Source organism: Flavobacterium sp. P21 (assembly GCF_050632225.1).
GTDB lineage: Bacteria > Bacteroidota > Bacteroidia > Flavobacteriales > Flavobacteriaceae > Flavobacterium.
The window spans coordinates 4,955,963-5,013,633 of sequence record NZ_CP192585.1 but is presented as its reverse complement, the minus strand read 5'-3'; the positions used below and the strand labels follow the sequence as shown (position 1 = coordinate 5,013,633).

The window sequence follows — 57,671 nt, the reverse complement described above, 5'->3', positions numbered from 1 at the left end:
TATATTATAAATGACCTGCACTATGCAGGTCATTTTTTTTGCTTTTTTCAATGTGAAATATTATAATTACCTGTTCTTTAGTGAGTTTGTTCTTTTTGTTTGTTTCTTTTGAAGTTTTTTCTTTTGTAATTTTATTGACTAATAATCATTCATCAAAGAAATAAAAATTTCATTCTACCTTAATTTAATAGTAATAATTTTACTTAAAATAAAGTTTGTGTTTACATTTGCCGAAAATAAAGTAAGAATATATGGACGATAAAAAACAAATATTTCAGACGGTTACTCAAAAACGCTGGAAAACTTTTCAATGGTCAAGCCGACTTATTTTATTTCTTCTGGTTTTAATGGTTCCAATTTTCTTTATTACTTTAAAGAAAGGATTAAAACCGCCGCTTCCCCTTTTAGCTGTTCATAGTCGAACGGGACATAGTTTGGACAATCCTGTTGTTCCCAGTAATTTAAGTGAAAAAGACCTCAAACAATTTAGAGGTTTTGATTATTTTTTAAGAGAAAAAACAAAAATTGATAAACTAAAAAAACAGCCAGCAATACCTAAAACAAACGAAGAAATTCGTGCGGCATTTTACGTTGATTGGGATCCGCAGAGTTTATTTTCACTAGAAAAAAATATCGATAAACTCAATATGGTGGTTCCAGAATGGTTTTTTATTGATCCAAAAACCGATTTGCTGAAAACTGATATTGATACGTTAGCATTAAAAGTGATGAAAAAAGGAAAAGTAAAAATCCTTCCATTAATCAATAATATAAACGAATCTTTAGGCGAAGGCGAATTTGACGGCGATCTTATTCATAGAATTCTTCATGATAAAAACAAAAGACAAAGGCTTATAAATGATATTGCTAAAACAATAAAAAAATATGATTTGCAAGGAATAAATATTGACTTTGAAGAATTTAAAGAAAATAGTGATGAACCTATAATCACATTTCAAAAAGAATTATACGAAAAACTGCATCCGCTGGGATATCTTGTTTCGCAGGATATAATGGCTGGAGACGATGATTTTAATATAAACGAATTGGCAAAATATAATGATTATATGTTTCTTATGGCTTATGATCAGCATTATGCAGGAAGTATTCCCGGAGATATAAGCGACCAGAAATGGATAGAAAGAATTGTAGATAAAACGGCCAAAGAAATTTCGTCTGATAAAATAATTCTTTGTTTTGCAGGTTATGGCTACGATTGGCCGGAAAAACAGGAGGGAGAAACGGTAACTTATGACCACGCAATTGCGATTGCAAAACAATATAATGCCAATATAAAATTTGACAATAACAGCTACAGCAACTCATTTAGTTATAAAGACAGCAATGGCAAAAAACACGTAGTTAATTTTGAAGATGCGACAACTAATTTTAATACCATAAGATTTAGCGATGAATATGGTTTGGCAGGAACGGCTTTGTGGCGTTTGGGCAGTGAAGATCAGCGTTTATGGAGTTTTTACCATCGAAGTTTAACAAACGAAAGTTTATCTAAAAAACCTTTCGATTTTAATGTGATGAAAAGCGTTAATACCCGAATCGAAAGTCCGGCTTATATTGGCGATGGTGAAGTATTGAATGTTATTGCAAGTCCTGCTCCAGGAAAAATCGAACTGGAAATCAACAAAGATGAAACTACGATTACAGAGCAGAAATATGTAGAATTACCAACTAAATATGTAATCAGCAAATTTGGAAACGTAAATAAACAAGTTATTTTGACCTTTGATGACGGGCCAGATCCTGTTTATACGCCTGAAATTTTAGATATTCTGAAAAAAGAAAAAGTTCCGGCCGTGTTTTTTGTTATTGGTATTCAGGCAGAAAACAATATTCCGATATTGCAAAGAATTTATAAAGAAGGTCATGAAATAGGAAATCACACTTTTACACATCCAAACATTGCATTGGTAAGTCCGGATCGTGTCGCAAAAGAAATGGAAACGACACGATTATTAATCGAAGCCGTTACCGGAAAAAGCACTGTCCTTTTTAGAGCGCCTTACAATGCCGATGCTGAACCAACAACAGAAGCCGAACTAAAACCAATTGCATTAAGTAAAGCACAAAATTATTATAGTGTTGGCGAAAGTATTGATCCAAATGATTGGGAAAAGGGCGTAAGTGCCGATTCTGTTTACATTAGAACTGTACAACAATATGAAGCAAATCCTGATAAAGGAATTATTCTACTTCACGATGCCGGAGGAAACAGAAAAGCTACAGTCGAAGCTTTGCCTAGAATAATTAAATATTTTAAAAGTAAAAATGTTGAGTTTACAACTGTTTATCATTTGCTTGGCAAAACCAAAGATGAAATTATGCCAAAAGCAGAAGGGCCTTTTATTACAGTTGATAACGTAATTTTTGATTTCGGATATTGGTTTGGACAATTTATTACCGCGACATTTTGGGTAGCTATTTTTCTTGGGTTTTTCAGAATTGCATTAATGGCGATTATGGCTTTCATAAAAAAATGGAAAGATCATAAATATCCGCCTGTTTATAAGCTTAGTAACGGAATTGTTCCAAAAGTAAGTATTATTGTTCCGGCTTATAATGAAGAAATAAATGCTGTAAAAACAATCGAAAACTTATTGAGTCAGGATTATCCAGATTTTGATATTGTTTTTGTTGATGACGGATCGAAAGACAAAACTTTTGCGATGATTAATGAAGCTTTCGCCAATAATCCAAAGGTAAAAATTCATACCAAGCCAAACGGAGGAAAAGCATCTGCCTTAAATTACGGAATTGCTTTAACCCAAAACGATTACGTTGTTTGTATCGACGCCGATACGCAATTAAAAACCGATGCGATTTCGCAATTGATGAAAGGTTTTAGAATTCAACTAAAAGATAATGCAGAAGTAGGTGCGATCGCCGGAAATGTAAAAGTCGGAAACGAAAATACAATGCTTACTAAATGGCAGAGTATTGAATATACAACAGCACAAAATTTTGATCGAAGAGCTTTTGATTTAATCAACGGAATTACGGTTGTTCCAGGCGCAATTGGCGCATTCAAAAAAGAAGCAATAGAAAAAGTAGGAGGTTTTACAACCGATACACTTGCCGAAGATTGTGATTTAACGATTCGAATTCTCAGAAACGATTATCACATTATAAATTGCATCGAAGCCATTGCAATTACCGAAGCTCCAGAAAGTTTGAAAGAATTTATGAAACAGCGTTTCCGTTGGAGTTACGGTATTATGCAGGCTTTTTGGAAAAACAGAGACGCATGTTTTAATCCGAGATACAAAGGTTTAGGAATGGTCGCTTTGCCAAATATTCTTCTATTTCAGATCGTATTGCCAATTTTCGCTCCTTTGGCTGATTTGGTTCTTATTTTGAGTTTGTTCTGGAACTATAATGATCCAGACAGTCTTCATAAAATAATGATTTATTACATCGCATTTATGTTAGTAGATATGCTAGTGAGTGTTGTTGCTTTTATTTTTGAAAAAGAAAAACTGACGAAATTAATATGGCTGATTCCACAGCGATTTGTGTACAGACAATTAATGTATGTGATTTTGTTTAGAGCATTAAGAAGAGCCATAAAAGGCGAAAGCCAAAGTTGGGGAGTACTCACAAGAACAGGAAATGTCGCGACAGTAAAATGATTTTTTTGCCACAGATTAAAAGGATTAACACTGGTTTTTAAAAACAATCTTTGACAAAGTTTTAAACTTTGTCAAAGATTTTCGTGAAGAAATCTTTTTAAATCCTTTTAATCAGTGGCAAAAAGACAAAAAAAGGCTTCGATTATTCGAAGCCTTTTTTACTGAAATTAGCATTTCAATTATTTTTTTATGCAACAAGATTTCTTGTCTTTTTTATCTGTTGACGTTTTTTTACAGCAAGATTCTTTTTTAGCTTTTTCTTTTGTTGCAGGTTTTGTTTCCTGAGCATTTACACCAATTGTAAATAAAGCAACGGTAACGATTGTAATTACTTTTGTCATTTTGATTTAATTTATTTTTTGTTAGAGAATTGTAATTGATGAATGAAATATAGAAGTATTTCTTAAGGTTGATTCTTACAATTTTGTTAATGTTTTGTCAATAATGATTTAACAAAAAGCAACATTATCTAAAAACCAAAAGCAATTTTTCGCTCTTTATATTTTCCTTTTTCTATAACCCAAACAATTTCATAACCGCCAGCTCCATCGCTATTGCTTGATGTGATATATAAGATATCGTTCTTTTTGTCGTAATTAATTTTAGTGCTATAAAGACTAGGTTCGTATAAATCGTCAAAAGAATTTTTAGGAAGTTCAATAGTCTTGTTGTCAATCACAACGGATATGCTTTTATAAGTCTTTTTGGAATCCCTCCATCGGTTCCCCAAAAATCTTTTCCGTTAATCTTTTTAAGTACAGATTTTTCTTTTTCAAGAAAGGTTAATTTTGCAGAATTTGATTCAAAATTTTTACTTTCAATATTAATATAAAACCCATCTTTCTTAAAAATAACTTGACTTTGAGTTTCTTTGAATAAAGGGATTTTTGTGAATTCAGATAAATATTGAATTCTGTCTTTATATAAATACCCATTTCTATCTTTGTTGTTTTTAGAATAATCAATATTGATCCAATTGTTTTCTGGTTCAAAGCAATACACTACAAAACCATTATTTAGTTGGTCAGAAATATTATTTCCTGTTTTTGCTTCTTTTCTAATATTAACAAAACCATCTCGATCTGAAATTATGGCAAATTGAGCAAATGAAATATTTGAAAAGAAAAAGAGTAGAATTGAAATTAACTTCATTTTTTACTTATTACGATCGTATGATCTCTTTATTAAATATTGAATAAGAATGATAACAAATATAATTATGGCTATCAAGATTTCTAAACCTATTAATCCAACAAAAGGCATTCCGCAGTGAATTTGTCCGTTTGATTCTTCTCGTAATCTGTATGAAAGTACTTTAAATGCAATGATAAAGAATATAAATTGAGCAAGAAAGGTAATTAAACAGACTTTAAAAAAGTTAGTTTTATGCTTTCGGCAATTGCTTTTCTCCCGAATATAATTTGAAAAATGATCGGTAAAGCCAGTAATAAAAGGAAAAGAGTTTGGTTCATAAAGTTAAGAGTATAATATGCTTATTCCAAAAGTAATGCCATTATGCAATCCATGCTTTTTCTATTTTGTCATTTACCCTTTTTAAGATGAACTTAAATCACTTAAATGGTGAAAAAAATAAATCAATAATTCAAATTAACCCCAAATCCAATTCCCATATCGCTGTCATAATGCGTTGTGACTCCGAAGTTTCTGGCGACGATATATTTCAATCCTGCCATATATTCTTTATCGGTATTCCACATTAAATTCATTCGAAGCCTCTGCGAAAGCGGGATATCTTTTCGTTCAAATTGCAAACGAACATTTCCATCGGTGTAAACCTCAACTTGCGCTTTTATGAGCATTGGCAAAGTATATTCGGCTCCTAAACTGAAAACCGAACGATTGTCTTTGGTATTTTTTTGTCCCCAAAGATTTTGTTCCTGTTCGTCCATTCCCATTTTACGGTATCTCCAATCAAAACCAATAAAAGGCATTAACCATTGATTTTTTCCAATGTAGCGACCAATATGAGTTTCAGTTTCATAACCATGTTTGTCGTTATAACCCAATCTCCATTCCGTTCCAATGCTCCAACGTGTGTTGCTGAACATCGCTTCACCGTCATTTCCATTAGTAGCAAAATCATTTTCTGCCATAAAATGAAACATGCGATCATCCATTTTTAGCATTTTAAAAGCCATTTCAGGATGATGAATCAACGGATTTGGAGCGGAATTTTCATAACTAAAAATTCTCCCCATTCCAGCCATCATGTGATATAAAATGTGACAGTGAAAAAACCAATCGCCATCTGCGTTTGCCTGAAACTCGATTGTATCGGTTTCCATTGGCATAATATCAATCACATTTTTTAATGGAGAATAATCGCCGTGTTCGTTTAGAATTCGAAAATCATGTCCATGTAAATGCATCGGGTGACGCATCATCGATCCGTTGTATAAAACAATTCGAACATTTTCTCCTTTTTTAATTAGAATTTTATCGGTTTCAGAAACTACTTTATTATCCAGACTCCATACATAACGATTCATATTTCCAGATAAAGTGAAACGCAATTCTTTAACAGGCGCATCTTTTGGAAGATTGGTTTTAAAAGGAGATTTCAGCATTCCGTAATTTAAAGTTACAATTTCAGAAGTTTCCGTGCTGTCATTTTCCATTTTCATCTCTTCCATATTATGATTGGAATGATCCATCGCAGGTTTTGCATTTTCATCTTCACCTGAAATTTCAGGATACATTACGGCATTCATATCCATTTTATTCAAGGACATATTCATGCCCATATCGTTCATTTCTCCGTTCATTTTCATCATGTCGTTCATCATTTTCATGCCTTCAAAATATTTTAATTTCGAAAGATGATGAACAGGCTGTTTTTCTCCACTTCCTAAAAACAAAGACGCAGATCCTGTTCTGTCTTCGGCTGTAGCCAAAAAAGCAAAAGATTTGTTGTCTTCAGGAATTGTAACCACAACATCATAAGTTTCAGAAACCGCAATAATCAAGTGATCTACTTCTACAGGTTCGACATCATTTCCGTCGCTGGCCACAACTGTGATTTTTCCTCCACCATAAGTCAGCCAGAAATAACTTGAAGCGCCACCATTTGCAATTCTTAACCTAACTTTTGAGCCTGGTTTAAGGTCTGAAAACTGTTGTTCGTTTTTTCCGTTAATTAGAAACTTTTCATAATAAACATCGCTAACGTCCATCGCGTTCATTCGTTTCCACTCGTTGGTCACTTTGGTAGAAAAATGTCCCTGTTTTAAAGCTTCAAAATAACTTTGTGTTGTTCCTTTTTTTATGGCAAACCAATCGTTGGCATTATGAAGCATTCGCTGAATATTCTCCGGTTTCAAATCCGACCATTCGCTCAATATGACTGGAATTGTCGGTAAATCGTCAATTCCTTTTCTGATAGTCGAATCGTCTTTTTTCTTGTTGATGATAAAAAGTCCGTACAAACCAATTTGTTCCTGCAACCCCGAATGACTGTGATACCAATACGTTCCGTTTTGAATAATCGGAAATGAATATTTATGAGTAGTTCCAGGTTCAATTGGCATTTGTGTTAAATACGGAACACCGTCTTCTTTATTAGGAAGAAACAATCCGTGCCAGTGCATCGAAGTGGTTTCTTTTTTAATTCGTTATGAACATAAATTTCTGCAATATCGCCTTCGGTAAAAGTCAGAGTCGGCATCGGAATTTGTCCATTTACTGCAATCGCTCGTTTTTCTTTACCCGAAAAATTGACAATTGTATCACGAACATATAAATCGTAACGTACGACTTTCTGCGCTTTTAGCTGAAAAGCAATTAAGAAAAGTATAAGGATATATTTGATTTTCATGATTATAATTTTAGATTTCTCAATCGCAAAGCATTTACGATTACAGATACAGAACTCAAACTCATTGCTACCGCGACCAACATCGGCGAAAGCAATATTCCTAAAAACGGATATAAAATTCCTGCCGCAATTGGCACTCCCAAAGTATTATAGATAAAAGCAAAAAATAAATTCTGTTTGATATTTGACATTACAGCATGGCTGAGGTTTTTCGCTTTTACAATTCCGTTTAAATCGCCTTTTACCAAAGTAATTTTAGCACTTTCAATAGCAACGTCAGTTCCTGTTCCCATTGCAATTCCGATGTTGGATTGTGCCAAAGCAGGCGCATCGTTGATTCCGTCTCCAGCCATGGCAACAACTTTTCCTTGTGCCTGAAGACGTTCAATTTCTTTTAATTTATCTTCCGGAAGGCAATCTGCCTTGAAAGAACTCAAATGCAAATGTTCTGCAACTGCTTTTGCAGTATTATGATTGTCTCCTGTCATCATGATAACCTCAACGCCCTGAGAAATTAACTCTTTAATAGCTTTTGCGCTATTTTCTTTAATAGCATCGGTGATGGCTACGAAACCTAAAACGCTTTTTTCAATAGCGATGTACGAAATAGTTTTTCCTAAATTCTGCTCAGAAATTACTTTTTGTTCTAAATCAGAAGAAATAGTTGCACCAATTTCATCCATTAATTTTTTGTTTCCTAAAGCAACTTTTATATTTTCTATAGTTCCTAAAACACCTTTTCCTGCAATAGTTTCAAAACCTTGGACTTCTTTTAATGAACTATTTTTTGCTTTCGCGAAATTTACTACGGCTTGTGCCAATGGATGTTCACTATGTTGATTTAAAGATGCAATATTTTGAAGCAGAAAATCTTCGTCATTATTTATGGCATAGATTTTTTCTACAGATGGTTTTCCTTCAGTAATTGTTCCGGTTTTGTCGGTGATCAAAACATCTATTTTATTCATGTTTTCCAATGCTTCAGCATTTTTAATCAGAATTCCGTTTTGAGCGCCTTTTCCAACTCCAACCATTACCGACATCGGAGTTGCCAATCCAAGTGCGCAAGGACAAGCTATAATTAAAACAGCAATAGCATTAATTAATCCGTAAACATAAGCGGGTTCTGGACCAAATTTTGCCCAGACAAAAAAGGTTATAATAGAAATGATAACAACTGTCGGAACAAAATATTTAGAAACGCGATCGGCTAATTTCTGAATTGGAGCGCGAGATCTGTTGGCATCATTGACCATTTGAATAATCTGCGAAAGCATAGTTTCTGATCCGACTTTTTCAGCAATCATTACAAATGATTTTGTACCGTTTATAGTTCCAGAAATCACGGCATCGCCAACTTTTTTATCTACCGGAATAGGTTCTCCCGTAATCATCGATTCATCAATGCTCGCTTTCGCCAGTTGTTATTTTTCCATCAACAGGAATTTTTTCTCCGGGTTTTACACGAAGCAAATCGCCTTTTTTAATGTTGTGAATGGAGATTACTTTATCTACTCCGTTTTCTACCAAGGTGGCTTCTGTTGGCGCTAATTTTAATAATTCTTTTATGGCACCGTTGGTTTGTCCGTGTGCTTTGGCTTCCAATAATTGTCCTAATAAAACTAAAGTTATAATTACTGTCGCGACTTCAAAATACAAATGAATCGTTCCATGATGCGATTTAAATTCGGAAGGGAAAATATCAGGGAAAAACATTCCGACAATACTAAATAGAAAAGCAACGCTGGTTCCGATTCCGATTAATGTAAACATATTTAAATTCCAAGTCACAATTGATTTGTATGCGCGAACGAAAAACATCCATCCTGCATAAAACAAAACGGGAATCGAAAATAAAAGCTGAACCCAATTCCACTTTTCAATAGACATTATATTATAAAGCGGATTATTCGGAATCATTTCTGACATTGAAATAATGAAAATGGGAAGCGTAAACAAAATTGCAATTTTCATCTTTTTCAATAAATCAGAATAGGTTTTGTTTTCTTCACTTTCTGAAGCCTGCATCGGAACCAAATCCATTCCGCAAATCGGGCAATCTCCCGGCTCGTTTGAAACAATTTCTGGATGCATCGGACAAGTAAATTGAGTTGCAGTTAAGACAACTTGTGGCACTAAATCCATTCCGCAGACTGGACAATCTCCGGGTTTGCTGTATGTTTTGTCGCCTTCGCAATGCATTGGACAATAATAAACGCCATTTGCATTGTGTTGGTTTACTTTTTTAGTTTCTGTTTTATGATGATTGTGATCGTGATGTTCTTTTTTGTGACTAGAACAGCAAGATTTAACGGCAGTTTCTCCGTGATTTTTAGGAGAATCCATTTCGATAGTATAATTTCCCACAGCAGATAAAACTTCTTGAAATTTTTCTGTTGAAACGTGCTTATCCATTGTTATGGTTGCTGTTGGCGGATTCAAACTAACTTCTGCATGAACGCCTTCGACTTCATTTAAAGTTTTTTCTACTTTGGTTCGGCATCCGTTGCAAGACATTCCTGAAATTATATATTGATGAGTCATTGTATTGGTTTTTAAGTATTACAATGCAAATTTCAGAAGTAAGTATGAGTTCGGTTTGTAGAATTTTGGGAATGATTTGTAAGATTTACTAAATGCTGTTTTTTAACGCAGAGGACGCAAAGATTTACACAGAGTTCGCTAAGTTTTTATTTAGTTCAGATTTTTAAAAGTTCGCAAAGCTTTGTGTGAATAATTCTGCGAGCTGTATTTAAACATAGCTCAAGGTTTCAACCTTGAGAAACGTGTTGTGATAAATTCAATGTGTGTTAATTATTAGATGCCAATCGTTGCGTTCCAATGGTTCAAACCATTGGTTATGTTTTACTTTTGCAATAAAATTTTCTCGCAGATTCCGCAGATTGAGCAGATATTTTTTTAGATTATTAAATCAAATCTGCTCAATCTGCGGAATCTGCGAGAGAATAATTTTTTGTGTCGAGATTAAATATTCTCAATCTGAATGCGCAATTTATCTTTTGACTGTTTGAAAGAAGTAGGAGTAAAGCCCGTAATTTTCTTGAATTGATTGCTCAAATGCGCTACATTGCTATAGTTTAAAATATCCGCAATTTCGCTTAGCGAAAGTTCGTTGTAAATCAATAATTCTTTTACTTTTTCGATTTTCTGGCTAATGAAATACTTTTCGATTGTAGTGTTTTCGATTTCAGAAAATAAGTTGCTTAACGAATTATAATCTTGATTTAGATTTTTGGCTAAATAATCAGACAAGTTGATTTTGAGATCATTATTTTTATGATGTACCAAATCGACAATCAGGTTTTTAATTCTTTCGACTGTTTTTGTTTTTTTATCATCGATTAAATCAAAACCTAAAGCTTGAAGGTTTTCTAATAGAATTTCTTTTTGCGAATCGCTGATTTCTTCGTTCAGTTCGACTTCTCCCAATTCTACAGCAGTAGGTTGAAGTCCGAGTTTTTCGAACTCAGACTTCACTACCATTTTGCATCGGTCGCACACCATATTTTTGATGTAAAGCTTCATATTTATTTGATCGTTTCTACCACATTTCCGCAAGTCAGCATAGAAGAACCGTAGTAAGGGTTTTTAACTGCTTTTTCTTTGCTTAACCAATCAGCATCTGCCATTGGGCAATATTGTTTGTAAATTGGTTCGGTCGGGCTTGAAACTTTTATTAAATCGTAAGTGCTTTTAGATAAAGATTTAAAAGACTCACGCTGTTTTTTAAGATCTGTTGTTGACGAAATACTTTTGGCATCGGCAGTTAATTTTTTTACCACTTTCATCCAAACTGTATGTTCGTTGCTTTTTAGCTTGTCCATTTTTACTGCCGTAATTGCGGTAAGTAAATCTTTGGCTTTTGCCGAAGTCAATTTGCTGTCACTTTTAATAAGTGCATCTTTTACTGAAAAATAAGCATCGTAAACAGATTGTAATTGAGCATCTGCAATTTCGATTGTTGTTATTTCAGCATTATTGGTTTTTGCCTGAATTGTATTTGCGCTAAATACCACTGTAAGTGCTGTTGCTAAAGCTATAATTGATTTTTTCATTGTATATATTATTTGGTAAAGGAATTTATTTCCTTTAAAATTAATTAAAAAATTTGATTTCAAAAAGACCCAATATGGGCTGTCACAAATGCAATAATTATATTTTCGGCTTCAGCCAGATAGAAGTAAATCCAGAAGAAATACGAGAATTACTGTAAGATGAAATGGTGTTTTTTAAAGAAAAATTAAAAACGTCGTTTTGCAAATCAAAATCATTTGAAGTTAAAAAGATGTTTAATGTTGAGGTATTACAACCTGAATGACTGCACTTTCCATCACAATTGTGTTTTTCTTGTTTTGAAGTTTTCTTTTCGCGACATTTTTTAGAACAACTGTTTTCTTCTTTAGTAGCAATTTCTTTAGACTGTCCAGTATGACATGCGTAAGTATTACTCGAGTTCAAAAAGAAGCTAAGAGTTATAAAAAGCATTATTATGTGGATTTTCTTTTTCAAAGAAATTGTTTTTAGTAGCACAAATTTAGCTAAAAATGTTTGAGGAAATTACTTTTTAAGATTTCGCTAACTAGAGTTTTTTGAAATCTGTCGGTTTCATGTTTTTACGTTTCTTGAAATAATTGGTCAAATGACTTTCATCGGTAAAACCAAATTCGTATGCTATTTGTTTAATCGGCAATTGATTGTTGTGAAATCTCTTTTCGATTAAAGTCAATCTCAAATTATGAATGTATTCACGATAACTAATGCTGAAAGTTCTTTTGAAATAAGCACTAAAATAGGTTTGAGCAATATTAAAATGATCTGCAATCACTTTTACCTGAACCAATTTAGGCTGATAAATATTCTGATGAATATAATTCGCAATTTGCTCATTATCCAAATGCGTCGATTGCATCTGCAGATTCATACATCGGATAGTTTCTTTAATTAAACCAAAAATCGAAAGAATCTGATAAAAAACAATTGGAGAAGAAGTCACATCAATATACTTACCATAAGTTACAATGTTTTCTACTGTGTTTTTGAGAATCGTTTTGCAAGGTTCATCAAACTTTAAAACAGTTTCTTTTAAAATTTTATCGCGCATGAAATTTTCGGGAGTATTTACGAGAAATTCATCGCAGGTCAGATTTTGTTTTGAATTGAAATAATTATCTGTGAATTTAATGAAAATGAACCCCGTACATTTCTTGATGTCAAAATAATGTTCATCGTCTGGCGAAATCACAAATAAATCTCCAGCTTTATAAGGCAAAAGGTTGTTATTTAAATGATGAACACCGGTTCCTTTCTTAATATAAATGATTTCGTAATATGTATGCGTATGTGGAGGAAGATGAAATTTTTCTTCTTCAAATTCGTCAAGAACTAATGTTTTAAACTGATTTAACTTAGGCATAACTTAAATTTACAATTTTATATCGTAAATGTACAACTTTTTTGACGGTTAACGGTGTTAAATTTGCATCGTAGAAATTAATTTCCTTTCTACTAAAATCAAAATGAAAAAAAGTCTTATTGCCTTGTCTTTAGGAGGCTTAACTATAGGAATAACCGAATTTGTAATGATGGGATTGCTTCCTGATATTGCTTCAGATATGAAAGTCTCCATTCCGGTTGCGGGATATTTAATTTCATCATATGCGCTAGGCGTTGTTATTGGTGCACCTTTGTTAGTAATTGCGGGAAGAAATTATCCGCCTAAAAAAATGCTTTTAATATTAGCATTGATGCTGACCGTTTTTAATGCACTTTCGATAATTGCGCCAAATTATAATTTCTTGTTTGCTTCAAGATTTCTTTCTGGATTGCCACATGGAGCCTTTTTTGGAGTAGGAGCGGTAGTGGCAAGCCGTTTGGCCGATAAAGGAAAAGAAGCGCAGGCAATCTCTATAATGTTTGCCGGTTTGACGATTGCGAATTTAATTGGTGTGCCAATTGGTACTTATATAGGACACCATTTTATTTGGCGTTATACCTTTATATTAATTGCAATTGTTGGTTTATTGACATTTGTGTTTATTTCTTTATGGATGCCAAAATTAGAGAAAGCCGGTGATGTAAATATGAAAACGCAATTGCAATTTTTCAAAAAAACTGAAGCTTGGTTAATCATCGGAATTACTGCAATTGGTTTTGGAGGATTGTTTGCTTGGATCAGTTACATTGCGCCACTATTAATTAATATTTCTAAATTTTCGCCAGAAGATGTTTCTTCAATCTTAATCTTGGCAGGATTAGGAATGGTTGTCGGAAATTTTCTCGGAGGCAAATTGGCTGATAAATATTCGCCAGCGCCAACCGTACTTGCATTATTGTTTGTAATGGTGCTTGATTTGTTGATGGTTTATTTTTTCTCTTTTAATCAATACATTTCATTATTTCTAACATTTTTGACAGGAGCAATTTCTTTCTCGGTTATCGCGCCAATTCAAATGCTTATGATTAAAACAGCCAAAGATGCTGAAATGATTGCATCAGCGAGCACTTCAAGGAAGTTTTAATATTGGGAATGCTTTGGGAGCTTTTCTTGGCGGACTTCCGTTGGCGACAGGTTATGACTTTGCTTCTCCAAATCTTATTGGTATTGCGATGGCCATGACAGGAATGATCATTACATTTACTTTAATGCAAAAACACAAAGCAAATTTGCAATTGCGGCGCGCTTAAAAAAGCAGATACATCTTTTGAATGCCCTTAAACTTAATTGTTTAAGGGCATTTTTTTTGAATTTTTTAAAGTCAGGAAATAGCTTTAAAGAATGTTGTAAGAATTAATTGGTTTTTTTAATTGCCGTGAGGTCTTTTGTTTTTAAACTTCTTCAAAAATTGATTGAATAATTTTTTTCATGTAATCGATTGTTTTTTTGATAAAAACGAAAGAAATTAATATTTGGCAATAATATAATTGGCATTTATTCATAATATAAATTGCATATGTGGTATAAAAAAGTGCTTTTATTTTTGATATGTAATTTTTTTTAGCAAATTTTTATGAAAATTAATTTTTTATATAAAAAATATCTATGTTTGTGTAATCGATTACATGATTTGATTTTTGTTGATTCCAACGTATTTTTAAAAAACGAAATCGATTGAAAAACCTTGTCATTATTGAGTTTTTTGAAAATTTAAAATGGCAAAAACATCAAAAATTAGAATTTCAAAACCACATAAATTACCATTAACCAATTAATAACTTAAACAATAAACCATGAACTTTAGAGAATTATTAAACAAAGGAGCAAACTATTGCTCTGTACTTGTTTTCTTATTGTGCTTGCTTATGAGTAGTCAGGTAAATGCACAGACTACAACTATAGAAGGAACAGTTAAGGACGTCGCCGGACTTACTTTGCCGGGAGTAAATGTGCTTGAAAAAGGAACGAAAAACGGGGTTTCTACTGATTTTGACGGACGTTATAAGATCAAATTGACTAATCCTAAAGCTGTTTTGACTTTTTCTTTTATCGGATTTGGAACTAAAGAAGTTTCTGTTGCAGGAAAAACCAAAGCCGATGTAGTTCTAACAGAAGATTCTAATAACTTGAATGAGGTTGTTGTAATTGGATATGGAACTTCAAAGAAATCTGATTTGACTGGAGCAGTTGCGACATTCTCTGGAAATGAGGTGCGCAAAATTCCGGTTCCAAACGTTGCAGAAGCTTTAACTGGACGTATTGCTGGGGTATCGGTAACTTCTTCTGAAGGTTCGCCAGATTCGAATATTCAAGTTAGAATTCGTGGAAACGGGTCTTTAAGCCAAGATGCATCTCCATTATATATTGTTGATGGATTTCCGGTAAACAGCCTTAATGATATTTCTGCTTCTGATATTGAAACTATGACAGTCTTGAAAGACGCATCATCTACAGCAATCTACGGTTCTAGAGGAGCTTATGGAGTTATTATTGTTACTACGAAAAAAGGTAAAGATGGTAAAATTGCAGTAAACTTTAATATGTTCTACGGAATGAAACAGATGACAAATACGATTCCGGTTACATCTCCTGAAGATTATGTAAAATGGCAATACGAGTATGCATTGCTTGATCAAACAGATAAAACTATTTTAAGTAATCCAAGTTCTTACACAAAATATTTTGGTAACTGGCAAGATTATGATCAATACAAAGGTATGAAAGGTAACGACTGGCAAAAACAAGTATTTGGACGTACAGGCGAAGTTCAAAGCCGTGACTTGTCTATTCGTGGTGGATCTGATAAAATCAACTATAATTTCAACTATGCGCATTATGATGAAAAAGCAATTATGTTGGGATCAGATTTCAACAGAAACAACTTATCTCTTGCGTTAAACAGCAAAGCTTCTGATAAAATTGATTTAAGTTTTACAGTTCGTTACTCAGATACAGAAATTAATGGTGCTGGTATGAATGAGCAAAATGAGGTTTCATCAGCAGATTCTCGTTTGAAAAATATTGTTGGATATGCTCCAATTCCGGTTCCAGGTTTGACTACTGATGATACAGATGAAGCTGTTGCGGCAAATTTGACACATCCTTTTGTGGCTATTACAGATAATAACCGTCAACAATTCAGAAAAAACTTTAATACATTAGGAAGTTTTTCTTGGAAATTGACTCAGGATTTGGTTTTTAAATCAGAGTTAGGTTTAGACAACTATAATTATCAAGATTATCGTTTCTACGGACGTACAACTTATTATGTAAAAAATAATCCAGTCGCAGAAAGACAAAATATGCCTGCGATGATTATGATGGACAGAAAAGATACTCGTTTTAGAAATGCGAATACTTTAAATTATGATTTGAAAAAATTGGTTGGTGAAAATCATAATTTGAAATTCCTTTTGGAGAAGAAAGTATCAATTATCAAAGAAATGACCTTACAAGTACAATTCAAGGTTATCCATTATCTTTTGAATTAGATGAAGCAAAAAAATTAACTTCTCAAGGTACGCCAATTTCAGTTGATAATTTTTATTATCCAGATGACAAACTGCTTTCTTTCTTTGGACGTGCAAATTATGACTATAAAGACAAATATCTTCTTACAGCGACTTATCGTGCCGATGGATCTAGTAAATTCTTAGGCGGCAATAAATGGGGATTCTTCCCAGCGACGTAGCTGACTTGGAAAATTTCAGGAGAAGAATTTATGAAAGATGCCTCATGGATCAATTTGCTTAAATTAAGAGTGAGTTATGGAGAAGCTGGAAACAATAATATTCCGACAGGACAAATGGTTCAAAGCTTCATTTCGTCTACATCAACTTGGATTAATGGTGTTGATAATTTCTGGGCGGCTTCTAAAACAATGGCTAATCCAGATTTAAAATGGGAAACTACAGTTACACAAAATATCGGTTTGGATTTTGACCTGTTCAAAAACAAAGTAACAGGATCTGTAGAGGTTTATAAAAATAAAACAAAAGATTTATTGATGCTTTTCCCAATCTCTGGAGGTTATGACAACCAATACAGAAATATGGGTGAAATCCAAAACAGTGGAGTTGAGGCAACTTTGAATCTTAATCTTATTGAAAGAGAAAAATATGGTGTAAGTTTATCTTTCAACGCCGCATTTAATACTAATAAAATCAACTCGCTTGGCGTAATGAACAACTTTACTGCATCATCTGGATGGGCTTCTTCATCAATTACAGGGGATTATTTAGTTAACGTTGGACAGCCATTAGGTATCATGTATGGATATAAGAGCGATGGACGTTATGAAGTAAGCGACTTTGATTACGCCGCAGGAGCTTACACTTTAAAAAGTGGAGTGCCAGACGGTTCAACAGTAGTTGGTAAAATGCAACCAGGTGCTATGAAATTAAAAGATATTGATGGTGACGGAAAAGTAAACGCTAACGACTTAACTGTTATTGGAAATGCAAATCCAAAAAGCACAGGTGGTATGGTGTTGAATGCAAATGCTTACGGATTTGATCTTTCTGCTCGCTTTCAACTGGAGTATTGGAAATGATGTTTACAACGCAAATAAAATTGAATTCGCTTCTTCAATTCCGAATGGGCAATATAGAAATTTAAGTACTGAAATGGCTGATGGAAAAAGATGGACAAATCTTGATCCTAATACGGGACAATTAGTAACAGATCCTACAGCATTGGCGGCTTTAAATGCAAATACTACAATGTGGTCTCCTTACATGCCTCGTTATGTATTTAGTGATTGGGCAGTTGAAGACGGATCTTTCTTAAGACTTAATACGTTGAGTTTGGGTTATACTACTCCAAATGCTTTGACTTCTGCTTTAGGAGTTTCTAAGTTGAGATTTTATTTTACCGCAAGTAATGTTTTTGTTTGGACTAACTATTCAGGCCCAGATCCAGAATCTTCAACTAGAAGAAGCACGCCTTACACACCGGGAGTTGATTATTCAGCTTATCCGAGAAGCAGACAGTTGATCTTTGGTCTAAACCTTAATTTTTAATTCAGTAAAACTTTCACAAGATGAAACATAAAATATTAATAGCAGGAATATTTGTTGCAAGCCTTTTTGCTTCTTGCTCAGACGATTATTTAGATGCTCCGGCAAAATCAACCTTAGACGAATCGGTTATTTTTTCTAGCCCAGATTTGGCTTCAGCGAGCAATTGACGGAATTAAAATTCCATTTGCTGAAACCAACTCTTACAGAGGACGTTTTCTTCCTTTTTACGGATTGAATACAGATACCGAATGGTACAACTCTTCACAAACTGTAAGTGATGCTTCTGATTTGTGTACGTATGATGCAAAACCGAATAACTCACAAATGAATACAGCGAATAATTCTTGGGCAATGAGCTATTCAGGTATTGAGCGTGCTAACATTTGTATTCGTGGTTTGCGTGCTTATGGCAATCCAACTCCAGGATCTCAATTAGGATATTTATTGGGAGAGGCTCTGACTTTAAGAGCAATTTATTATGCTGATTTGGTAAAAGCTTGGGGAGATGTTCCAGGAAGATTTGAACCATTAAACAATGCAACTATTTATGTTGGAAAAACTAGCCGTGATGAAATTTATAAACAGCTTATTGCTGATTTAGGTGAGGCGACAACATTAGTTCCTTGGCCAGGTGAAACTAAAGAGACAACTAGCGTAGAAAGAATTAATAAAGCTTTCGTAAAAGGTTTCCGCGCTCGTTTAGCTATGGCGACTAGTGGTTATCAGCAATATCCTGATGGAATCAGAAGAAGTACAGATCCTGAATTATCAGTTGCGAATATGTATGCTTTGGCATTAGCTGAATCGCGTTCGGTTATTGCAAGTGGATCAGCACATTTGGAATCTTCATTTGAAACATTTTGGAAAAAATACAATCAAGAATATATAGTTGCAGGTGGAGAGTCATTGTGGGAACTTCCTTTCTCAGATGGTAGAGGACGTATGTTATTTACTTTTGCAGTTCGCCATACAACAAACGACCAGTTCCACGCAAATGGAGCAAACCGTGGAGGAACAGCAGGGCCGCTTCCAACTGTTTTCTATGACTATGATCAAAAAGATACAAGAAGAGATGTTACTTGTGTTCCTTATAAATATGGAACTGCTGTAAATAATATTGCGAAACAAGAATTAGGAGCATTAAATACTTGGTATTTTGGGAAATACCGTTACGAGTGGATGACACGTTTTGTTACTTCAACAAATGATGATGGTGTTAATAAAATCTACATGCGTTATGCTGAAGTCTTATTAATTGCCGCAGAAGCCGCAAATGAAATAGAAGGTCCAGCAGCAGCAGCGCCATATTTAAAAGCTGTAAGAGCAAGAGCATTTCGTCTGTGACTGATCAAGCTGTTAAAGTTGATGGTTACGTGAATGCTTTGACAACAAAAGATGCTATGTTTAAAGCGCTTGTTGATGAAAACAAATATGAGTTTACAGGAGAAATGGAGCGTAAGCAAAATCTTATTCGTTGGAATTTACTTAAAGCAAAAATGGATGAAGCTAAAGCGAACATGAAAGATTTGTCGACTCGTTCAGGAAAGTATGCTGATGTTCCATCTACTTTATATTATAAATTTAAAGCTGATAACGTAAGCCTTGACATTTATGGTTTGAACCGTGGAGAAACTACAAATCCAGGTACAGGTTATAGCAGTTTTGTTTGGACATGGACTGGTGCAGTTGCAGATACTAAAATCAATACTTTGTACAAACCAGGAGTTAATCCTGATAATAGACAATTCTGGCCAATATGGCAAGTATTCCTAGATGGAAGCAACGGAAAATTGACTAATGATTATGGGTATTAACCTTTTGTAAATTAATTAAAGTAAGCGTATGAAAACAAAATATATTATAAAAGGAGCAATTGCGGCATTAGTTCTCGCATTGACTTTTTCTTCTTGTGAAACTTTTCACGATGAAGTGATTGACACTTTGGATGTAAACAGAGCGTTTTCTCCAATAGAACTGAAAGCAACAGTTAGAAATGAGACTTCAGTAGAGTTAAACTGGACTGTAAAACCAGATGCAGATCATTATGTAGTTCAATTCAGTGCAGATGATCCTGAGTTTAAAACTATTTATAAAACAATTAATGTTGCTCCATCTGAATTGCCAGTAAAAGTGCAACTTGAAGGAGAAACGGTTTATTCCATTCGAGTAAAAGCAGTAAGTTCAACAGGTTTAGAAGATTCTAAATGGTCAGTTACTACTGCTACAACTTTGTCTGAGCGACTTTTTGTTTCGCCAGTACCGGCATCAGATATTGAAGCAACGCAAGTAACTTTAAGATGGGTTCCAAATAGTAATGTAACTCAAATTACTGTTGAGCCAGGCGGAATTTCTCAATCAATTACAGCGGCAGAAAAAACTGCTGGAGTTGCTGTTGTTAAAGGTTTAACAGGAGAAACTAAATATACTGCAACTTTGTTAAACGGAACAAAAAAACGTGGTACAGCAACTTTTACAACTGGAATTGATATCGGAACTGGTATTTTGGTTAAAGCAGAAGATAATAATTTAATTCAAAAAATTACTGATTCTCCAACTGGTTCTGTTCTTGTACTAATGCCTGGAGACTACACAGCTCAAACGGGATTAGTAGCTATAAATAAGACAATAACCATTAGAGGTCTTAAAACAGAAAATAAACCAAAATTAAAACTTAATTTCACTCTAGCTAATAATCCTGCAAACGCAAGTGAAGTGGTAAATTTCTCTTTGATTGATGTAGATATGAGCGGAAGCGGTTTAACAGGTGTCGCAATAGCAATAAGCACTGCGGCTCCAACACAATTAGGAGATGTTTTAATAAGTAATTCTAATGTTCATGATTTTCCTTCTCAATTAATGTATGGAAATGCTACAGCTAAATTAAAATCATTTACTGTTGATGGCAGTACTATTAAAAATGTAAATACAGCTGGTTCGGCTGATTTTGTTGACTTTAGAGCTACTTTTGTTGCAAATGTTTCTTTAACAAAAAGCACATTCGATACCTGTTCATCACGCGATTTTGTTAGACTAGATGCTGTTCTTCCTGCTAATGGAGGTTTTTCAGGAACAGGTTTGACAAGTAATGTGTTAATTGATCAATGTACAATATATACTCCTACATTGCCGCTTGCAAGTAGAATCTTGTATTTACGTTTTGTTTCAAATAACTCAATAGTGCGTAATACATTGTTTGCGGTTGGATCTGCAGTTTATACAAACTCAACTGCGACTGCTCGCGCCGACATTCTTAAACAATAACAATTTCAATTCGCCTAATTTAGCGTTAGTAGGAAGTAATAATAGACCAGATGCTTCTGCAACTACTTTAGATCCTCAATTTGCAAATGCTCGCAGGAGGGAATTTTACAGTTGGAAATCAATCGATAAAAGATAAAAAAATCGGAGATCCACAATGGCTTAAATAAATATTTTTATAGTTAGTTTGAAAAGGGATGCAGTAATTAAACTGCATCCCTTTTTTATTTTTTGAAGAAGAATTATTCCAATTCAACACATTCAAAAAGGCCATTGTTTAAAACTAAATTAGTTATTTCGTATTCGCTGTCAATTCGTAGAATATTATCACAATCTTCGAGGTCAAAATTCCATGAAGTTTTAGGCAGTAGTTCGTCAAGAAGGGCAGAAGCTTGTTCTAATTTTGTTTGACTATCAACAGTAGTTTTGAAAACATAAATCATAATTAGCAGTATTTGATGGGCAAATTTCTGAAAATGTATTTCGATGAAGTAGGATTCTATAATCTAAAATTAGGACTTATCAATCATTTTTCGATATTGGATAGGAGAAACTCCTTCATGTTTTTTGAAAAAACGACTAAAATATGATTGGTCTTCATGGCCTACCTGCGCCGCAATTTCATTGATAGAAAGCGTGGTTTGAAAAAGTAAATATTTGGCTTCCAACAATATGTTCTCGTCAATCCATTTTACTGCCGATTTGCCGGTTACGGTTTTCACACATTTGTTTAAATGATTAGGCGTGACACTTAACAAAGAGGCATAGTGATTGACTTGATGATGTGTTTTGATATGAAGATGAATCAATTCTTTGAATTTGCTTGTAATGATTTCTGAAGCCGAAAGACTCTTAGGAGACTTAACAGCATTCTTGTTCATTTCATAAAACAAAGCAAATAAATATGTTTGAACAATATTTAAATTTGCTTGATCATTGTCTGAATACTCTTTTTGCAATCTTTTAAAAATAGTTGTAATCAACGGAATATCTTCAGTGGATACTTGTATTTTGGGACTTCCTGAAATTTTTAAGAAATCAAAATCATTAAGAAGTTCACGGTCGCCATGTTTTCCAACCATAATTTCTGGATGAAATTGACAAACATAACCGCTGTGAATATTATTAACATTATCAAGCGAGAAAATTTGGCCTGCAGGTACCACAATTATTTCATTATCGGTGGTGGTAAATTCCTGATATCCCAATTTCATAACGTGCTGGCCTGATGAAATAAAAATCAAGGTGTGGCAAGAATGTTTTGAAGGAGGAACAGGATGCTCGCATATGCATTATTTCCTCAATTTCAAGACAGAAAAAATGATCAGAATTCGATTTGAAAAGCAAATGAATAGGATTGTCCTCTCCTAAAAACTTCTCTCGAAATCCTTTTGGGCTATAGGTTTTTATTTTTTCAATCGGCTTTGATTTCATAACTAATAATATAATCTGAAATCAAGCAATTTGCAGAGCGCATAATGTTTTTGGTACAATTCTTCGACTACTTCAGTAAGGTCATCATTTTCTTGATACAAACTAAAAAATGCTTTGTCAATTGTACTACAGCTTGCTATTTTGTTATAAGTAGATCCGTAACCAGAAATGGCGCGCGCACCAGTTATGTCTAGGAAATATTGTGCTTCTTCGTCATTTAGGTCAAGTCTTTTTTTATTGGCAAAATGAATAATTTTTCCTTTCATTTTTCCTTCAAAAAGCTCTGCTATTTCTTCGATGCTGTAATAATAATCATGAAGACAAATGTTGTTTTCCTGTCCAGGCATTACTAAATAAATGATTTCATAATCTTTAAAATTATGATCATCATACAATAAGGTGTTTAAACTTTCCTCAAGACCTTCAATAGTGTCGCAGGTTTTATGAATGCTGGAAATACCTTGGTCAATTGCGATTTCTTCAAGATTTTTGACCACATCAGTTGCAGTAACATCATCTACATCAGGAACGCCTTCAAGGCAGAAAATAAATTTTTCATTATCCATACAAATGTCTTTTGGATTTCGCTTTCAAAGCAGAAATGTGGTTTTAGACAAAAGTATTTTTTTATGCGGAAAAACAGCTATTTAACACTGATTTTAACGTGGATTTTTGATTTGATTAAAGTTTAGAAATGCTATAGAAGTAGTTTATCAGCTATTTTTTAAAGCAATTAGCAATTCGCTTAGATTGACAGTTGCGTAAGTCGAAGAATAATCAGAAACGGCATAAGGCAAAATCAGGCTGTTGTTGTGAATAATCGCGCCACAAGAATAAACCACATTTGGCACGTAACCTTCACGTTCATCTTCCAGTGGAGCAAGCAATGGTTCTTGAAGTCTTCCAATTTCTTTTGAGGGATTATCTAAATCAAAAAGTGATGCTCCTATGCAATAGCGTCGCATTGTTCCTACGCCATGAGTGATAACAAGCCACCCTTCTTCTGTCCATAAAGGCGAACCGCAGTTCCCTATTTGTGTCAATTCCCAAGTATAGCGTGGTTTCTGCAAAAGAATAGGATTGTTCCATTGCGTGGCTCGTTCAGAATACATAATGTAATTGTTGACGCCGTCAATTCTGGCAAGCATGGCATATTTTCCGTTGATTTTTTTAGGAAACAATGCCAGATTTTTATTCTGCGCACCGTCGCCATGCAAAGGCAATACTCTAAAACTATAAAAGTCTTCGGTTATAATCAGTTTTGGCAATATCGCATGTCCATTGTATGCGGTATAGGTTGCCATAACGCGCGAGGAACCGTCATCGTCAGTAAAACGAACAAAACGGGCATCTTCAATACCGCGACTTTCTGATTCGGAAATTGGAAAAATAACACGTTCTGTAATATCAGAATCGTGGCTGAACTGTACATCATAAAATGAATTCGCAAGCCAGATTATTTCTTCAAGTGCCGTCCTTCTTTCCTGACGAATTGAAGGATCGCTCAAAGCGGTATTGACCATGTTTTTTAAAACAACAAACTCAAACGCATCAGGTAAATCTTGCATGATTTGATCAATATACTTGTTTGTGGTGTGCATTTCAGACAACTTAGTTAGAAATCGCTCTTTATTTAATAAAGTTTTATGTTCTATTTCAGCTTTATCTATTTGATTTCCAATCTTCATTATTTGCAAATTATTGTCTTTATCGAGAATTCCTCGTCTAAAAACAATAGAAGAAATATGCCCTTCGCCCGTTGCTCGAAACGAAATAATAACTCGTTTTTCACCAATTTCAAGTCCAGATTGATCAAAATCTTCTATAATTGAAGGATTGAAAATTGTCGCCGATTCGATTGCATATTCCATTGTGCAGTAAGAACCTATCAGCATTTTGCGATTAAGTGAAAGTGCTTCATAGTCAATTTGCATTGCTTCAATAAGCGGTCTTATTTTCTCGCAGTGTTTAAAAAATATAGCTGAAATATTTCGGTGCCTTCTGGCAAATTCACGAAGTGTTTGTTCTAAAGTGTCATAAACTTGTTTTTCATCAAGCATCATTATCCGTGCTACCATCTGCTGGGTTCGTTCGTCGCCATTCATAAAATATCGGGCAACAACTCTTCTGGAATCTGGGGTAAATTTTATGTTTTTTCGGATAACTGATACTCGCATAGTTTTATTTTTTTAATTGTAATAAAATAATTGCCTTTAGTAAAATTTATTTCGGGGAATTTAAATTTGCTACAGAAAATATAGAATTAAAGCGTTTAAATAAGTAAATTATTGTGCCATATTCTTTAGCATAAACAAGTTAGTGATTTTGTTAACGAAAAAAAACTTTATTATTAAAAATTTTGCATTTGGGCTTAAATGATTAAGGCAAATGGGGATAAAAAACAAGCTCTAAAAAAGAAGAAAAAGTGAAATTTATTCTTTATTGGAAGAAGTAAATTTTTAGAATGGTCAGTTTTTTGTAAAAATTAATGATTTCTTGCTCAAAACCTATCAAAAGACGGTTTATAGCCTATAACTGATAAGTATTTGATGGGGTGTTTTCAAGAAAATCTGAACTTTTGTATCCCTAATTTTTAGGATAAAAATTTAACTTTAGCGGTTAAGAATTTCGAAAAAAATAAATGATTTTAGTTATGAGAAAAATTATAATGCTGTGCTTTGCTTTTTTGTTTATTGGAAAAACAATTGCGCAGGAAGTACCACTGTTGTCAAATATTTCGGCAAGAAACAATATTAACTTAAATGGGCAATGGCGTTACATTGTCGATCCGCTCGAAAACGGATATTATGATTATCGTTTAATGCCGTTAAAAAACAATGGATTTTTCGAAAACAAAAAATTCAATACGACAGAACTTTCAGAATATAATTTTGCAACTTCAGCGGTGATGCAGATTCCGTCAGATTGGAATTCAAAAGATGAAAGATTGTTTTTCTATGAAGGAACAGTTTGGTTTGAAAAAGACTTTAATTATAAAAAAGATGCTAAAACAAAAGGCATTCTTCATTTTGGAGCCGTAAATTATGATGCAAAAGTATATGTAAACGGAAAACTGGCAGGAACTCATATTGGTGGTTATACGCCTTTTAATTTTGATGTAACCAATTTGCTTGTTGATGGAAATAATTTCGTAGTAGTAAAAGCAGATAACAAACGCCACAAAGACAATGTTCCGACCGTAAATATGGATTGGTGGAATTATGGCGGAATTACGAGAGATGTAAACCTAGCTCAAGTCCCGAATACGTATATTGAAGATTATTTGGTTCAATTGAATAAAAATGAAAAGGGAAAAATTTCGGGTTGGATAAAATTAAATAATGAAACAGCAAATGAATCGGTTTCGGTTTCAATTCCAGAATTGAAAATCAAAAAAGACATAAAGACTGATGCGAAAGGAATGGCTTATTTTGAAATCAAAGCCAATCCAGTTTTGTGGACACCAGAAAATCCAAAATTATATGAGGTGAAAATAAGCAAAGCTGATGAAAATTTAGTGGATCAAATTGGCTTCAGAACTATTGAAACAAAAGGAAAAGAAATTCTGTTAAACGGAAAAAAGTCTTTTTGCGAGGCATTAGTATTCACGAAGAAGCTCCTTTTAGATCTGGAAGAGCTTGGTCAACAGAAGATGCGCATACTTTGCTGACTTGGGCAAAAGAATTAGGTTGCAATTATGTTCGTTTGGCGCATTATCCGCACAATGAAAATATGGTGAAAGAAGCAGAAAAAATGGGATTGATGATTTGGTCTGAAGTTCCGGTTTATTGGACCATTTCATGGACAAATCCAGATACTTATGCTAATGCAGAGCATCAATTGCATGACATGATTTACAGAGATAAAAACCGTTGCGGTATCGTGATTTGGTCGATTGCAAATGAAACACCGCATGGTGATGACCGAGATGCTTTTTTAAGCAAATTGGCAAAATATGCTCGTACGCAAGACAATTCTCGTTTAATAAGCATGGCGATGGAAGTGACCAAAAGCCCAAACAATATCAATACATTGCAAGACAATATGAACGAATATGTTGATATCGTGAGTTTCAATCAATATCTCGGTTGGTACAGAGGAACAAACGAATCTTGCAAGGACATGCAATGGGTAATTCCGTACAACAAACCCGTTATTGTTAGCGAATTTGGGGGTGAGGCTTTACAAGGTTTACATGGCGACAAGAAAGAACGTTGGAACGAGGAATATCAAGAAGAATTATATATTCAGAATACGCAAATGTTCAATCGTATTGAAGGTTTAGCAGGAGTATCGCCTTGGATTTTAGTTGACTTTAGATCACCAAGAAGACAATTGCCAGATATTCAAGATTTCTTTAACAGAAAAGGTTTGATTTCAAGTGGCGGAATTAAAAAGAAAGCTTTTTATGTCATGAAAGATTGGTATGCGCAAAAAGAAAAAGAATATAAGGATAATTAAAAACACTTATTTATTCTAACACATCGAAACATAGATTTAGGATGGTTAGAAAGGCGTTTCACTTGTTTAAAATAAACATAGTGGCTATGTGTTAGAAACTAGTTTCTTTCCAATCCCTATTATTTATTAAATAAAATCTATGTTTCTATGTGTTGAAAAAACTAAAGATTACATTTACGCTAAATGAAAATTTAAAATAAAGTTCCAAACCTTCAGAATCTTTTTTGATTTTGAAGGTTTTGTGTTTTTTCCGTAATTTTAACTTGAAAAACAAAAGACTTGAATGGAAATAGAAATTGTAATCAGATTGCTTTTAGCCGCATTTTGGGGAGCATTAATTGGAGCTGAAAGAGAATATAGAGGAAAAGCGGCAGGTCTACGGACTACAATAATGATTTCTGTGGGGGCTTGTTTTTTTACATTCATGTCCATTTGGATTGGAGGATCGGGAAATCCGGACCGAATTGCTTCTAATATTGTAACCGGTTTAGGTTTTCTTTGCGCGGGAGTAATTTTTAGATCAGATAGTCATGTCAGCGGTATTACAACCGCGGCGACAATTTGGTCAGTTGCGGCTGTGAGTATGGGAGTGGGAGCGGGTTATTATTTTGCTTCGGCTTGTGCGGCATTAATGATTCTTCTGATTTTGACAATGCTTACCGTTTTGCAAGATAAGATTGACATCAGCAATGAACATAAAATACTTCGTATTACATTTAAGCGTGGTGAAGACGGCCACAAAAAATGCAAAGAACTTTTTTCGCAATATGATATAAAATCAAAATTGATTATTCAGCGTTGTAATCAAGATCATGTTACTTTGGAATGGCAGGTTCATGCTTCCAAAAAATCAATGGAATTATTATCTGCGAGCACTTATGCAAGATCCAATTTTTGAAGAATTGATTTTGTGATTTAAGATTGGTTTCGGAATTAAAAAGAATTATTCTTCGATTGAATTTTAACGTATTTTTGCCAACTGAAAATTAAAATCAATCATGATAAAAATTAATAAAACGGAATCTTTTGCCGTTGAAGATATATTATTCTGCTTTGCCCTTGAATCTGAAGCGAGCAGAAGTTTTTAAAGAAAATAACACTTTATTTACCGGAATTGGAAAAGTAAATGCGGCTTATGAATTGACGAAATCGATTCAAAACAAAAAGCCTTCTATAATCATAAATCTTGGATCTGCGGGAAGCAGTAGTTTTCAAAAAGGCGAAGTAATTTGTCGCACCAAATTTGTACAACGAGACATGGATGTTCGCGGTTTGGGTTTTGCATTATATGAAACGCCATTATCTGGTTTGCCTCCAGTTTTAGAATATGGTTTGCTGATGGATGATATGAAAGAAGGAATCTGCGGAACGGGAGATAACTTCGAAATGGAACATTCTTCTCACGTTTATAATGTTGTTGATATGGAAGCCTATGCTTTGGCCAAGATTGCAATGAAAGAAAAAATTCCGTTTTTATGCCTAAAATACATTTCTGATGGAGCTGATGATAATGCCGCAGAAGATTGGACTGTGCAAGTGCATAAAGCGGCGATTGCTTATGGCAGAGTTTTAGGATTGATTTAAATATAAAGTGCGGTCTCAAAAGGGCAATTCTTTTGGTTTGCCAGAATATTTATAAAAATATTTTGCAGATAAAAACCCCAGCGGGGTAAAATATTTATAGCATTTTAATAAGATAGATAAAAAAGCTCCATCGGAGCGACATCTTTTTTCATAATCTAAAAGTATGTCGCTCCGATGGAGCTTTATATTGTAAAACGTATATTCTTTACTATAGATATTTAGCTTCTCTGAAGCTTGTAAAAAAGGAGCTATTCTTTTGAAACAGCCTTTTGTGTTTTTAGGAAAAAATCTATTTCACCAAATAATTAACCTCATCAGCTTCACATAACCTAAAATAACCAAATGCATAATTATTAACATTGTTTGTATTTACAATGTTTCCTCTAATATTTCCTGGAGGAACCTGAAAAGGATTTGAGTTTGAAGCTTCCAAAATCAATTTCATATAATTGAAAAAGTTTTTAGAAATACCGCGATGCAAAATCTTTAAAGTATTTCCTGGCTTCATATCTTCATGGGAATATCTCGTGCTGATTTCGTTTCCATTATAAAAATCATCGTTTGTGATTTCGTATTCCGGAAAAATTAAAAATTCGCTTTGATAATCGGTTAAATAAAAATTGACTTGATCTGCTGGATCTTTGTAATAAAAAGTGACTTCAATTACATCTTCTCCGCCAAAATCTGGAACAATTTTTTGCTCCACTTTATCAATTGGCGTTACCGAAGTCAGTTTTTCTAAAGCAGTATAACTTTGTCCTTCGGCCTGAACAAACAATTTGTAATCCATGTTGATTACAGGAACAAAATTGGTGCATTTGTAAACTCCTGCTTCAGCTTCGGTAAAAGTAAAAACATCGCCATTGCTGTTTTCAACACGTACTTGTGCGCCAGAAACTTTTGGCGTTGAGCCATTATAATACGATGCTGTTTTGCTGATTTTTATCGTTTGTTCGTTTCCGGCAGTTCCTTTTTTCCAAACTATTTCGGCATCAATTACAAGTTTAGTTTCGCCAGTTTCCAAATCGAGATTTACGACTTCTTCGCACGAACTGAAAAACAAAACTGAAAAAAGGCTCAATAATGCCAATGCTTTATTCATGATGCTGTATTTTTTTAGTTTTTTCATAGCATTAAAATTTAAAATTATAAGAAACCCCAGGCACAATTCCGAAGATTGAAAGTCTTCTGGTTTCATTCATTCCCGTATCTTCATTGGTTGTAAAATTCATCGAAGCGAGCATTTTTTCGATTATAAATATTGTAAATGCTGAATACCCAATAGCTTTGCCATCCTTTCTTTTTCTCAGGTCTTGGCGTATAAGTTGCGGCAACATCTAAATGGTGAAAAAGCGGCAATCTGTTCTCGTTTCTCAAAGAATAATTAGGAACGTGAATACCGCCAAATTCATAATAACCGTTTGCATACGTTACCGGCTGACCTGACTGCAAGGTGAAATTGCCATTAAAAGACCATTTTGGACTTAATTCATAACTTCCTACAACGCTCAAATTATGCATTTTGTCATATCCGGATAAATACCAGTCGCCGTTTGCAATTCCTGGTTCATCTGGAGTTCTTCCCGGTGTTTTTTGCTCAGCACGCGATAAAGTGTAAGAAATCCATCCGGTGAAATTGCCTGTGTTTTTTCGCGACAATAACTCCATTCCGTACGATCTGGCTTTTCCGTTCAGGATAACTTGCTCAATATGGTTGTTGGCCAAAACATCGGCACCATCGATGTAATCAATTCGGTTTTGAACATTTTTATAAAATAATTCTCCTTCAAATGAATAATCTCCATCTTTGAAATTTTTGAAATAACCCATTGCATATTGATCCAGCATTTGCGGTTTGGTAAATGGTCCGCTTGGCGTCCAGATACTCATTGGAAGAGGCGACTGCGTATTCGATAAAATATGAATGTATTGCGCCATGCGGTTATAACTTGCCTTTACAGAAGTGTTTTCATTGAAAGCATAAGACAAAGCGACTCTCGGTTCAAAATTGTTGAAACTGCTTATCTTTTTTCCTTTTCCATAATATACAGAACCTGTTGGAGTTCCTTCCTGATAAATATTATAAAGCGGATTAAAAACGACAGCTTGATCATTTTCATAAGTACTTATTTCTTCTGAACCTAAACGATAAAACATACTGTAGCGAAGGCCATAACGGAAATTCAGTTTCTCTGTAATCTGATTTTCAAAATCAATAAATGCCGAAGTTTCTAAAGCATATTTTTTGTCCAATTGCTGATAATTAAATTGAGAATCAGAGCTCGTTGGCTGAACAACTCCGGGATTAAAATTATAGTACAAACCGTCAATTCCGTAGTTTATTTTGAATTTTTCCGATTTCTGATAAAACCAATTATACTTCAATCCGTAGCTTTTGATGTTGCTGTCCCATTCAAAATTTTCTGAAGAAAGCCCCAAGTTGAATTTATAGTCACTGTAAAAAGCAGAAAGATTAGTGTTCAAACGATCTGAAAACTTATGTTTCCAACTCAAGATTCCCATTGTATTTCCATATTTGCTAGAAAAACGATCATTGATGTCAAAGACGTCATTTCCGAAATAGCCAGAGAAAGCTAAGCTATTATTCGCATTAAAACGATAATTGAATTTCGCATTCAAATCATAAAACATTGCCGAGTTTTTATTGTCAGCCAATTTCAAAAATAAATGTGCATACGAAGTTCGGCCTGAAATAATAAATGAACCTTTATCTTTTTGAATTGGCCCTTGAACTAAAAGTCGGCTCGAAATTAATCCGATTCCTCCATTGACTTTATAATTTTGAAAATCTCCCGTTTGTTGCGTAACATCCAAAACAGAAGAAACACGTCCTCCATATTTAGAAGGAATTCCGCCTTTATACAATTCTAAACCGCTGATTGCATCGGCATTAAAAATCGAGAAAAACCCGAACATATGAGAATCTGCATAAACAGGAGCGCCGTCTAAAAGAATCAAATTCTGGTCGGCGACACCTCCGCGAACATTAAAACCTGACGAAGCTTCTCCGGCATTTGTAACTCCAGGCAAAGTCAAAATTGATTTTAAAGGATCTGGCTCGCCCATTGCAACCGGAATTCTTTTGATTTCCTGCATCGAAAGCTTGTTGACACTCATTTGAGTGTTTTTGATATCAGTGGCTTTGTTTGTGGTTACAATAACTTCGCCCAATTGCTGACTATCTGATTCGATATTGAAATTAATAGTCGCATCATTAGAGATCGTGATTTCTTTTTCTTGATTTTTAAATCCCACGTAACTGATCACAAAAGTGTAAGTGCCGTCTGGAACTTCTATATTGAATTTTCCGTTATAGTCCGTTACGGTACCGGTTTCTAATTCTTTAATAAAAACATTGGCACCAATAACGGGCTGTTTTTCATCATCAATAATCTGTCCTTTCAGCTTGTTTTTTTTTAGCCGTTTTATGAGATTGCGATTTCTGTTTCACAAAAATATTATTGCCAACAACAGAAAATTGTATAGTTGCCGTTTTGTTTAATTCAGAAATGAGCTTGTCGATTTCGATTTGCTTGTAGGTGTTTTTCTTTGTGAAATATTTTTTGTCAGTATCAATTTGATCTGTAAAGGCAAACTTGAAATCGGTTTGATTTTCAATCTGTTTGAAAAATTCTTTTAAGGTCATATGCTGGTCTACCGTAACATTTACCTTTTGTGCAGACATACTTAAGCTGAGTAAAAAAAGCATGCTGAAATTATATGCTTCATGAATTTTTGTATTTTTGAATATTATTGAATGGAATAACTTCGCGTTATTCTGACTATATAAGGAGGATGTGTAGTTTCGCGGCTTGCATCCTTTTTTCTTTTCTACTGAAAAGTAATCTGTTTTAAATCTTCATTTATTTCAAAGTTTAGGTTATACATTTCTGATATTAATTGTACAATTGTTTTTAAATCCTCTTTTTTATTGATTCGGATTGTGATTTTTTGATCTAGATTTTCAGAAGGAAGAATGACTTTATAGCCATAATTTTTCTCAATATATTGGCTTAAAACAGAAAGTTTTTCATTGTCAAAATCTATAAATCGGCTGAATTCTTCTACTGAAGCAATTTGATTTCCGTAAGTGAATTTCTCGCCGGGTTTTAAAATCCATTTTTGATCTTTTCCTTTTACATTCATTTGAACGCTTCCTTCATAAAGTTCAACAGTTACTTTTTCGTCTTCTGTTTCGTTAACGATAAATGAAGTTCCTAAAACTGTAGTTGTAGTTTCATTGCAAAAAACCTGAAAAGGATGTTGTTTGTCTTTTTTGACTTTGAAATAAACTTCGCCATCAATTTCGATTTTTCGGTTTAAAGCAAAATTTGTTCCGTATGAAATTTTAGAATTCGGACTTAATTCTAGTTTTGAATCATCCGGCAAAACCACATATTTTATTTTCGAAGTTCTATTTTCAATTACATTTTCGGCCAGAACAATATTTTGCTGTTGCGGTTTATTGTTGAAATAAATCCCAGTTCCGATAAGAACAAAAAGCAAAACAGCCGCCGCCGAATAGTAGCGCCATGGTTTTAGTTTTCGTTTTTCTGTGGCGAAAGTTTTAGAATGAAATTGTTCCCATGAAGCTTCTTTTTCATTATCTGAATAAGAAAGCGGAGATTCATTCCATAGTTTTTTGAACTCTTCGTCAAATTTTTTTATCCATTTTTTAAGGTTAAATGATTTGACACTGAAAACCTTGTTTGGTAAAAACACCGTACACCATTTCTTTGATGTCGCGATTGGTTTCGATTTTAAGAATGTTTTCTTGACCTTTTCGATCAAAATTTATGATACAGTCAGAAATGACGAATTGCAAAAGTGCCACAAGTAAATGGGCTTCTTTTTTAGTTCTGACATTAGTTTTATACGCTTCGATGTGCATTTTTTGTCCTTGTTTTTAGATATAACAAACGAGAACAAAAAAGTTCCTAATGGTTTTCGATTTTTTTTCGAATAAATTTACTGGCGAGATAAATATGATTGGCAATAGTCTTTTCAGAAAGATCTGTAAGTTCTGCAATCTCCTTATAGCTAAGGTTTTCCAGTTTATGTAAAGTAAATATTTTTTGTTGTTGTTCCGGAAGCTGATTGATGAAATTGTGTAATTTTTCACTTCTTTCATCAAAAATTGCCGTGTCGACTTCTTCTTGTGCAACCTCAACTTGAAAATTGTCAAGCTGAATTATTTTGTTTTCTCTGTTGATGTGATTAATGATGATATTTTTGCAAATAACAAACAATTGTTTGTCCAGCAAAACATCTTCGTTGAGCAATTCTTTTTTATTGTAAAGTCTTATGAAAGTCTCCTGAACAAAATCTTCGGGAGTTAATACGGAAGAATTGAATCGTTTGGCAATATTTTTCAGTTTGTCGTAGTAATTGAAGTACACTTCCTTAAAAGCTTCTTCATTACCTTTTTTTAACTTTAAAATAAATTTCTTATTGTCCATAACGAAAAATATCGCGACTAGCTTTTAACTAGTGAAAACTCATCAGAGTCAATATTATTGTATTCAAGAATTGATCAATTTCAATTAAGAATGTAACAAGTTGCAAAGAACCGTAATTTAATTGAAGATTTGTCGTCGTTATCGGAAAATGTTACAAAACCGAATTGTTTTTTGAGAAAGAAGTTTTGTGTTTGTTGATAGTTTGGTGGTTTTGGCAAAAAATGAGCATAAAAAAACCGCTAAAAATAGTAGCGGTTTTTGTGAAATTCTATAAATGAATTTAAAAATTAATGTTTCCCATTTCCATGCCCATTTCCATTATTTCCGTGCCCATGGTTTCCATTGTCTTTTCCTTGTTTGTTATTTCCTTTTCCAGGTTTTGGACCGATAGTTTGTTGAGGTTTTCCTTTATATCCTTTTCCATATTTCACTTTATGCGTTTTGAAATTGTCATAAGGCGAATTTCCTCTGTAATCCGTTAATACAACTTTGTATTCGTTGTAAAGATCGTAATTTCTATAAACGCTAGGCAATGATCTTGCTCTAGTCCATTTTCCATTATTGATGTAAATATAATTCGCGGTATTTATATCATAATAAGTTTCAAGATCTGGCAAATAGTAATAACGCACATCTGTATATCCTACGGGTCCCCAAGCGGGAGGCGTTCCAATATTTACATTCACATTTACTTGTGCATTTGAAAAGTAAACGGTGAAGAATAAAATTCCTGTTGCTAAATATTTAAATGTTTTCATACTATTTAATTTTTAAATGATTATTTATTAATGCTTCCAAAAAGTGTACCTAAAATTAACATTAGAGTTATTTGACAATCTGAGCTTCAGGAAATTTCCAAGTGCCATTTAAAACTTCTTTATGCGGACGATAAAGTCTGATCCAATAATTCCAGCCTTCAATAGTTGGAATGCAATTTGGCGTTTTTCCGTCACAGCCACCAAATTGGATAGTTACAGACCCATCAGCATCTTTTTTTGCAGTAATATTATTCAATGTATAGGCATTAAGATCATTTTTTTCAAAATAGCCTTCTTTATTGTAAACACTCACTGACCAAAAACCATCTACCGGGACATTTTTTACTTTTAATTTATAAATAGTTTTTCCGTCATTTTTAGCTGGATTGACCGAAAGATAAAGTGCATCCTTTTCAGGATTTCCGCCCCATCCTGTAGCGCTTCCTATCAAATGAAGCGTTTCGTCCACTTTTCCTCTTGGACCAAACATTCCTTTTGTGTCAGCTAATTTTTTAGATACTTCAATAAGCGAATCTCTAACTTTCTTTTGGCTTGCTTTATCCCAATTCGGAATTTCAAAAGTTCCTTTTGCTTTTTGGTCAACTTTAATTGCATCTTGTAAAGCCGTTACAATTGGCAAATCTTTAGGATCATTTGGATTGATAAAGGTTCTAATTCCTAGCATTAAGTAGCGTGTGCCGACTTTTTCTTTGGTAAAAGTAAAAGTTCCCGGCGCATAATAGGTTTCAGAATATTGATCTTGATCAATTGTTTGCATCGACATGAATCGTTTCCCTGGATTAGGTAATGTAATGGTTACTGGTCCAGCATCAAGATCAAAAACACCAGATGAATATAGAACATCACGATTAGCGCGAATAACTGTTTGATTATCTATAGGCATTAAAGTTCTGAAATGAAAAATAGCTCCGGTACCATTGGATTGTTTAACAGAAGTGTTAAAATACAAATCGGTTTCTGCTCGATTAAAATTGGTCGCTGTTACACGATCACCTTTTTTGAATTCAGAGAATCTGTTGTTGTTTGTACAGAATCTTTTTTTGTTGAATCAGAATCGTTTGTTGGAGTTTTTTTGCAGGCAAAAGCCAAAAATGATAAAACTAATAAAAATATTCCTGCTGATAATTTCTGTTTGATTTTCATACAACTTAAGTTTTGATGAGAAATAAAAAGGCTAATTATTTATGGGATTTCTTTTACTAAGTTATGAAAATATTTTAAGTTTTGATGTTGTAATTGTTTGATTACGTGTTTTTTGCTTTTAAAATTAGTATTAGATGATGTAGTTGAAACAAAAAGCCCTTAAGTAAATTGCTTAAGGGCTCCTTTTTGAATATTCAGATATTAAATTTGTATTGCTTTGATAGCAATTAGTCTTTATTCTCGTTTTCTAAACTTGTAGCGACAGAAATTTGATCCAAAATATTAGTTTGGTTCGGCGAAATGTAGTTTTTTATTTCAGGAGCATTTTCTTTCTTAAAAAGAAGATCCAAAGCATTATATAGTTTCAGTAAAACATCTCGATCTGCCTTTTCAATTTCTAAAGCAGTGTTAAAATTAAAAACGTAATTATTGGAATTACGTACCTCAACTTTTATCGTTTTCGATGTAATTTTAAATTTAACTATATCCATTTTTCTGTGTAAATTAATTTAGTTGCAAAAATGAGATTTTAACGTCAATTAGCCGTGCAATTTTTTATGTTTTTTTTAATCTTAAAATTTAATAGTACTAAAAATACAAATTTATTTGAATAATATCATATTCAATCCGTGTTGGTATTCAGATATTAATTAAAATAATTTAAGAAGATTAAATTGCTTAAAATTTGTTTTTAAAAATAAGTCCATATTTTAATTACTTATTAAATGTAAAATTCTTATAATTGTAGAGAATTTTATTTAATATTAACGATAAAAAAATCATTTGTTTAAATATAATTTTTACAAAATCGTTTTAGTTGCTATTTTTGTTTATATTTGTGATTACGATTAAAGATAACCCAGCAAATTAACTCCTTACATGAAAAAGATAACAATAAAAGATATTGCGACAGAAGCTCAAGTTTCAGTGTCTACAGTATCTTTTGTTATTAATGGTAAAGGCGAGAAAATGGGAATCAGCGCGACTGTCATTAAGAAAGTGCAAGATGTAGCGGAAAAGCTCAATTACAGACCGAGTATGATTGCAACCAGTTTGCGAACTGGAAAAACGAGATCAATCGGACTAATTGTTGAGGATATTTCGAATCAATTCTTTTCTGATCTTGCGCGTGTGATCGAAGACGAAGCAAAAAATATTGATTACAGGGTTTTTTATTGTAGTACAGGAGATGATGATGAACGTTCTGAGGAATTGATACATAGTCTTTTGCAGGCAAATGTGGACGGATTTATTATTACGCCAACCAAAAATCTTGAAGAGAAAATCGATCTTCTCCTAAAGCTTAAAAAGCCGATGGTGTTGATTGACAGGTATTTTCCAGGACAAAATGTGAGCCATGTCGTGATGGATAATTACGAAGCGAGCATATTCGGCTACTAAATTTTTGATTAAAAAAATCGAAAAAATATTGCTGTCGTTAACAATACTTCTGAAATGATTCAGATGAAGTTGAGGGAAGATGGCTATAAAGACGCTTTGAAAGAAGAAGGAATGTACAAGGAAAAACTTGTACTGCATTTGGATTATCACAGCGATGAAGAAACGAGAATTACTAGTCTTGTGAAATTTTTTAAGAAAAACACAGAAATTGACGCTGTTTTATTTTTGACAAATTATATGGGACTTTCTGGACTTCAGGCTTTAAGAGGAATGGGAATTAGTATTCCTGAAGATATTTCGATTATTAGTTTTGATGATCATGACAGTTTTAAATTGCATACTCCGACAATTACTGTTATCGCGCAACCAATAGTTGATATTGGAGTGAAAGCAATAGAATTGTTAATGAGCCAAATGACAAACATGGAATCGTTTGAAGTTGAAAAAAGTTTAAAGAAGGGTGATTTAATTATTAGAGAGTCCGTCTGATTTTTAAAATTCAAGAAAAAAGGAAAAAAACGTTTCGTTTTTTTTTGAAGTTTTACTAAATCGTTTTAGGGTAGAAATAAGGGTTCAAGGCCAATAAAAGCCCGCAAATAGAGAAAATATTTAAAATAAAATATATCAAAAAGTTAATTCAGAGCAGGGACTTTAATAGTTTTTAATGGTTGAATTTTGGTTAGTTAAGTTGAATTAAGCCGGGAAGTATTCCTGCGGTTCCCGGCTTATTTTAAGTATAATGTGGTTTGCTGATTTTAGCATTAGAAAAAGAATCAGAAAAGAAAAAGAAAATAAGAATAATTGCTTTTGCAATAAATAATAAGAAATAAGTTAAGCTTGGCGACCGTAAAAAGAAAATGATTTCAGTGATATTTTGTTAGTTACTATTATTCTGATACATATATAAGAGAAGGAAATAATTGTATTATCAATTGTCCTTCTCGACCTGCCGGCGATCCTTTGCGATAGAAATTAACTTAGCGTTTAGTTGAAATGAATTATAAAAAAAGAGTTTATTGGTTTTTGGGCATTTGTGCAACAAGTTTTTCATTTGTTGCCAATGCCCAAAATATAAATATAAAAGAAGGCTGGCAATTTCGTGAAACGAAAACTGCAAAATGGTTTCCTGCAACAGTTCCAGGTGAAGTTCACACTGATTTATTGAACAACAAAACAATTCCGGATCCATTTTACAGAGATAACGAAAAAAACTGCAATGGATCGAAAAAAAGACTGGGAATATAAAACCACTTTTCAAGTAACACCAGCTTTATTAAAAAAGAAAAATGCCGAATTGGTTTTTGACGGATTAGATACTTACGCTACCGTTTATTTGAATAATAAACAGGTTTTAAAAGCCGACAATATGTTTCGTCAATGGCGAGTTGAAGTTAAACAACTTCTGAAATCTGGAAACAATGATTTGGTAATCGTATTTAAATCGGCACAAAATGTAGCGGATTCATTAGCCAAAAAAGATTTGCCTTTTGTTATTCCGGACAATCCGCGTGCTTATGTTCGAAAAGCGCAATATCATTTTGGATGGGATTGGGGACCAAAATTTACCACTTGCGGTATTTGGAAGAGACCTCGCTTAGAAGTTTATGATAAAAAAACACCAGAGAAGCCTTATGTGTTAAATCGCAAAATAGAACTGATTCAAGAGCCCGACAGCGTTGGCAAATCATTTTATTTCAAAATTGATGGAAAGCCAGTTTATATGAAAGGAGCCAATTATATTCCGTCAGATGCTTTTCTCTCGAGAGTGACAAAAAAAGAATACGAAAAAGTGATTTCTATGGCGAAAGATGCCAATATGAATATGCTTCGTGTTTGGGGAGGCGGTATTTATGAGGATGACTATTTTTATGATTTATGCGATAAAAATGGAATTTATGTCTGGCAGGATTTTATGTTTGCTGGAACGATGATTCCTGGAGACAAAGCTTTTTTGATAATGTAAAAGCGGAAGTCCAATATCAGGTAAAACGTCTTCGTCATCATCCAAGTATTGTTTTGTGGTGCGGAAATAATGAAGCTGATGAAGCTTTCAAAAGTTGGGGATGGCAAAAAAGCATGAATATGTCTAAACAAGATTCTACACGTTTGTGGCATGATTATGTTCGTTTATTTCATGATAGTATTCCGAAATGGGTAAAAGAAGTTGACAATAAAAGGCCTTACATTACTTCATCGCCAATGCTTCATTGGTCAAAAGCAAATAGTTTGACAGTCGCTGATAGCCATTATTGGGGAACTTGGTGGGGATTAGAAGATATTGAGGTAGTTCAGAAAAAGACTGGCCGATTTGTAAGTGAGTACGGAATGCAAGCCATGCCAAATTACTCTTCTATTGAAGCGTTTACATTGCCGGAAGATCGTTATTTATATTCGGATGTTTTAGAAGCACATCAAAAAGCCGGAAAAGGTTTCATGAAATTGGATTCGTATTTGAATCGCTATTTTATTGAGGAAGCTAAAATTAAGAAAATGAGTGTCGAGGATTATACGTATCTCACGCAGTGTCTTCAATATTATTCTTTAAAAAATATTATCGGAATTCATCGTTCAAAAGCACCTTATAATATGGGAACTTTGGTTTGGCGACTCAACGATTGCTGGCCAGTAGCAAGTTGGAGCGTAACCGATTATTATGATCGCCAGCCAAAAGCGGCATGGTATGCCATGAAAGAAGCTTATAGAGATGACAAAAAACCAGAAATCGATTTGACGCGACCGATTAATTTGAAATTAGAAGATCCAAAAATCACGTATAAAATTACAGGAAACAAAGTCACTCTGAAAGCTTTAAAGGCGACAAAATATATATACGTTTCCATAAAAGGCTATACAGGAAAGTGGAGCGACAATTATTTTGATCTGAAAGAAGGAGAAGAAAAAGTAATCATGTTTGAAGGTAAAATTGAGAAACCAGAAGTGAAGATTGTTTCTCTATATGAGGTTTTGAAAAGATACTAAGGTCCTAAGTTTTAGAGGAACAAAGGTTCAAAGTGACATAGTGACAAAGGTTTTTCTGTAGAGACGCACTGCTGTGCGTCTAAAACAAAGAATGTAAATTTTAAATACAGCGTAAATTAGTTTAACCCGTATCATCCGTGGGCCAAAAATTACGCAAGCCAAAATAAAAATAATATATGTTTACAAAATACACCAAAATAGCTTTTAGCGGTATTTTCGCTTTAAACTTGTTTTTTGCAAATCCTGTTGATGCACAGAAAAAAAGCGCAAATCAAAATAATGCTGATTACACAAAATATGTAAATCCGCTTATCGGATCGGCGGGGCATGGCCACGTATTTGTGGGAGCGAATGTTCCTTTTGGGGCAGTGCAACTTGGACCAGTAAATATTTTTGAAGGCTGGGATTGGTGCGGCGGTTATAATTATGCAAGCAACACTATTTTAGGTTTTACCCATACACATTTAAGTGGTACCGGAATTGGCGATTTGAATGATATTCTATTGCTTCCAATTATAGGAAAAGTTCCTCTTTTTAAAGGCACAAAAGAAGATATGACAAATGGTTACGGCTCGTATTTTTCGCATGCAAACGAAGTGAGCAAGCCAGGTTACTACAGTGTCATTTTGGATAAATATAAAATCAAAGCCGAATTGACAGCCAGTGAAAGAGTTGGCTTTCATAAATATACTTTTAACTCAGCGTCCGATGCTCATGTTTTATTAGACTTAGCTGATGGAGTTGGATGGGATAAACCGGTAAAAACTTTCATCAAAAAAATAAATGCAACTACGCTGGCAGGCTATCGTTTATCGACAGGATGGGCAACAGATCAACGTGTTTATTTTACAATGGAGTTTTCTGAACCAATTTCCAATATAGCTTTATACGACGATAAAACGCCAGTTTCAGGAAATGAAGCTGAAGGTTTGAAAATGAAAGCAGTTTTAGATTTTGCAACATTAAAAAACAAACAGGTCTTAGTTAAAGTCGGGATTTCTCCGGTAAGCTCTGAAAATGCTTCAGCGAATATAAAAGCCGAAATCCCGAATTGGGATTTTGATCAAACAGTCAAAACGGCTTCTTCAAAATGGAATAAAGAACTAAATAAGATTCAGATCACAGGAAACGATAAAACAATGAAAGTTTTTTACACTTCATTGTACCACACGATGTTTGCGCCTTCCATTTTTAACGATGCCAACGGAGACTACAGAGGAACTGATAAAAAGGTTTACGAAAAAGCAAATTTTACAAACTACACTACTTTTTCACTTTGGGACACGTACCGCGGACTTCATCCATTATATACATTTACGCAACCCGATAAAATCAACGACATTGTAAAATCATTTTTGGCGATTTACGAACAGCAAGGAAGATTGCCGGTTTGGCATTTAATGGGTAATGAAACTAATACCATGAATGGAAATCATTCGATTGCAGTAATTGCAGATGCTTACTTGAAAGGATACCGCGATTATGATGTGAATTTGGCTTATGAAGCCATGAAAAAAACGGCAATGCAAACTCGCGACGGAATGGATTATGTTCAAAAACTGCAATATATTCCGGCAGACAAAATGTTGGAAAGTGTTGGAAATGCTTTGGAATATGCTATTGATGACTATTGCATTGCACAAGTGGCAAAAGCTTTAAACAAAACTGAAGATTACGAATATTTCTCAAAAAGAGCGAATCTGTATAAACTTTATTTTGACAAAGAAACGACATTCATGCGCGGAAAATTAACAGATGGAAATTGGAGAACGCCGTTTAATCCGCTTTCATCGGCGCATCGAAAAGACGATTATGTTGAGGGAAATGCGTGGCAATATACTTGGTTAGTTCCTCAAGATCCGTATGGCTTAATTGATTTGTTTGGAGGCGAAAGTAATTTTTTGGCTAAATTAGATTCTCTTTTTCAAATAACAGATAAAGTAGAAGGAGAAGAAGTTTCACCAGACATCAGTGGTTTGATTGGGCAATATGCACAAGGAAATGAGCCAAATCATCATATTCCATATTTATATGCTTTCGCTGGACAACCTTGGAAAACGGCAAAATTAATTCGAGAAATTGATGATAAATTCTACTCAACAAAACCTGACGGATTGTGCGGTAATGAAGATTTAGGCCAAATGTCGGCTTGGTATGTTTTATCTTCAATGGGATTTTATTCGGTTAATCCGGCAAATGGAATTTACGTTTTAGGAAGTCCATTAGTAAATACGGCAACAATTCATTATAAAAAAGGAATTTTATTCACGATAAATGCAGTCAATAACAGCGCCACAAATATTTACATTCAAAAAGCAGAATTCAACGGAAAACCCTATACAAAATCCTATATTACGCAAGATATGATTGTAAAAGGCGGTGAATTGAAATTGTTTATGGGAAGTAAACCTTCAGCAACTTTTGGAGTAAAAAAAGAAGATAGACCTAAGTAAATTTTAGATTTTTAGAATTAAGATTTTAGATTTCCTCAAAGTATTAAAAATTTATAGATATTAATTTAAAGCGTATAGCCAGCGGCTTATAGCTTAAAGCATAAAAAGACTATGAAAATAAAGAGCTTAATTTTTTTAGGATTAATACAGTGCGGTATTGCTACAGCACAAGTAAAACCTTTAGATCCGGCAGAATATGTAAACCCATTAATGGGAACACAATCTGTGCATAGTTTGTCAAACGGAAATACTTATCCAGCAATTTGCAGGCCTTGGGGAATGAATTTCTGGACACCGCAAACCGGGAAAATGGGTGACGGATGGGCTTACACTTATACGGCAGAAAAAATTAGAGGATTTAAGCAAACGCATCAGCCATCGCCATGGATGAACGATTACGGACAGTTTTCGATAATGCCTGTTACGGGGAAAATAGTAGTTGCCGAAGCTGATCGAGCAAGCTGGTTCAGTCATAAAGCAGAGGTTTCAAAACCTTATTATTACAGCGTTTATCTTGCAGATTATGATGTTACGACTGAAATTACTGCGACTGAAAGAGCAAGACATTTTCAGATTACTTTTCCTGAAAACGAGCAATCTTCAATTGTTGTTGATGCATTTGACAAAGGTTCTTATATCAAAATAATTCCTTCAGAAAATAAAATCATTGGTTACACAACGCGCAATAGTGGAGGAGTTCCAACCAATTTCAAAAATTATTTTGTACTTGTTTTTGACAAACCATTTGCGACAAGCAGTACATGGAATGAAAAAGGTATAGAAAAAGATAAATTAGAATTACAGGACAATCATGCTGGAGCAGTAGTAAGTTTCAAAACTAAAAAAGGTGAAATTGTAAATGTAAAAACAGCTTCTTCATTTATAAGCCCAGAACAAGCAGAATTAAACTTGAAAACCGAATTAGGAAATGCTTCTTTTAATGAAACTGTAGCAACTTCTAAAAAGGAGTGGAATAAAGTTCTAGGAAAAATAACTGCCGAAAGCAACGACGCAGATCAATTAAAAACTTTTTACTCTTGTTTATACCGTGCAACTTGTTTTCCTCAAAAGCAATATGAAATAAATGCTAAAGGTGAAACGGTGCATTATAGCCCTTATAACGGAAATGTTTTGCCAGGTTATATGTATGCAGGAACAGGATTTTGGGACACTTTTCGTGCTTTGTATCCTTTGTTGAATTTGGTTTATCCTTCTGTAAACAAAGAAATGCAGGAAGGTTTGATCAATGATTATAAAGAAGGTGGCTTTTTGCCAGAATGGTCAAGTCCTGGTTTCAGAAATGTAATGGTTGGAAACAACTCGGCTTCTGTGGTTTCAGATGCTTATATCAAAGGTTTACGAGGATATGACATTAATATTTTATTTGAAGCTTTAGTTCATGGAGCAAATAATGAAGGTCCGATGGATGCCGTTGGAAGAAAAGGAGTTTCGTATTACAATACTTTAGGATACGTTCCTTACGACGTAAAAATCAATGAAAATGCTCGCACGAACGCTAGAATACGCTTATGATGATTTTGCAATTTGGAAATTGGCGAAAGCCTTAAATCGTCCCAAAAAGGAAATCAGTTTGTTCGAGAAACGAATGATGAATTATAAAAACTTGTTTAATCCTGAAATTGGATGGATGAGCGGCAGAAATAAAGACGGAAGTTTTCCGAAAAACTTCAATCCATTAAAATGGGGAGATGCTTTTACAGAAGGAAATGCAATGCATTACAGCTGGAGCGTTTTTCATGATATTCAAGGATTGATTAATTTGATGGGCGGACAGAAAAAATTTGTAGAGAAATTAGATGCTGTTTTTACAACTCCTCCAGTTTTTGATGACAGTTATTACGGATCTGTTATTCATGAAATCCGCGAAATGCAGATTATGAATATGGGCCAATATGCGCACGGAAACCAGCCAATTCAGCACATGATTTATTTGTACAATTATGCAGGTGAACCTTGGAAAACACAATATTGGTCAAGAGAAGTTATAAATCGTTTGTACAAACCAACTCCAGATGGTTATTGTGGTGATGAAGATAACGGCCAGACTTCGGCTTGGTATATTTTCTCTGCAATGGGATTTTATCCAGTTTGTCCAGCAACAGACGAATATGTTTTGGGCGCGCCGTTATTCAAAAAACTGACTTTGCAGTTAGAGAACGGTAAAAAACTGACTATCAATGCTCCTAAAAATTCGGAAACAAACAAATATGTTCAGGATCTAAAATGGGACAATGCGAGTTATGCCAAAAATTTCATCAATCATTCGGATGTCTTAAAAGGCGGAGAATTGAATTTTGAGATGTCAGCCGAACCAAATTTACAAAGAGGAACTTCATCAAGTGCCTTTCCATATTCTTACTCAAATTCAAAATAATACTATGCAGTCACGTAGAAAATTTATAAAAAATGCTGGAATTTTTTCAGCTGGACTATTGGCGATTCAAACCGATGTTTTTGCTTCACAGTCAAATGCATTTGATTTTGCGTTAAAAGATTTTATCAGCAAAAGACCTCCTTTAGCTGAAAGAAAATTTACAAGTCCTGCAATTGAAGCGGCAATTACACGCATCAAAAAACAAATTGCGAATCCAGAATTAGCTTGGTTGTTTGAAAACTGTTTTCCAAATACGTTAGACACCACAGTCGATTTTGAAGTTATTGATGGAAAACCGGATACGTATGTAATTACGGGAGATATCGACGCGATGTGGCTTCGCGATAGTACAGCTCAAATTTGGCCCTATATTCCATTTGTAAAAGAAGATAAAAAACTGGCTGAATTGGTAAAAGGAGTAATCAATCGTCAGACAAAATGTATTTTGTTGGATCCTTATGCAAATGCTTTTTATAAAGATTTTTCTAAGGTAAGCGAATGGAAAAATGATTTGACAAAAATGAAACCGGGAATTCATGAACGCAAATGGGAAATAGACAGTTTGTGTTACCCGATTCGTTTGGCGCATGGATATTGGAAAGAAACTGGCGACTTAAGTTTGTTTGACAAACAATGGAAAGAAGCCATGCTTTTAGTCTTGCAGACTTTTAAAGAACAACAAAGATGGACCGATAAAGGACCATATACTTTCCAAAGAGAAACGGCTTGGGCAACTGATGGCGTGCCTTTGAGCGGTTACGGATATCCTGTAAAACCTTGCGGTTTGATTGTTTCAACTTTTAGGCCAAGCGACGATAGTACTTTGTTTGGATATTTGATTCCGAGCAATATGTTTGCCATTGAAGTTTTAGGTTATTTAATCGAAATTTTCTCTTTGCCAGCTATGTTGGATAAAGATTTGGTTGCCAGAGCAAAAGAATTACGAGACCAAGTTCAGAAAGGATTAGAAGAAAACGGAATCATCGAGCATCCAAAATTCGGAAAAATAATTGCTTTTGAAGTAAACGGATATGGCAGTTTTCATATGATGGATGATGCCAATGTTCCATCATTATTGTCGCTTCCGTATTTAGGAGCAATTGAGCCAGATAGTCCTTTATATCTGAATACGCGAAAAGTGGTGCTTTCAGAAAATAATCCGTTTTTCTACAAAGGAAAAGCAGGCGAAGGAATTGGCGGTCCGCATACAGGCGCTGATACAATTTGGCCAATGAGTATTGTTTTGAGAGCCATTACAAGTGTCGATGAAAAAGAAATCAAAGCCTGCATCAGCAATTTGATCAAAACAAATGCCGATACCGGCTTTATGCACGAATCGTTTCATAAAGATGATGTAGCCAAGTTTACCCGAAAATGGTTTGCTTGGGCGAATACGCTTTTTGGAGAAATGATTGTGCATACCAGCATCAAATACCCACAAATTTTAAAAGATAAAAATTTATAAAATCCCCGAAAATTAGTAACGAAATTTAAGGGAAAAATTAGTTATAGTTTCAAAATGCTATTGGAAAAGTTTATGAATGAAATGAATATTATTGAGCTAAAGCCAGATTTAAAGAAAATAGATAAAAGTGAAAAAATGAATAAAGAATATGCCGTTGGAGTTGACATTGGAGGAACACATATTACCGCAGACAATTATAGATATTGCCAATATGAAAATGATTGACTTTTCGGTACATAAAGAATCGTTTGATTCTAATTTGCCAGTCGATCAGGTTATGACTATTTGGGAAAAAGTGATTCGGATTTCAATTGAAAACTCAAAAGTACAAGAAGTAAAGGGACTTGCTGTGTGCATGCCTGGTCCGTTTGATTATGCCAATGGACTTTGCTGGATAAAAGATCAATCTAAATATGAGCATTTTTATGGCCTAAATGTTCGTTATCTGTTTCAAGGAACCCTTAACTTGTCTAGTGATTTTCCGATTCTTTTTGAAAATGATGCAGTTTGCTTTGGAAAAGGCGAAGTTTTTAAAGATGCGACTAATCTTTCTAAAAAAGTCATGGCAGTAACATTAGGTACAGGACTTGGAGCGTGTTTTATTGATAAAGGCGTTTCTGTTTCCACAGGAGAATCAGTCCCAACTGACGGAGAAATTTACAATTTGCCATTCAAAGACGGTATTGCTGAAGATTATGTTTCGGCGCGTGGACTTTTAGGAGGCTATAAAACCTTATCGGGCAAAATTCTTAACAATGGTTTAGATCTTTATAATCTGGCACTTGCCGGAGATGAAATTGCAATTAAGGTTTTTGAACAAATGGGCGAGGATTTGGCTGAGGTTGCAATTCCTTGGATAACTAAATTTGGTGCAAATCATTTTATTATTGGAGGAAAAATTGCCAATGCAGGCGAATTATTTCTTTTAGCTTTCGATAAAAAAATTAAAGAAAACGGCCTAGAAGTTAGCGTTGTTGTTTCTACAGATAATGAAGGAGCGACTTTATTGGGAGCGGCTAGTATGCTTTATAAATCGTAATTAGAATTTAATTTATATAAAAAACACCATTCTGTACTTTGTAGTATTGAATGGTGTTTTGTTATTCAATTTCTGGTTTTAATTAAGTCGAAGAATTTAAAATTCTTTGCTTGACATGTTCCATATACGATCTTCCAATAACATATCTAAGGCCTTCAATTTCGATGCTATTTCCTTCAACAGCATCGATTTTGTCAATGGCAACCGTAAAAGAACGGTGAATTCTTAAAAAGTTTTTTTCCGGCAATAAATCGGTAAAATCAGATAAAGTACTGTGAATAATATATTTGCTGGTAAGCGTGCTGATTTTTAGATAATCTTTTAAGCTTTCAATTACCAAAATTTCATTCAGGAAAATCTTCTTCATTCTTTTTTTATCAATTTTGATAAAAATGAATGGATTGTCTGCAGTATTCTCGGGTGTAATGTTATTTATTGTTTCAAGACGTTTGCTGACCTTGTTAAGCGCTTTCATTAATCTTGGAAATTCAATTGGTTTAACTAAAAAATCCACAACATCAAGTTCGTAAGTTTCAATAGCAAATTGGCTGTAAGCACTTGTAATGATGACTAACGGAGGATTTTCAAGACTTTTTATAAAATTTATGCCATCAAGAACCGGCATATTTATATCTAAAAAAATGACATCAACTTTATTGTTTTTTAAAAAATTTAAGCCTTCAATCGGGTTGCTAAAAGTATTTAGAACCTCAAAATCTTCAAGGGGTTCCAAATAATTTTTAATAACATTGATTGCCAAAGGCTCATCATCAATAATCAAACAATTTATTTTCATTTTTTTATTATTATTTTTTGCGCAAAATAATTTAGCGGATACAGTTTTTACACAGCAAAAGTCGTGCTAAGTGACTTTAATTTTAAGCTTTACAACAAAAATATTCTTTTTCTTTTTAAAAGAAAGATTATACTCGTTTTTATTGTAACCTAATTCCAGTCTTTTCTTTACATTTTCAATTCCGATGCCACTTGCAATGTTGAAATTGTCTTCATGAAGCGTAACTTCTGGTTGCGGATTAGAAACACTAAAATGCAGAAAATCTCCCTTTATTTTGAAATCAATATCAATAACTACTTTTCCGGTGTTCTTGTTTACTCCGTGTTTAAAAGCATTTTCGATGAAAGTCAGAAGTATAATTGGCGCAATTTCTTTATCATGAATATCGCCCGAAATAGACATATTTATTTCCAGACGATCATCATTCCGAATTCGTTCCAAATCAAGATAATTTTGAATGCAAAGTATTTCGTTTTCTAAGCTTTGTCTTCTGTTTTTTGTTTCATACAACATATAACGCATTAACTCAGAAAGTTTTGTTACTATTCTCGGCGTTTTGTTGGATTTTTCTACAGATAAAGAGTAGATATTATTAAGAGTATTAAAAAGAAAATGAGGAGAAATTTGAGATTTAAGGAAAAGCAATTCGGTTTCCAATTGTGATTTTTCGAGATCAACAACTCTTTTTTGCTCTTTCATGAAATCCAATGTGATCTTGATTGCCGTTACAAATGTGATCACATACAATTCGCCAATCATCATGTCGATCGTGTAGGTAAGTGTCAGTTTATCGATTTTAGTTGGACCTTCTGGCCAAACGTCATGATTAATAAGCAAATAAGTAAGATTGAATTTCAAAATCACCATTAAAAATATCGAAGTAAGAACGGCGAGTATGTATAAAACATATTTTTTTCGGTAAACCAAATACGGCATAAAAAGCAAAATATTCAGGTAACACAACGTCATGTGAATAGGAAACCCCAATAAATTACTCTTGAACGAATAAACATAATCGTTGAAGTAAATTCCCCAGCGAAAAGTATTGAATAAAAAATACGTCAGCCAGAAAAATACGTGGTAACGCCAAGGAATTGAATAAAATCTGCTGAAACTGAAATTCATATTAATACTACGTTTTATGACTTTTTTGGTGTTTGTCTTCGTTTAGATGTCGTTTGTCTAAATTACTTTAAGCAAAAATCAATTTTATATAAATTTAAAGTTAAATTATTATTGTTTATAGCGTTTTGCCTTGCTGTCTTAATTGCGCTTTCGACTGCAAGTTGTAAAATAAAGAGATACAAAAATAATTGTGATCAAGTTTTTTTGTCTAACGGCTTATTTATTGCAAACAATAATAAAAGTCTTTTTTAAAATGGAGATTATGCTTACCAAAAGTCAATACCGCATCATTAACAGATTCTTCTTAAGAATTCTAAGATCAATGTAGAATTTCTTCTTAATCAGAATTTAAATTGCCCCAACCAAAATCAATTAACCAACTAATACTATAAAATTTAATGAATATCATTGACATAGCGATCATCATTGCCTACATTGTGCTTTCTGTAGGAATAGGAATTTGGATTTCAAGAAAAGCGTCAAAAGGCTTGGATGATTATTTTCTCGGCGGAAAAACAATCAAATGGTATTTTTTAGGATTGAGCAACGGATCTGGAATGTTTGACGTTTCAGGAACTTCATGGATGATTGGAGTTTTGTTTTTATACGGTGTCAAAAGTTTTATGTTTATGTGGCTTTGGCCCATTTGGAATCAGATTTTCGTAATGATGTTTCTCGCCGTTTGGATCAGAAAATCAAAAGTGATGACAGGTTCCGAATGGATTTTAACTCGTTTTGGAAGTGACAGAGCCGGAAAAGCATCACATATTATTGTGGCCATCTTTGCCATTATTTCTACAATAGGTTTTATTGCTTATTTTTTGAAGGAATCGGGAAATTTGTAACCATTATTCTTCCGTGGGATTTAACGCTTCATTATGGCGATTTAGTTCTTCTGACATCAGAGCGTTCTTACGCATTGTTAATTATCTTTTTGACAACAATTTATACCGTGAAAGGCGGCATGTTTTCTGTAGTGGCGACTGAAGTGGTTCAGTATCTTATCATGATTACAGCAGGAACACTAATTGCAGGTTATGCTTTTGTTAATTATACTGATATTCAAATCAATTCGGTTATTACAGAAGAATGGAAAAATGTTTTTTTCGGCTGGCAATTTGAAACGCAGTGGAGTGATAAATTTCAGACATTTAATAATTTGATTGATTCGGAAGGCTATAAAATGTTTGGCGCTTTCATCGGAATGACATTGTTCAAAGGATTTTTCGCCAGTGTTGCCGGACCAACTCCAAGTTATGATTTGCAAAGAATTCTTTCGACAAAATCGGTTAAAGAAGCGGCTTATATGAGTGGTTTTACAAACTTGATTTTGTTTATTCCAAGATATTTATTGATTACAGGAATCGTGGTAATTGCATTGGTAAATCTTGCGCCAGAATTAAATGCAAACACGGGTTTAACAGGAGCTGATCTAGAATTGCTAATGCCAAAAGTGGTTAATTTATATATTCCTGTTGGAATAAAAGGACTTTTGCTGGCGGGTTTATTGGCGGCGTTTATGTCTGGATTCTCCGCTTTTGTGAACGCTGGGCCGGCTTATATTGTAAATGATATTTATAAAAAGTATTTCAAGCCTGTTGCAACAAATGCGCATTACATTAAAGTGAGTCAGATTTCTTCATTTTTGGTTGTGGGCTTAGGCGTTTTTATGGGCTTTTTTGCAGATTCTATCAACTCTCTAACTTTATGGATTACCAGTGCACTTTACGGAGGTTATGTCATGACCAATTTCCTAAAATGGATTTGGTGGCGTTTTAATGGCTGGGGTTATTTCTGGGGAATGTTTGCCGGATTGATTATCGCTTCATTGCAGTTTATTTTAGGTCAGAATCAAGCCAATTTAACGGAAGGTTCATTTTTATATAACTTATCACATGTACAAGCCATTTATCTCTTTCCGTTAATTTTTGGCTTCTCGATTTTGGGTTGCGTTTTAGGAACTTTTTTAAGCGAACCAACAGAAATGGAAGTATTAAAATCGTTTTATTCGAATGTTAGACCTTGGGGTTTCTGGAATCCGGTTTATAAAGTATTAAAAGCGGAAGATGATACTTTCGAAAAAAATAATGATTTTGGAAGAGATATGATGAACTGTGCAATCGGAATTGTATGGCAATCGAGTATGATTTTGCTTCCGATATTCTTTATCATCAAAGATTATCCAAAGGCAATAGTAGCATTAATCGTCTTTTTAGTGACAACAACCATCCTGAAATTTACATGGTTGGATAGAGTTCGAAAAATTGCCGATTAAATAAATTTGGAATGCGTAGAAACATAGATTTTTATTTTTAGAAAAGAAGAGTACAAAAGAAAATTCCACACACACATATATCTTTTGGACTAAACCGAAACCAATTTTTTTAATTTTAAAAACTATGTTTCTAAGTGTTTCAATATTAGAAAGCTTTCAGAAAGTTTCGCGACGCAGTTTGTCATTCTGAGTCTACTTTTAGTCGAAACGACAAAAATGAGAATAACAATAAACAAAAAACAATAAACAAAAAAACATAAAAATGAGCAGTATTCCTTGGCAAGACAGACCCGAAAACAGTAATGATGTAATGTGGAGATATTCAAATAATCCTATTATAGAAAGATACGCGATTCCGTCATCAAATAGCGTTTTTAATAGCGCTGTAGTTCCTTTTGGAGATGGTTTTGCGGGTGTTTTCAGATGCGATAATAAAGCAGTTCAAATGAATATTTTTGCTGGTTTTAGTAAAAACGGAATCGATTGGGAAATCAACCACGAACCAATCGAAATGAAAGCTGGAAATACTGACATGATCGAGTCTGCTTACAAATACGATCCGCGTGTGGTTTTTATTGAAGACCGTTATTGGATTACGTGGTGCAATGGTTACAACGGACCAACAATCGGAATTGGTTATACTTTTGATTTTAAAGAATTTTTCCAATGTGAAAATGCGTATTTGCCTTTTAACAGAAACGGCGTTTTGTTTCCGCAAAAAATCAACGGAAAATATGCTATGTTGAGCCGTCCGAGTGATAACGGGCATACACCTTTTGGAGATATTTGGATCAGCTATAGTCCCGATATGAAATATTGGGGAGAACACCGTTTGGTGATGAAACCAACTCCTTTTGAAGACAGTGCTTGGCAATGTACCAAAGTTGGAGCAGGGCCAATCCCAATTCTTACTGACGAAGGCTGGTTGATGATTTATCATGGTGTGATCAATACTTGCAATGGTTTCCGTTATGCAATGGGAGCAAGCACTTTTAGAAGTTGATTCGCCAGACAAAGTAAAATACAGAACACAACCTTATTTATTAGGGCCGGCAGAACTTTACGAAATGGTAGGCGATGTGCCAAATGTTGTTTTTCCATGCGCCGCTTTGCATGATACTGAAGAAGATAAATTAGCCGTTTATTATGGCGCGACCGATACTGTCGTGGCTATTGCTTTTGGTAAGTTAAGCGAGGTAGTTCAGTTTACGAAAGATAACAGTTTATAGAAAAAGATGGAATTTAAATTTAAATGGTTACCTATCGCTTTAGGATTTCTTTCGGTTATGGCGTTTTCGCAATCGAAAAAGACAATTGTGCCTAAAACCTATGTAGCAACCAAAACAACAACTCCAATTGTAATTGATGGGGAAGATACGGATGTCGCATGGAGTAAAGCCGAATGGACTGAGCTTTTTGAAGATATTGAAAACGGCATAAAACCAAAATATGCGACGAAAGTAAAAATGCTTTGGGATGAAACCAATTTCTATATTTTGGCAAAAATGGAAGAACCTCACGTTTGGGCCAATTTGAAACAGCGCGATACCATCATTTTTTATAATAATGATTTTGAAGTTTTTATTGATCCCGATAATGATACGTACAATTATTACGAATTAGAAATAAATGCCTTAAACACCGCATGGGATTTGTTTTTGACAAAACCATACAGAGAACCAGACATTGTAGTAGCAAACGGCTGGGATATTCCAGGACTTAAATCGGCAGTGAAGGTAAATGGGACAATCAATAATCCGAATGATACTGACGAAGGCTGGGTTTTAGAAATGGCGATTCCCTGGGCGTCTTATAAAACGTCTTATTTTGACAAAGTTGTTCCAATAGATAAATTCTGGCGAGTGAATTTTTCAAGAGTTAATTGGCAACATTCTATTAAAAATGGAATTTACGAGAGAAAAAAGATGCCAATGGAAAGTTCTTGCCGGAATACAATTGGGTTTGGTCGCCAATGGGCGTCATCAACATGCACGAACCAGAAAAATGGGGCTATGTCTATTTTTCTTCTAAAGAAGGAAAAGACACTTTTGTAATTCCGCAGGATGAAAAAGTAAAATGGGAACTTTATACATTGTATAGAGCGCAGAAACAATATGCTGAAAAAAATAAAACCTGGGCAAAATCAATTACAGATCTTACGAAAGAACCAATCGTAGTCGATACTAAAATTTTGAAATTGGTACTAGAAAACCATGCTTCGGGATATAATATTTCAGTAAAAAGTCCTTTTTCAAACCAAACTTATATCATAAGGCAGGACGGCAAAATAATCTCAAAATAAACCACCTATGAAACTACCAAAACTATTACTTTTTTTATTAGCCTTTAGTATTTTTTCATGTGCTAAAAAAGAAGAACCAACCACTTTTAAATTTGCCGTCTGGACCACCGCTGACGCTAAAAAATCGGATGCAGATTATACAAAAGAATTCAAAAAGTATAAAGACGGCGGCATCGATGAGGTTTTGATCAATACTGCTACAGATCCAAAACTTTTAAAAAGATTAGTTCCTCTGGTTACAAAAGAAGGCTTAAAAGTTCATGCTTGGATTATGGCAATGAACAGGCCGGGCGATTCGATTGCGTTGCAACATCCAGATTGGTATCAGGTAAGCAAAGAAGGAAAATCATGTTTTGACACGCGTCCTTACGTTGATTATTATCAATGGCTTTGTCCGACCAGAAAAGAATCTAGAGAACACGTTTTGCATTTGGTTGAAGAACTGGCAAAAGTGGAAGGCATCGAAAGTGTTCATTTGGATTATATTCGTTTCCCGGATATCTTTTTGCCTATTAGTTTGTTGCCAAAATACAATTTGGTTCAAGATGTAGAATTGCCACAATTTGATTTTTGTTATTGCGATGAATGCGTAAAAGCATTTGAAAAAATACATCATAAAAATCCAAAACAAAGCCACAACACTTCTATCGATATGGAGTGGAAAAACTTTAGGTTAAATGCCATTCAAGCTGTAGTTAACGATGCTTATGCAATTGCGCACAAACACAACAAACAATTAACAGTCGCGGTTTTTCCTTATCCAGAAATGGCCGATCATATGGTTCGTCAGCGTTGGGATAAATGGGATATCGATGAAGTTTATCCAATGATTTACCACAGCTTTTACGATGAAGAAATTGATTGGGTTGGCTATGCTACAAAACAAGGCGTTGCCGATTTAAAAGATAAAAAAACAAAAATAAACACCGGAATTTATGTTCCGGGAATAAAGAATGACAAAGAATTAAAAGAAGCCATTTTATTAGCGAAAGAAAATGGAGCAATTGGAGTTTCCTTTTTGACGGAAACGCTTTGTCTGAAAGTAATTTCAAAACCATAAAAGAAACAAAAGCAAGTCTGAAATAATATTCAGAGAGAAAGAAAACCGTATTTCTGTAATGCGGTTTTTTCTTTACAAATTAATACCATGACTGTTTATTTGGCTTAAAAGAAACATCGTTTAAAGCTTTTGCTTAATTTTAAAAATTATGTTTTTGTGCCAAAAGCAGTAGAGAATAAAAACAAAGAATGAAAAAAACAATATCCATATTATCCCTATTATTTTCTTCAGTTTTAACGATAAATGCTCAGGAAAAAGTTCCGTTTTGGCAGAATGAGAAAATCAACGAAGAGAATCGTGAACCGATGCATGCTTCCTATTTTGTATTTGAAAATGAAGCTTTAGCAAATAAAAACAATTGGAGAGAATCTAAAAATTACCTTGACATTAACGGGCCATGGAAATTTAAATATGTCGACAGTCCAAATGATCTTCCAAAGGATTTTGAAAAAACGGATTTCAATGACAATTCTTGGGATAATTTTAAAATTCCTGCAAGCTGGGATGTAAACGGATATGGTTTTCCGGTTTATGTAAACACCACTTATGATTTTGATTATTTAATGGCGCCAAATCCACCGTTTGTTCCAACAAAATACAATCCGACTGGAGTTTACAGAAAAGAAATCACAATTGATAAATCGTGGGAAGGAAAAGATATTTTTCTTCATATCGGAACAGCAAAATCAAATCTTACGGTTTGGGTAAACGGTGTTTATGTGGGTTATGGCGAGGACGGAAAACTGCCTTCTGAATTTAAACTGAATAAATATGTAAAAACGGGTAAAAACTCAATCGTTCTAAAAGTCATGAAATGGAATGACGGTTCTTACTTGGAATGTCAGGATATGTGGCGTATGAGCGGAATTACAAGAGATTCTTATTTGGTTGCCCGAAATAAAGCGCACTTAAATGATTTTGAAATTATTCCGGATTTAGATGCTAATTACATAAATGGAACTTTAAAAATCACAACAGATTTCTCTGATTTAGACAAAAGAGAAAGCTACAATTTTGAAGTGCAATTGAAAGATAACGGCCAGATTATTGACTCAAAAAAAGCGATACTTTCAGGCGATTCAAAAAGGTTGAATTTTGATTTCGCCGTAAATAATCCGAAAAAATGGAGTGCTGAAATTCCTAATTTATATCAAGTTAGTTTTCTTCTAAAAGATAAAAAAGGAAACTTGATTGAAGTAATCAACCACAATGTTGGCTTCAGAAAAGTAGAGATTAAAAACGGACAGCTTTTAGTAAACGGAAAAGCGATTTACATAAAAGGGGTAAATCGTCATGAAACGGATCCTGTAACAGGACAAACGATTTCAAGAGAACGAATGGAGCAGGATATTAAATTGATGAAAGAATTTAATCTCAATGCAGTGCGAATGTCGCATTATCCAAACGATGAATATTTTTATGAATTGTGTGACAAATACGGAATTTATGTTGTTGATGAAGCCAATATTGAATCGCACGGAATGGGTTATGATATTACTAAAACGTTAGGTAATAAACCAGATTGGGAACTGGCGCACATACAGCGTATGCAACGTATGATTGAAAGAGATAAAAATCATACTTCGATTATTATTTGGAGTATGGGTAACGAGGCCGGAAACGGTTATAATTTTTACCGAGGTTATTTATGGATTAAAAACCGTGATAAATCAAGACCAATTCAGTACGAAAGAGCAACCGCGGGAGCGTGGGACGGAAAAGGTTTAAAATTTGAATGGGATTCGGATATTATTGATCCGATGTACAGTTCTCCGGATAAAATGGAAGAATATATTCTGGCAAATCCAAATCCGTCAAGACCTTACATTCAGTGCGAATATGCACATGCAATGGGAAATTCAATGGGGAATTTCAAAGATTATTGGGATGTCATCCGAAAATATCCAAACTTTCAGGGAGGCTTTATTTGGGACATGATCGATCAATCGGTTTATAAAAAATTGCCAAACGGAATTACGGTTTTGGCATATGGAGGTGATTTCGGACCAAAAGATGTCAAGAGCGACAACAATTTTGTCAACAATGGTGTATTTACTGTAGATAGAAAACCGAATCCGCATGCGCTTGAAATGCGAAATGTATTGCAGAATATCTTGACTTCTTGGGAAAATAAAGAAACAGCAACAATCAAAGTTTATAATGAATTTTCATTTAAAGATTTGAGCAATGTGAAACTGCATTGGAAATTGATTTTGGATGGAAAGACTGAAGATGCAGGCGATATCGCTAATTTAGATATTCTTCCAAATCAATCTAAAACCTA

At 34.0% G+C, this 57,671-nt stretch carries 43 protein-coding genes and 9 pseudogenes (1 of these 52 cut by a window edge); 27 read left to right on the top strand and 25 right to left on the bottom strand.

What is annotated here, in order from left to right:
* Nucleotides 1-251: 251 nt before the first annotated feature.
* Nucleotides 252-3,647 carry a polysaccharide deacetylase family protein gene (locus ACQ9BO_RS25170; protein WP_431242948.1) on the top strand — a complete coding sequence of 1,132 codons (3,396 nt, stop codon included), beginning with the start codon at nt 252-254 and terminating at the stop codon, nt 3,645-3,647.
* Between the two features lie 179 nt (nt 3,648-3,826).
* Here ACQ9BO_RS25170 and ACQ9BO_RS25165 read toward each other — a convergent pair whose 3' ends face one another.
* The 9 genes and pseudogenes from ACQ9BO_RS25165 to ACQ9BO_RS25125 form a co-directional block, all read right to left on the bottom strand.
* On the bottom strand, nt 3,827-3,988 hold the full coding sequence (locus ACQ9BO_RS25165; RefSeq protein WP_431242947.1) for a hypothetical protein: 162 nt from the start codon (nt 3,986-3,988) through the stop codon (nt 3,827-3,829).
* A 128-nt stretch (nt 3,989-4,116) separates the two neighbouring features.
* Nucleotides 4,117-4,326 carry a hypothetical protein gene (locus ACQ9BO_RS25160; protein WP_431242946.1) on the bottom strand — a complete coding sequence of 70 codons (210 nt, stop codon included), beginning with the start codon at nt 4,324-4,326 and terminating at the stop codon, nt 4,117-4,119.
* Entirely contained in the window at nt 4,323-4,799 is a 477-nt protein-coding gene (locus ACQ9BO_RS25155) for a hypothetical protein (RefSeq protein ID WP_431242945.1), read from the bottom strand. Before ACQ9BO_RS25155 ends, ACQ9BO_RS25160 begins: the two co-directional genes overlap by 4 nt.
* A 443-nt stretch (nt 4,800-5,242) precedes the next feature.
* Nucleotides 5,243-7,482, bottom strand: a pseudogene (locus tag ACQ9BO_RS25150) (multicopper oxidase family protein).
* 2 nt (nt 7,483-7,484) lie between these two features.
* Nucleotides 7,485-10,026 (bottom strand): annotated as a pseudogene (locus ACQ9BO_RS25145) (heavy metal translocating P-type ATPase).
* A 441-nt stretch (nt 10,027-10,467) separates the two neighbouring features.
* Nucleotides 10,468-10,986 (bottom strand): helix-turn-helix domain-containing protein, encoded by a 519-nt coding sequence (locus tag ACQ9BO_RS25140; RefSeq protein WP_431245205.1) that lies wholly within the window; start codon nt 10,984-10,986, stop codon nt 10,468-10,470.
* A 44-nt stretch (nt 10,987-11,030) separates the two neighbouring features.
* The gene (locus tag ACQ9BO_RS25135) at nt 11,031-11,558 is read right to left on the bottom strand and encodes a DUF3347 domain-containing protein (protein ID WP_431242944.1); all 528 of its coding nucleotides are present in this window, start codon (nt 11,556-11,558) and stop codon (nt 11,031-11,033) included.
* A 97-nt stretch (nt 11,559-11,655) separates the two neighbouring features.
* A complete protein-coding gene (locus tag ACQ9BO_RS25130; RefSeq protein WP_431242943.1) occupies nt 11,656-12,012 on the bottom strand; it encodes a hypothetical protein in 357 nt (118 codons plus the stop codon).
* A 70-nt stretch (nt 12,013-12,082) separates the two neighbouring features.
* Nucleotides 12,083-12,916 carry an AraC family transcriptional regulator gene (locus ACQ9BO_RS25125; protein WP_431242942.1) on the bottom strand — a complete coding sequence of 278 codons (834 nt, stop codon included), beginning with the start codon at nt 12,914-12,916 and terminating at the stop codon, nt 12,083-12,085.
* 103 nt (nt 12,917-13,019) lie between these two features.
* Between ACQ9BO_RS25125 and ACQ9BO_RS25120 the strand changes: the two are divergent.
* From ACQ9BO_RS25120 to ACQ9BO_RS25085, 8 genes and pseudogenes are all read left to right on the top strand, one after another.
* Nucleotides 13,020-14,187 (top strand): annotated as a pseudogene (locus ACQ9BO_RS25120) (MFS transporter).
* Between the two features lie 543 nt (nt 14,188-14,730).
* Nucleotides 14,731-16,428, top strand: a complete 1,698-nt coding sequence (locus ACQ9BO_RS25115) for a SusC/RagA family TonB-linked outer membrane protein (protein ID WP_431242941.1) — start codon at nt 14,731-14,733, stop codon at nt 16,426-16,428.
* Nucleotides 16,429-16,658: 230 nt separating this feature from the next.
* Nucleotides 16,659-17,489, top strand: a complete 831-nt coding sequence (locus ACQ9BO_RS25110) for a TonB-dependent receptor domain-containing protein (RefSeq protein WP_431242940.1) — start codon at nt 16,659-16,661, stop codon at nt 17,487-17,489.
* Nucleotides 17,437-17,958, top strand: a complete 522-nt coding sequence (locus tag ACQ9BO_RS25105; RefSeq protein ID WP_431242939.1) for a hypothetical protein — start codon at nt 17,437-17,439, stop codon at nt 17,956-17,958. The genes ACQ9BO_RS25110 and ACQ9BO_RS25105 overlap by 53 nt, the downstream gene beginning before the upstream one ends.
* 20 nt (nt 17,959-17,978) lie before the next feature.
* Nucleotides 17,979-18,125, top strand: coding sequence for a hypothetical protein (locus tag ACQ9BO_RS25100; protein ID WP_431242938.1), 147 nt, complete (start codon nt 17,979-17,981; stop codon nt 18,123-18,125).
* A 64-nt stretch (nt 18,126-18,189) separates the two neighbouring features.
* Nucleotides 18,190-19,302: a RagB/SusD family nutrient uptake outer membrane protein gene (locus ACQ9BO_RS25095; protein ID WP_431242937.1), complete on the top strand. Its 1,113-nt coding sequence runs from the start codon at nt 18,190-18,192 to the stop codon at nt 19,300-19,302.
* Nucleotides 19,299-19,772, top strand: coding sequence for a RagB/SusD family nutrient uptake outer membrane protein (locus ACQ9BO_RS25090; RefSeq protein WP_431242936.1), 474 nt, complete (start codon nt 19,299-19,301; stop codon nt 19,770-19,772). Before ACQ9BO_RS25095 ends, ACQ9BO_RS25090 begins: the two co-directional genes overlap by 4 nt.
* A 28-nt stretch (nt 19,773-19,800) precedes the next feature.
* Nucleotides 19,801-21,219: a DUF4957 domain-containing protein gene (locus ACQ9BO_RS25085; protein ID WP_431242935.1), complete on the top strand. Its 1,419-nt coding sequence runs from the start codon at nt 19,801-19,803 to the stop codon at nt 21,217-21,219.
* Nucleotides 21,220-21,458: 239 nt separating this feature from the next.
* On the opposite strand, the gene ACQ9BO_RS25080 is transcribed toward ACQ9BO_RS25085, so the two are convergent.
* The 4 genes from ACQ9BO_RS25080 to ACQ9BO_RS25065 all read right to left on the bottom strand — a co-directional run bounded on the left by ACQ9BO_RS25080 (nt 21,459) and on the right by ACQ9BO_RS25065 (nt 24,827).
* Nucleotides 21,459-21,659: a hypothetical protein gene (locus ACQ9BO_RS25080; RefSeq protein WP_431242934.1), complete on the bottom strand. Its 201-nt coding sequence runs from the start codon at nt 21,657-21,659 to the stop codon at nt 21,459-21,461.
* A gap of 69 nt (nt 21,660-21,728) precedes the next feature.
* Nucleotides 21,729-22,460: a helix-turn-helix domain-containing protein gene (locus tag ACQ9BO_RS25075; protein WP_431242933.1), complete on the bottom strand. Its 732-nt coding sequence runs from the start codon at nt 22,458-22,460 to the stop codon at nt 21,729-21,731.
* A 192-nt stretch (nt 22,461-22,652) separates the two neighbouring features.
* Nucleotides 22,653-23,216: a DUF6642 family protein gene (locus ACQ9BO_RS25070; protein ID WP_431242932.1), complete on the bottom strand. Its 564-nt coding sequence runs from the start codon at nt 23,214-23,216 to the stop codon at nt 22,653-22,655.
* Between the two features lie 147 nt (nt 23,217-23,363).
* A complete protein-coding gene (locus ACQ9BO_RS25065) occupies nt 23,364-24,827 on the bottom strand; it encodes a glycoside hydrolase family 130 protein (RefSeq protein WP_431242931.1) in 1,464 nt (487 codons plus the stop codon).
* Nucleotides 24,828-25,303: 476 nt separating this feature from the next.
* Between ACQ9BO_RS25065 and ACQ9BO_RS25060 the strand changes: the two genes are divergently transcribed.
* The 4 genes from ACQ9BO_RS25060 (at nt 25,304) to ACQ9BO_RS25045 (ending at nt 28,695) form a co-directional block, all read left to right on the top strand.
* Nucleotides 25,304-26,320: a sugar-binding domain-containing protein gene (locus ACQ9BO_RS25060; protein ID WP_431242930.1), complete on the top strand. Its 1,017-nt coding sequence runs from the start codon at nt 25,304-25,306 to the stop codon at nt 26,318-26,320.
* Complete coding sequence (locus ACQ9BO_RS25055) at nt 26,239-27,111, top strand: glycoside hydrolase family 2 TIM barrel-domain containing protein (protein WP_431242929.1); 873 nt, start codon at nt 26,239-26,241, stop codon at nt 27,109-27,111. Before ACQ9BO_RS25060 ends, ACQ9BO_RS25055 begins: the two co-directional genes overlap by 82 nt.
* Before the next feature lie 283 nt (nt 27,112-27,394).
* Nucleotides 27,395-28,009, top strand: coding sequence for an MgtC/SapB family protein (locus ACQ9BO_RS25050; RefSeq protein ID WP_431242928.1), 615 nt, complete (start codon nt 27,395-27,397; stop codon nt 28,007-28,009).
* A gap of 128 nt (nt 28,010-28,137) precedes the next feature.
* On the top strand, nt 28,138-28,695 hold the full coding sequence (locus ACQ9BO_RS25045; RefSeq protein ID WP_431242927.1) for a nucleosidase: 558 nt from the start codon (nt 28,138-28,140) through the stop codon (nt 28,693-28,695).
* A 289-nt stretch (nt 28,696-28,984) separates the two neighbouring features.
* On the opposite strand, the gene ACQ9BO_RS25040 is transcribed toward ACQ9BO_RS25045, so the two are convergent.
* The 10 genes from ACQ9BO_RS25040 to ACQ9BO_RS24995 form a co-directional block, all read right to left on the bottom strand.
* On the bottom strand, nt 28,985-29,824 hold the full coding sequence (locus ACQ9BO_RS25040; RefSeq protein WP_431242926.1) for a DUF4249 domain-containing protein: 840 nt from the start codon (nt 29,822-29,824) through the stop codon (nt 28,985-28,987).
* 83 nt (nt 29,825-29,907) lie between these two features.
* Nucleotides 29,908-32,064 carry a TonB-dependent receptor gene (locus tag ACQ9BO_RS25035; protein ID WP_431245204.1) on the bottom strand — a complete coding sequence of 719 codons (2,157 nt, stop codon included), beginning with the start codon at nt 32,062-32,064 and terminating at the stop codon, nt 29,908-29,910.
* Nucleotides 32,065-32,101: 37 nt separating this feature from the next.
* Entirely contained in the window at nt 32,102-32,401 is a 300-nt protein-coding gene (locus ACQ9BO_RS25030) for a hypothetical protein (protein WP_431242925.1), read from the bottom strand.
* Nucleotides 32,402-32,547: 146 nt separating this feature from the next.
* Nucleotides 32,548-33,438 (bottom strand): FecR family protein, encoded by an 891-nt coding sequence (locus tag ACQ9BO_RS25025; RefSeq protein WP_431242924.1) that lies wholly within the window; start codon nt 33,436-33,438, stop codon nt 32,548-32,550.
* Nucleotides 33,398-33,607 (bottom strand): hypothetical protein, encoded by a 210-nt coding sequence (locus ACQ9BO_RS25020; protein ID WP_431242923.1) that lies wholly within the window; start codon nt 33,605-33,607, stop codon nt 33,398-33,400. Before ACQ9BO_RS25020 ends, ACQ9BO_RS25025 begins: the two co-directional genes overlap by 41 nt.
* 46 nt (nt 33,608-33,653) lie before the next feature.
* A complete protein-coding gene (locus tag ACQ9BO_RS25015; protein ID WP_431242922.1) occupies nt 33,654-34,175 on the bottom strand; it encodes an RNA polymerase sigma factor in 522 nt (173 codons plus the stop codon).
* Nucleotides 34,176-34,462: 287 nt separating this feature from the next.
* The gene (locus tag ACQ9BO_RS25010) at nt 34,463-34,933 is read right to left on the bottom strand and encodes a hypothetical protein (RefSeq protein ID WP_431242921.1); all 471 of its coding nucleotides are present in this window, start codon (nt 34,931-34,933) and stop codon (nt 34,463-34,465) included.
* Between the two features lie 67 nt (nt 34,934-35,000).
* A complete protein-coding gene (locus ACQ9BO_RS25005) occupies nt 35,001-35,837 on the bottom strand; it encodes a DUF1214 domain-containing protein (protein WP_431242920.1) in 837 nt (278 codons plus the stop codon).
* Between the two features lie 98 nt (nt 35,838-35,935).
* Nucleotides 35,936-36,097, bottom strand: coding sequence for a hypothetical protein (locus tag ACQ9BO_RS25000; protein ID WP_431242919.1), 162 nt, complete (start codon nt 36,095-36,097; stop codon nt 35,936-35,938).
* Between the two features lie 227 nt (nt 36,098-36,324).
* A complete protein-coding gene (locus ACQ9BO_RS24995; protein WP_431242918.1) occupies nt 36,325-36,588 on the bottom strand; it encodes a hypothetical protein in 264 nt (87 codons plus the stop codon).
* Between the two features lie 388 nt (nt 36,589-36,976).
* Here ACQ9BO_RS24995 and ACQ9BO_RS24990 point away from each other — a divergent pair.
* The 8 genes and pseudogenes from ACQ9BO_RS24990 (at nt 36,977) to ACQ9BO_RS24955 (ending at nt 47,829) form a co-directional block, all read left to right on the top strand.
* Nucleotides 36,977-37,987, top strand: a pseudogene (locus ACQ9BO_RS24990) (LacI family DNA-binding transcriptional regulator).
* Nucleotides 37,988-38,491: 504 nt separating this feature from the next.
* Nucleotides 38,492-39,461, top strand: a pseudogene (locus tag ACQ9BO_RS24985) (glycosyl hydrolase 2 galactose-binding domain-containing protein).
* Nucleotides 39,462-39,580: 119 nt separating this feature from the next.
* Entirely contained in the window at nt 39,581-40,477 is an 897-nt protein-coding gene (locus ACQ9BO_RS24980; RefSeq protein WP_431242917.1) for a glycoside hydrolase family 2 protein, read from the top strand.
* Nucleotides 40,478-40,653: 176 nt separating this feature from the next.
* Nucleotides 40,654-42,930 carry a GH92 family glycosyl hydrolase gene (locus ACQ9BO_RS24975; protein WP_431242916.1) on the top strand — a complete coding sequence of 759 codons (2,277 nt, stop codon included), beginning with the start codon at nt 40,654-40,656 and terminating at the stop codon, nt 42,928-42,930.
* Between the two features lie 111 nt (nt 42,931-43,041).
* A pseudogene (locus ACQ9BO_RS24970) lies at nt 43,042-45,325 on the top strand (GH92 family glycosyl hydrolase).
* A gap of 4 nt (nt 45,326-45,329) precedes the next feature.
* On the top strand, nt 45,330-46,790 hold the full coding sequence (locus ACQ9BO_RS24965; RefSeq protein ID WP_431242915.1) for a glycoside hydrolase family 125 protein: 1,461 nt from the start codon (nt 45,330-45,332) through the stop codon (nt 46,788-46,790).
* Between the two features lie 60 nt (nt 46,791-46,850).
* Nucleotides 46,851-47,015, top strand: coding sequence for a hypothetical protein (locus ACQ9BO_RS24960; protein ID WP_431242914.1), 165 nt, complete (start codon nt 46,851-46,853; stop codon nt 47,013-47,015).
* Complete coding sequence (locus ACQ9BO_RS24955; RefSeq protein ID WP_431242913.1) at nt 47,008-47,829, top strand: ROK family protein; 822 nt, start codon at nt 47,008-47,010, stop codon at nt 47,827-47,829. The genes ACQ9BO_RS24960 and ACQ9BO_RS24955 overlap by 8 nt, the downstream gene beginning before the upstream one ends.
* 82 nt (nt 47,830-47,911) lie before the next feature.
* Here the strand turns inward: ACQ9BO_RS24955 and ACQ9BO_RS24950 are convergent, their stop codons facing one another.
* Both ACQ9BO_RS24950 and ACQ9BO_RS24945 read right to left on the bottom strand, forming a co-directional pair.
* Nucleotides 47,912-48,625 (bottom strand): LytR/AlgR family response regulator transcription factor, encoded by a 714-nt coding sequence (locus ACQ9BO_RS24950; RefSeq protein ID WP_431242912.1) that lies wholly within the window; start codon nt 48,623-48,625, stop codon nt 47,912-47,914.
* A 66-nt stretch (nt 48,626-48,691) separates the two neighbouring features.
* A complete protein-coding gene (locus ACQ9BO_RS24945; RefSeq protein WP_431242911.1) occupies nt 48,692-49,750 on the bottom strand; it encodes a sensor histidine kinase in 1,059 nt (352 codons plus the stop codon).
* 398 nt (nt 49,751-50,148) lie between these two features.
* Between ACQ9BO_RS24945 and ACQ9BO_RS24940 the strand changes: the two are divergent.
* From ACQ9BO_RS24940 to ACQ9BO_RS24915, 6 genes and pseudogenes are all read left to right on the top strand, one after another.
* Nucleotides 50,149-52,025 (top strand): annotated as a pseudogene (locus ACQ9BO_RS24940) (sodium:solute symporter family protein).
* A 262-nt stretch (nt 52,026-52,287) separates the two neighbouring features.
* Nucleotides 52,288-53,254 (top strand): annotated as a pseudogene (locus tag ACQ9BO_RS24935) (glycoside hydrolase family 130 protein).
* 6 nt (nt 53,255-53,260) lie between these two features.
* Entirely contained in the window at nt 53,261-54,079 is an 819-nt protein-coding gene (locus ACQ9BO_RS24930; RefSeq protein WP_431242910.1) for a carbohydrate-binding family 9-like protein, read from the top strand.
* Nucleotides 54,013-54,327: a hypothetical protein gene (locus ACQ9BO_RS24925; protein WP_431242909.1), complete on the top strand. Its 315-nt coding sequence runs from the start codon at nt 54,013-54,015 to the stop codon at nt 54,325-54,327. Before ACQ9BO_RS24930 ends, ACQ9BO_RS24925 begins: the two co-directional genes overlap by 67 nt.
* 7 nt (nt 54,328-54,334) lie before the next feature.
* Nucleotides 54,335-55,413: pseudogene (locus ACQ9BO_RS24920) on the top strand (putative glycoside hydrolase).
* A gap of 162 nt (nt 55,414-55,575) precedes the next feature.
* On the top strand, nt 55,576-57,671 hold the 5' portion of the coding sequence (locus tag ACQ9BO_RS24915) for a glycoside hydrolase family 2 TIM barrel-domain containing protein (RefSeq protein WP_431242908.1). The gene runs 1,051 nt beyond the window's last position; the window shows 2,096 of its 3,147 coding nt (coding positions 1-2,096); the start codon lies at nt 55,576-55,578; its stop codon lies beyond the right edge, outside the window.

What these genes read in the sequence shown, in the direction of transcription:
- ACQ9BO_RS25170 (WP_431242948.1), top strand. Translation starts at nt 252, where the DNA reads ATGGACGATAAAAAACAAATATTTCAGACGGTTACTCAAAAACGCTGG.
- ACQ9BO_RS25165 (WP_431242947.1), bottom strand. Translation starts at nt 3,988, where the DNA reads ATGACAAAAGTAATTACAATCGTTACCGTTGCTTTATTTACAATTGGT.
- ACQ9BO_RS25155 (WP_431242945.1), bottom strand. Translation starts at nt 4,799, where the DNA reads ATGAAGTTAATTTCAATTCTACTCTTTTTCTTTTCAAATATTTCATTT.
- ACQ9BO_RS25140 (WP_431245205.1), bottom strand. Translation starts at nt 10,986, where the DNA reads ATGGTAGTGAAGTCTGAGTTCGAAAAACTCGGACTTCAACCTACTGCT.
- ACQ9BO_RS25135 (WP_431242944.1), bottom strand. Translation starts at nt 11,558, where the DNA reads ATGAAAAAATCAATTATAGCTTTAGCAACAGCACTTACAGTGGTATTT.
- ACQ9BO_RS25125 (WP_431242942.1), bottom strand. Translation starts at nt 12,916, where the DNA reads ATGCCTAAGTTAAATCAGTTTAAAACATTAGTTCTTGACGAATTTGAA.
- ACQ9BO_RS25115 (WP_431242941.1), top strand. Translation starts at nt 14,731, where the DNA reads ATGAACTTTAGAGAATTATTAAACAAAGGAGCAAACTATTGCTCTGTA.
- ACQ9BO_RS25110 (WP_431242940.1), top strand. Translation starts at nt 16,659, where the DNA reads ATGAAAGATGCCTCATGGATCAATTTGCTTAAATTAAGAGTGAGTTAT.
- ACQ9BO_RS25105 (WP_431242939.1), top strand. Translation starts at nt 17,437, where the DNA reads ATGCTTACGGATTTGATCTTTCTGCTCGCTTTCAACTGGAGTATTGGA.
- ACQ9BO_RS25100 (WP_431242938.1), top strand. Translation starts at nt 17,979, where the DNA reads ATGAAACATAAAATATTAATAGCAGGAATATTTGTTGCAAGCCTTTTT.
- ACQ9BO_RS25085 (WP_431242935.1), top strand. Translation starts at nt 19,801, where the DNA reads ATGAAAACAAAATATATTATAAAAGGAGCAATTGCGGCATTAGTTCTC.
- ACQ9BO_RS25080 (WP_431242934.1), bottom strand. Translation starts at nt 21,659, where the DNA reads ATGATTTATGTTTTCAAAACTACTGTTGATAGTCAAACAAAATTAGAA.
- ACQ9BO_RS25070 (WP_431242932.1), bottom strand. Translation starts at nt 23,216, where the DNA reads ATGGATAATGAAAAATTTATTTTCTGCCTTGAAGGCGTTCCTGATGTA.
- ACQ9BO_RS25065 (WP_431242931.1), bottom strand. Translation starts at nt 24,827, where the DNA reads ATGCGAGTATCAGTTATCCGAAAAAACATAAAATTTACCCCAGATTCC.
- ACQ9BO_RS25060 (WP_431242930.1), top strand. Translation starts at nt 25,304, where the DNA reads ATGAGAAAAATTATAATGCTGTGCTTTGCTTTTTTGTTTATTGGAAAA.
- ACQ9BO_RS25050 (WP_431242928.1), top strand. Translation starts at nt 27,395, where the DNA reads ATGGAAATAGAAATTGTAATCAGATTGCTTTTAGCCGCATTTTGGGGA.
- ACQ9BO_RS25040 (WP_431242926.1), bottom strand. Translation starts at nt 29,824, where the DNA reads ATGAAAAAACTAAAAAAATACAGCATCATGAATAAAGCATTGGCATTA.
- ACQ9BO_RS25030 (WP_431242925.1), bottom strand. Translation starts at nt 32,401, where the DNA reads ATGTCTGCACAAAAGGTAAATGTTACGGTAGACCAGCATATGACCTTA.
- ACQ9BO_RS25020 (WP_431242923.1), bottom strand. Translation starts at nt 33,607, where the DNA reads ATGCACATCGAAGCGTATAAAACTAATGTCAGAACTAAAAAAGAAGCC.
- ACQ9BO_RS25015 (WP_431242922.1), bottom strand. Translation starts at nt 34,175, where the DNA reads ATGGACAATAAGAAATTTATTTTAAAGTTAAAAAAAGGTAATGAAGAA.
- ACQ9BO_RS25010 (WP_431242921.1), bottom strand. Translation starts at nt 34,933, where the DNA reads ATGAAAACATTTAAATATTTAGCAACAGGAATTTTATTCTTCACCGTT.
- ACQ9BO_RS25005 (WP_431242920.1), bottom strand. Translation starts at nt 35,837, where the DNA reads ATGCCTATAGATAATCAAACAGTTATTCGCGCTAATCGTGATGTTCTA.
- ACQ9BO_RS25000 (WP_431242919.1), bottom strand. Translation starts at nt 36,097, where the DNA reads ATGAAAATCAAACAGAAATTATCAGCAGGAATATTTTTATTAGTTTTA.
- ACQ9BO_RS24995 (WP_431242918.1), bottom strand. Translation starts at nt 36,588, where the DNA reads ATGGATATAGTTAAATTTAAAATTACATCGAAAACGATAAAAGTTGAG.
- ACQ9BO_RS24980 (WP_431242917.1), top strand. Translation starts at nt 39,581, where the DNA reads ATGTCTAAACAAGATTCTACACGTTTGTGGCATGATTATGTTCGTTTA.
- ACQ9BO_RS24975 (WP_431242916.1), top strand. Translation starts at nt 40,654, where the DNA reads ATGTTTACAAAATACACCAAAATAGCTTTTAGCGGTATTTTCGCTTTA.
- ACQ9BO_RS24965 (WP_431242915.1), top strand. Translation starts at nt 45,330, where the DNA reads ATGCAGTCACGTAGAAAATTTATAAAAAATGCTGGAATTTTTTCAGCT.
- ACQ9BO_RS24955 (WP_431242913.1), top strand. Translation starts at nt 47,008, where the DNA reads ATGATTGACTTTTCGGTACATAAAGAATCGTTTGATTCTAATTTGCCA.
- ACQ9BO_RS24950 (WP_431242912.1), bottom strand. Translation starts at nt 48,625, where the DNA reads ATGAAAATAAATTGTTTGATTATTGATGATGAGCCTTTGGCAATCAAT.
- ACQ9BO_RS24945 (WP_431242911.1), bottom strand. Translation starts at nt 49,750, where the DNA reads ATGAATTTCAGTTTCAGCAGATTTTATTCAATTCCTTGGCGTTACCAC.
- ACQ9BO_RS24930 (WP_431242910.1), top strand. Translation starts at nt 53,261, where the DNA reads ATGGAATTTAAATTTAAATGGTTACCTATCGCTTTAGGATTTCTTTCG.
- ACQ9BO_RS24925 (WP_431242909.1), top strand. Translation starts at nt 54,013, where the DNA reads ATGCACGAACCAGAAAAATGGGGCTATGTCTATTTTTCTTCTAAAGAA.